The organism is Staphylococcus sp. FSL W8-1207, from assembly GCF_038003745.1.
Taxonomy (GTDB): Bacteria; Bacillota; Bacilli; order Staphylococcales; family Staphylococcaceae; genus Staphylococcus; species Staphylococcus equorum.
The window spans coordinates 115,343-173,013 of record NZ_JBBOPU010000003.1 but is presented as its reverse complement, the minus strand read 5'-3'; the positions used below and the strand labels follow the sequence as shown (position 1 = coordinate 173,013).

General features: G+C 33.3%; 52 protein-coding genes and 1 riboswitch (2 of these 53 running past the window's edge). Of the genes, 33 read left to right on the top strand and 19 right to left on the bottom strand.

Annotated elements, in window-relative coordinates; genetic code table 11:
* The 4 genes from NSR03_RS12670 to NSR03_RS12655 form a co-directional block, all read left to right on the top strand.
* Positions 1–1,108 carry the 3' portion of a xylulokinase gene (locus NSR03_RS12670; protein ID WP_081333682.1) on the top strand. Its footprint begins 491 nt before the window's first position, so 1,108 of the gene's 1,599 nt are visible here — the last part of the coding sequence; the start codon falls outside the window, past its left edge; the stop codon is at positions 1,106–1,108.
* A 1-nt stretch (position 1,109) separates the two neighbouring features.
* Complete coding sequence (locus NSR03_RS12665) at positions 1,110–1,805, top strand: L-ribulose-5-phosphate 4-epimerase (protein ID WP_069821124.1); 696 nt, start codon at positions 1,110–1,112, stop codon at positions 1,803–1,805.
* 12 nt (positions 1,806–1,817) lie between these two features.
* Positions 1,818–3,239 (top strand): L-arabinose isomerase, encoded by a 1,422-nt coding sequence (araA, locus tag NSR03_RS12660; RefSeq protein ID WP_069802581.1) that lies wholly within the window; start codon positions 1,818–1,820, stop codon positions 3,237–3,239.
* A gap of 72 nt (positions 3,240–3,311) precedes the next feature.
* Positions 3,312–4,721 (top strand): sugar porter family MFS transporter, encoded by a 1,410-nt coding sequence (locus NSR03_RS12655; RefSeq protein ID WP_002506431.1) that lies wholly within the window; start codon positions 3,312–3,314, stop codon positions 4,719–4,721.
* 151 nt (positions 4,722–4,872) lie between these two features.
* On the opposite strand, the gene NSR03_RS12650 is transcribed toward NSR03_RS12655, so the two are convergent.
* The 4 genes from NSR03_RS12650 to cstR form a co-directional block, all read right to left on the bottom strand.
* A complete protein-coding gene (locus NSR03_RS12650; RefSeq protein ID WP_002506432.1) occupies positions 4,873–5,004 on the bottom strand; it encodes a beta-class phenol-soluble modulin in 132 nt (43 codons plus the stop codon).
* Positions 5,005–5,324: 320 nt separating this feature from the next.
* Positions 5,325–5,933 carry a methyltransferase domain-containing protein gene (locus NSR03_RS12645; protein WP_002506433.1) on the bottom strand — a complete coding sequence of 203 codons (609 nt, stop codon included), beginning with the start codon at positions 5,931–5,933 and terminating at the stop codon, positions 5,325–5,327.
* Positions 5,934–5,957: 24 nt separating this feature from the next.
* Positions 5,958–6,713 (bottom strand): sulfite exporter TauE/SafE family protein, encoded by a 756-nt coding sequence (locus tag NSR03_RS12640; RefSeq protein WP_002506434.1) that lies wholly within the window; start codon positions 6,711–6,713, stop codon positions 5,958–5,960.
* Positions 6,713–6,973, bottom strand: coding sequence for a persulfide-sensing transcriptional repressor CstR (cstR, locus tag NSR03_RS12635; RefSeq protein WP_002506435.1), 261 nt, complete (start codon positions 6,971–6,973; stop codon positions 6,713–6,715). Before cstR ends, NSR03_RS12640 begins: the two co-directional genes overlap by 1 nt.
* Positions 6,974–7,111: 138 nt before the next feature.
* On the opposite strand from cstR, the gene NSR03_RS12630 reads away from it, so the two are divergent.
* The 4 genes from NSR03_RS12630 (at position 7,112) to NSR03_RS12615 (ending at position 11,548) form a co-directional block, all read left to right on the top strand.
* Complete coding sequence (locus NSR03_RS12630; RefSeq protein WP_002511664.1) at positions 7,112–8,182, top strand: DsrE/DsrF/DrsH-like family protein; 1,071 nt, start codon at positions 7,112–7,114, stop codon at positions 8,180–8,182.
* A gap of 33 nt (positions 8,183–8,215) precedes the next feature.
* The gene (gene cstB / locus NSR03_RS12625; RefSeq protein ID WP_069802577.1) at positions 8,216–9,556 is read left to right on the top strand and encodes a persulfide dioxygenase-sulfurtransferase CstB; all 1,341 of its coding nucleotides are present in this window, start codon (positions 8,216–8,218) and stop codon (positions 9,554–9,556) included.
* 172 nt (positions 9,557–9,728) lie between these two features.
* On the top strand, positions 9,729–10,454 hold the full coding sequence (locus tag NSR03_RS12620) for an ABC transporter ATP-binding protein (protein WP_069821123.1): 726 nt from the start codon (positions 9,729–9,731) through the stop codon (positions 10,452–10,454).
* A complete protein-coding gene (locus NSR03_RS12615) occupies positions 10,454–11,548 on the top strand; it encodes an ABC transporter permease (RefSeq protein WP_340719239.1) in 1,095 nt (364 codons plus the stop codon). The genes NSR03_RS12620 and NSR03_RS12615 overlap by 1 nt, the downstream gene beginning before the upstream one ends.
* A 184-nt stretch (positions 11,549–11,732) precedes the next feature.
* On the opposite strand, the gene xylE is transcribed toward NSR03_RS12615, so the two are convergent.
* The 4 genes from xylE to NSR03_RS12595 all read right to left on the bottom strand — a co-directional run bounded on the left by xylE (position 11,733) and on the right by NSR03_RS12595 (position 17,300).
* Positions 11,733–13,181 carry a D-xylose transporter XylE gene (gene xylE / locus NSR03_RS12610; protein ID WP_069802576.1) on the bottom strand — a complete coding sequence of 483 codons (1,449 nt, stop codon included), beginning with the start codon at positions 13,179–13,181 and terminating at the stop codon, positions 11,733–11,735.
* Between the two features lie 20 nt (positions 13,182–13,201).
* Positions 13,202–14,692 (bottom strand): xylulokinase, encoded by a 1,491-nt coding sequence (gene xylB / locus NSR03_RS12605; protein WP_069821121.1) that lies wholly within the window; start codon positions 14,690–14,692, stop codon positions 13,202–13,204.
* Positions 14,693–14,697: 5 nt separating this feature from the next.
* The gene (xylA, locus tag NSR03_RS12600; RefSeq protein WP_069802572.1) at positions 14,698–16,020 is read right to left on the bottom strand and encodes a xylose isomerase; all 1,323 of its coding nucleotides are present in this window, start codon (positions 16,018–16,020) and stop codon (positions 14,698–14,700) included.
* A gap of 143 nt (positions 16,021–16,163) precedes the next feature.
* Positions 16,164–17,300 carry an ROK family transcriptional regulator gene (locus NSR03_RS12595; RefSeq protein WP_069802570.1) on the bottom strand — a complete coding sequence of 379 codons (1,137 nt, stop codon included), beginning with the start codon at positions 17,298–17,300 and terminating at the stop codon, positions 16,164–16,166.
* A 728-nt stretch (positions 17,301–18,028) separates the two neighbouring features.
* On the opposite strand from NSR03_RS12595, the gene NSR03_RS12590 reads away from it, so the two are divergent.
* The 13 genes from NSR03_RS12590 (at position 18,029) to NSR03_RS12530 (ending at position 31,655) form a co-directional block, all read left to right on the top strand.
* Complete coding sequence (locus NSR03_RS12590; protein WP_069821120.1) at positions 18,029–19,462, top strand: YhgE/Pip family protein; 1,434 nt, start codon at positions 18,029–18,031, stop codon at positions 19,460–19,462.
* Positions 19,463–19,489: 27 nt separating this feature from the next.
* Positions 19,490–19,951 carry a MarR family winged helix-turn-helix transcriptional regulator gene (locus tag NSR03_RS12585; RefSeq protein WP_069821119.1) on the top strand — a complete coding sequence of 154 codons (462 nt, stop codon included), beginning with the start codon at positions 19,490–19,492 and terminating at the stop codon, positions 19,949–19,951.
* 155 nt (positions 19,952–20,106) lie between these two features.
* On the top strand, positions 20,107–20,661 hold the full coding sequence (locus NSR03_RS12580) for a DUF4064 domain-containing protein (RefSeq protein WP_069818377.1): 555 nt from the start codon (positions 20,107–20,109) through the stop codon (positions 20,659–20,661).
* A 739-nt stretch (positions 20,662–21,400) separates the two neighbouring features.
* Positions 21,401–22,324, top strand: coding sequence for an AEC family transporter (locus NSR03_RS12575; protein ID WP_002506448.1), 924 nt, complete (start codon positions 21,401–21,403; stop codon positions 22,322–22,324).
* Positions 22,325–22,491: 167 nt separating this feature from the next.
* Positions 22,492–23,988, top strand: a complete 1,497-nt coding sequence (xylB, locus tag NSR03_RS12570; protein ID WP_069821118.1) for a xylulokinase — start codon at positions 22,492–22,494, stop codon at positions 23,986–23,988.
* A 162-nt stretch (positions 23,989–24,150) separates the two neighbouring features.
* Positions 24,151–24,259, top strand: a riboswitch (TPP riboswitch).
* Positions 24,260–24,328: 69 nt separating this feature from the next.
* The gene (locus NSR03_RS12565; protein ID WP_069821173.1) at positions 24,329–24,913 is read left to right on the top strand and encodes a thiamine phosphate synthase; all 585 of its coding nucleotides are present in this window, start codon (positions 24,329–24,331) and stop codon (positions 24,911–24,913) included.
* The gene (locus NSR03_RS12560) at positions 24,906–26,030 is read left to right on the top strand and encodes an NAD(P)/FAD-dependent oxidoreductase (RefSeq protein WP_021338919.1); all 1,125 of its coding nucleotides are present in this window, start codon (positions 24,906–24,908) and stop codon (positions 26,028–26,030) included. The genes NSR03_RS12565 and NSR03_RS12560 overlap by 8 nt, the downstream gene beginning before the upstream one ends.
* Entirely contained in the window at positions 26,008–26,208 is a 201-nt protein-coding gene (gene thiS, locus NSR03_RS12555; RefSeq protein WP_021338918.1) for a sulfur carrier protein ThiS, read from the top strand. The genes NSR03_RS12560 and thiS overlap by 23 nt, the downstream gene beginning before the upstream one ends.
* Position 26,209: 1 nt before the next feature.
* Complete coding sequence (locus NSR03_RS12550) at positions 26,210–26,977, top strand: thiazole synthase (RefSeq protein ID WP_069821117.1); 768 nt, start codon at positions 26,210–26,212, stop codon at positions 26,975–26,977.
* Entirely contained in the window at positions 26,974–27,975 is a 1,002-nt protein-coding gene (locus NSR03_RS12545) for a ThiF family adenylyltransferase (RefSeq protein WP_021338916.1), read from the top strand. Before NSR03_RS12550 ends, NSR03_RS12545 begins: the two co-directional genes overlap by 4 nt.
* 138 nt (positions 27,976–28,113) lie before the next feature.
* Complete coding sequence (nrdD, locus tag NSR03_RS12540) at positions 28,114–29,982, top strand: anaerobic ribonucleoside-triphosphate reductase (RefSeq protein WP_256092635.1); 1,869 nt, start codon at positions 28,114–28,116, stop codon at positions 29,980–29,982.
* Positions 29,979–30,515, top strand: a complete 537-nt coding sequence (gene nrdG, locus NSR03_RS12535) for an anaerobic ribonucleoside-triphosphate reductase activating protein (protein ID WP_021338914.1) — start codon at positions 29,979–29,981, stop codon at positions 30,513–30,515. The genes nrdD and nrdG overlap by 4 nt, the downstream gene beginning before the upstream one ends.
* A gap of 156 nt (positions 30,516–30,671) precedes the next feature.
* On the top strand, positions 30,672–31,655 hold the full coding sequence (locus NSR03_RS12530; RefSeq protein WP_021338913.1) for a choloylglycine hydrolase family protein: 984 nt from the start codon (positions 30,672–30,674) through the stop codon (positions 31,653–31,655).
* Positions 31,656–31,793: 138 nt separating this feature from the next.
* Here NSR03_RS12530 and NSR03_RS12525 read toward each other — a convergent pair whose 3' ends face one another.
* From NSR03_RS12525 to NSR03_RS12510, 4 genes are all read right to left on the bottom strand, one after another.
* Positions 31,794–32,360 carry an NADPH-dependent FMN reductase gene (locus NSR03_RS12525; RefSeq protein ID WP_021338912.1) on the bottom strand — a complete coding sequence of 189 codons (567 nt, stop codon included), beginning with the start codon at positions 32,358–32,360 and terminating at the stop codon, positions 31,794–31,796.
* 10 nt (positions 32,361–32,370) lie between these two features.
* Positions 32,371–33,432 (bottom strand): LLM class flavin-dependent oxidoreductase, encoded by a 1,062-nt coding sequence (locus tag NSR03_RS12520; RefSeq protein WP_021338911.1) that lies wholly within the window; start codon positions 33,430–33,432, stop codon positions 32,371–32,373.
* 13 nt (positions 33,433–33,445) lie between these two features.
* On the bottom strand, positions 33,446–34,372 hold the full coding sequence (locus NSR03_RS12515; RefSeq protein WP_021338910.1) for a VOC family protein: 927 nt from the start codon (positions 34,370–34,372) through the stop codon (positions 33,446–33,448).
* Between the two features lie 250 nt (positions 34,373–34,622).
* On the bottom strand, positions 34,623–35,249 hold the full coding sequence (locus tag NSR03_RS12510; protein WP_236593589.1) for a GntR family transcriptional regulator: 627 nt from the start codon (positions 35,247–35,249) through the stop codon (positions 34,623–34,625).
* A gap of 106 nt (positions 35,250–35,355) precedes the next feature.
* Between NSR03_RS12510 and NSR03_RS12505 the strand changes: the two genes are divergently transcribed.
* From NSR03_RS12505 to NSR03_RS12495, 3 genes are read left to right on the top strand one after another with little or no spacing between them, the layout of a single operon-like run.
* Positions 35,356–36,231, top strand: coding sequence for an NAD(P)-binding domain-containing protein (locus tag NSR03_RS12505; protein WP_021338908.1), 876 nt, complete (start codon positions 35,356–35,358; stop codon positions 36,229–36,231).
* Between the two features lie 13 nt (positions 36,232–36,244).
* Positions 36,245–37,627, top strand: a complete 1,383-nt coding sequence (locus tag NSR03_RS12500) for a four-carbon acid sugar kinase family protein (protein WP_021338907.1) — start codon at positions 36,245–36,247, stop codon at positions 37,625–37,627.
* Positions 37,628–37,643: 16 nt separating this feature from the next.
* On the top strand, positions 37,644–39,005 hold the full coding sequence (locus NSR03_RS12495) for a gluconate:H+ symporter (protein ID WP_031265934.1): 1,362 nt from the start codon (positions 37,644–37,646) through the stop codon (positions 39,003–39,005).
* A gap of 74 nt (positions 39,006–39,079) precedes the next feature.
* On the opposite strand, the gene NSR03_RS12490 is transcribed toward NSR03_RS12495, so the two are convergent.
* The 4 genes from NSR03_RS12490 to NSR03_RS12475 all read right to left on the bottom strand — a co-directional run bounded on the left by NSR03_RS12490 (position 39,080) and on the right by NSR03_RS12475 (position 42,103).
* Positions 39,080–39,757 (bottom strand): ABC transporter ATP-binding protein, encoded by a 678-nt coding sequence (locus tag NSR03_RS12490; RefSeq protein WP_002506461.1) that lies wholly within the window; start codon positions 39,755–39,757, stop codon positions 39,080–39,082.
* Between the two features lie 17 nt (positions 39,758–39,774).
* The gene (locus NSR03_RS12485) at positions 39,775–40,824 is read right to left on the bottom strand and encodes an ABC transporter permease (protein WP_021338905.1); all 1,050 of its coding nucleotides are present in this window, start codon (positions 40,822–40,824) and stop codon (positions 39,775–39,777) included.
* Positions 40,825–41,040: 216 nt separating this feature from the next.
* Positions 41,041–41,469, bottom strand: coding sequence for a pyridoxamine 5'-phosphate oxidase family protein (locus NSR03_RS12480; RefSeq protein ID WP_021338904.1), 429 nt, complete (start codon positions 41,467–41,469; stop codon positions 41,041–41,043).
* A 91-nt stretch (positions 41,470–41,560) separates the two neighbouring features.
* Complete coding sequence (locus NSR03_RS12475) at positions 41,561–42,103, bottom strand: LysE family transporter (protein WP_285336383.1); 543 nt, start codon at positions 42,101–42,103, stop codon at positions 41,561–41,563.
* A gap of 162 nt (positions 42,104–42,265) precedes the next feature.
* On the opposite strand from NSR03_RS12475, the gene NSR03_RS12470 reads away from it, so the two are divergent.
* A complete protein-coding gene (locus NSR03_RS12470; protein ID WP_021338902.1) occupies positions 42,266–42,814 on the top strand; it encodes a helix-turn-helix domain-containing protein in 549 nt (182 codons plus the stop codon).
* 78 nt (positions 42,815–42,892) lie between these two features.
* Here NSR03_RS12470 and NSR03_RS12465 read toward each other — a convergent pair whose 3' ends face one another.
* The 3 genes from NSR03_RS12465 to NSR03_RS12455 form a co-directional block, all read right to left on the bottom strand.
* A complete protein-coding gene (locus tag NSR03_RS12465) occupies positions 42,893–44,461 on the bottom strand; it encodes an alanine/glycine:cation symporter family protein (RefSeq protein ID WP_069821114.1) in 1,569 nt (522 codons plus the stop codon).
* 230 nt (positions 44,462–44,691) lie between these two features.
* A complete protein-coding gene (locus NSR03_RS12460; protein WP_046465781.1) occupies positions 44,692–45,114 on the bottom strand; it encodes a DUF2871 domain-containing protein in 423 nt (140 codons plus the stop codon).
* A gap of 178 nt (positions 45,115–45,292) precedes the next feature.
* A complete protein-coding gene (locus NSR03_RS12455) occupies positions 45,293–46,150 on the bottom strand; it encodes an oxidoreductase (RefSeq protein WP_069821113.1) in 858 nt (285 codons plus the stop codon).
* Between the two features lie 81 nt (positions 46,151–46,231).
* Between NSR03_RS12455 and panB the strand changes: the two genes are divergently transcribed.
* From panB to NSR03_RS12415, 8 genes are all read left to right on the top strand, one after another.
* Complete coding sequence (gene panB / locus NSR03_RS12450) at positions 46,232–47,044, top strand: 3-methyl-2-oxobutanoate hydroxymethyltransferase (protein ID WP_069821112.1); 813 nt, start codon at positions 46,232–46,234, stop codon at positions 47,042–47,044.
* Complete coding sequence (gene panC / locus NSR03_RS12445) at positions 47,041–47,889, top strand: pantoate--beta-alanine ligase (RefSeq protein ID WP_002511648.1); 849 nt, start codon at positions 47,041–47,043, stop codon at positions 47,887–47,889. The genes panB and panC overlap by 4 nt, the downstream gene beginning before the upstream one ends.
* A gap of 243 nt (positions 47,890–48,132) precedes the next feature.
* Entirely contained in the window at positions 48,133–49,638 is a 1,506-nt protein-coding gene (gene mqo, locus NSR03_RS12440; protein ID WP_303660281.1) for a malate dehydrogenase (quinone), read from the top strand.
* 384 nt (positions 49,639–50,022) lie between these two features.
* Complete coding sequence (locus tag NSR03_RS12435) at positions 50,023–50,412, top strand: YSIRK-type signal peptide-containing protein (protein ID WP_141714498.1); 390 nt, start codon at positions 50,023–50,025, stop codon at positions 50,410–50,412.
* Positions 50,413–50,661: 249 nt separating this feature from the next.
* Positions 50,662–54,486, top strand: coding sequence for an Ig-like domain-containing protein (locus NSR03_RS12430; protein ID WP_340719238.1), 3,825 nt, complete (start codon positions 50,662–50,664; stop codon positions 54,484–54,486).
* A 133-nt stretch (positions 54,487–54,619) separates the two neighbouring features.
* Positions 54,620–56,140, top strand: a complete 1,521-nt coding sequence (gene exaC, locus NSR03_RS12425) for an acetaldehyde dehydrogenase ExaC (RefSeq protein WP_056936011.1) — start codon at positions 54,620–54,622, stop codon at positions 56,138–56,140.
* Positions 56,141–56,352: 212 nt separating this feature from the next.
* On the top strand, positions 56,353–56,733 hold the full coding sequence (locus NSR03_RS12420; RefSeq protein WP_069821110.1) for a YSIRK-type signal peptide-containing protein: 381 nt from the start codon (positions 56,353–56,355) through the stop codon (positions 56,731–56,733).
* A gap of 143 nt (positions 56,734–56,876) precedes the next feature.
* A protein-coding gene (locus NSR03_RS12415) for a carboxypeptidase regulatory-like domain-containing protein (protein WP_069821109.1) crosses the window boundary here: on the top strand, positions 56,877–57,671 show its 5' portion. Its footprint extends 1,296 nt past the window's final position; only the first 795 of its 2,091 coding nucleotides appear in the window; the start codon lies at positions 56,877–56,879; its stop codon lies beyond the right edge, outside the window.

Here is a 57,671-nt window from a genome sequence, read left to right as displayed (position 1 = left end):
ATACGTACATTGGTACTTAACTGGTGAAAAAGTTGTCGGTATTGGCGAGGCTTCAGGCATGTTCCCTATAGATGTTAACAAAAAAGCTTATAGATCAGATTTATTAAATACAGCTAATGACTTATTTAAAGGAAAAGGATTTGAAAAGTCAGTATCAGCTATATTACCTGAAATTAAATTGGCAGGTGAAAGTGGCGGTCGTCTTACAAGTGAAGGTGCAACATTATTAGATCCTTCAGGTAATCTCGAAGCTGGTAGCGTTATGTGTCCGCCAGAAGGCGATGCTGGTACTGGTATGGTAGCAACGAACACAGTAGCGCAGAATACAGGTAATATATCAGCCGGTACTAGTGCATTTGCAATGGTTGTATTATCTGATGCATTAAAAGGCATGTACCCAGAAATTGATGTAGTAACAACGCCCGATGGTAGTGAAGTAGCAATGATTCACACCAATAACTGTACTTCTGATATTAATGATTGGATGAACATATTTGGCGAAGTATTAAGCGTCATGGGTGTTGATTTTTCATCGGATAAGTTGTACGGACAGATATTCGAGCGTTCATTGGAAAGTGATGACAACATTGGTGGCTTACTTTCATACAACTATGTTTCAGGAGAAAACATCACAGACGTAGAGACAGGTTATCCATTATTTGTACGTGAACCAAACTATAATTTCAATTTAGCTAATTTTATGAAAATGCATTTATATAGTGCATTCAGTACTTTGAAAATTGGAATGGATTTATTGAAAAATAATGAATCGATTAACATAGATAAATTGATAGCACATGGCGGTATTTTTAAAACCAAAGGTGTCGCACAGCAAGTATTATCATCAGCACTTGAAAATAAGATTACCGTAATGGATACGGCAAGTGAAGGTGGCGCATGGGGTGTCAGTGTTTTAGCTTACTATACCGCACAAGAATCTCAACAATCTTTAGCTACATTTTTAAATGAAGTTGTATTTTTAAACACGGAAGAAGTAACTACGGAACCAGTAGAACAAGAAGTGATTAACTTTAATAACTATGTAGAAAAAGTTAAAAAAGGTTTACCTATAGAACAATCGATAGCTAAATATTTAGGAGGCAAATAACATGTTAGAAACGTTAAAAGCTGAAGTTTTTAAAGCAAATTTAGAATTGCCAAACCGAGGATTGATTAAATACACATGGGGTAATGTGAGTGCCTTTGATGCAGAATCGCAATTATTTGTTATCAAGCCGAGTGGCGTAGATTACGATGTCATGAAACCAGAAGATATGGTGGTTTGTAATTTAGATTGTGAAGTGGTTGAAGGAGATTTAAAACCTTCTTCAGATATGCCAACGCATGCTGTCCTTTATAAAGAATTTGGTGATATTGGCAGTGTCGTACATACGCATTCACCATGGGCAACAACGTGGGCGCAATCAGGATTGAACGTGCCAGCTATGGGAACAACACATGCAGATACATTCTACGGCGAAATTCCGTGTGCTAGATTTTTAACGACTGAAGAAATCAATAAAGATTATGAGTATGAAACAGGCAATGTCATTGTTGAAATATTTAAAGAAAAAGGTATCAACCCACATGAAGTACCTGCAGTATTATTGCATGGTCACGCACCATTTATTTGGGGAGATAATTGTGAAAAAGCTGTGATGAACGCAGTAGTGTTAGAAGAAGTATGTAAGATGAATATCTTCACAAGACAATTAAATCCATTCGCAGAAACATTACCTAAAGCAGTACTTGATAAACACTTTGAAAGAAAACACGGCGCAAATGCCTATTACGGACAAAACTAAGGAGGAAACAAAATGACTACAACAAAAAAATTCTGGTTTGTGATTGGATCACAAGAACTCTATGGTGATGATGCACTCGCACAAGTTAAACAAAATGCACAAAATATTACGGACGAATTAAACGCGCAAGCACAATTACCGTTTGAAATAGAATTACAAACGAAATTAGCAATTTCTACAGATGTTATTACAGATATTATGAAAGAAGCGAATTATCGTGATGATATTTTAGGTGTGATTACATGGATGCATACATTTTCACCAGCGAAAATGTGGATTAGAGGTACTAAATTATTACAAAAACCATTATTACATTTAGCAACTCAATACAACAATGATATTTCATGGGAAAACATTGATATGGATTATATGAATTTACATCAATCAGCACATGGAGATAGAGAATACGGTTATATTAACCGCCGTCTTAATAAGAAAAATGAAATTATTTTTGGACATTGGAAAGATGAAAATGTACAAAAGCAATTAAGAGAATGGATGGTTGTAGCCAATGCTTATAATGAAAGCTTCAACTTAAAAGTTGCAAGATTTGGTGACAACATGCGTAATGTAGCTGTTACTGAAGGGGATAAAATCGAAGCACAAATCCAATACGGTTGGACTGTAGATTATTTTGGTATAGGTGATTTAGTAGAATATGTGAATCAAGTAACAGATTCAGAAGTAGATCAATTATTTAAATCATATGAAGATTTATATGACTTTGAATACAGAGAGTACAGTAAAGACGCATTTAATGCTTCTGTTAAAGAACAAATAAAATATGAAATTGCGATTAAACGCTTTTTAGATGAGGGTGGATATACTGCTTTCACTTCTAACTTTGAAGATTTACATGGCATGAAACAATTACCAGGTTTAGCAGTACAAAGACTTAACGAACAAGGTTACGGATTTGCAGGTGAAGGTGATTGGAAGACTGCTGCTTTAGACCGCTTACTTAAAATTGCTGCAGAAAATGAAGCAACAGGGTTCATGGAAGATTATACGTACGACTTAAGAAGTCACCAATCACATATACTAGGCGCACATATGTTGGAAGTTGATCCAACATTAGCAGACACGAAACCTAAAATCGTTGTAAATCCTCTAGGTATAGGTGGTAAAGAAGATCCAGCAAGATTAGTATTCGATGGAAAAGCTGGCGACGGCGTAGTGGTCACAATGATGGATCTTGGCACACACTTCAAGTTTATTGTGAATGAAATTACTGCTAAACAATTAGATGAACCTGCACCTAACTTACCAGTAGCTAGAGTGTTATGGGATGTTAAACCATCATTAGAACAAGGCGTGAAACGTTGGATTGAAGAAGGCGGTGGTCATCACACAGTACTGTCACTTAAATTGAATACATCGCAAATAGAAATATTATTAAACATGTTTGATTCAGAATATACATTAATAAATTAAATTACAGTAGATTTGTCGTTAATCAAATAACGTAATGTAAGGCATATTTTGTTTTAAAAAAGGGTGAATGGGATGAAAATAAACAGTAAAGTTTCGAATCGCTTTATCTATTTTTTCGGTGCTTTTGGTGGGATACTTTTTGGTTATGACATAGGTGTTATGACCGGAGCGTTACCATTTTTAAGAGAAGACTGGAATATTAATAGTGGATTTATAATTGGGTTAATTACTTCGTCAGTAATGCTAGGCGCAATATTTGGTGGTATTTTAGCAGGTAAATTATCTGATACGCTTGGTAGAAGGAAAATGATTTTAATTTCTGCAATCATTTTCGTAATTGGTTCTGTTTTGTCAGGCATCGCACCACATGATGGTAGTTATTTCTTAATTATATCAAGGGTAATTCTTGGATTAGCAGTTGGTGCTGCATCAGCATTAGTACCAGCTTACATGTCAGAAATGGCTCCAGCCAAGTACCGTGGTCAATTGTCTGGTATGAATCAAACAATGATTGTATCTGGGATGTTGTTATCATACATCGTAGACTATTTCTTAAGAGGTTTGCCAGTTGAAATGGGTTGGAGATTAATGTTAGGTGCAGCAGCAGTTCCAGCAGTCATTTTATTCTGGGGCGTATTAAAATTACCAGAGTCTCCAAGATTTTTAATTAAAAATAATAAATTTAAAGAAGCTAAAATAGTCTTAAGCAACCTTAGAAATAACCAAAACGTAGATAAAGAATTTGAAGAAATAAACAAGACTATTCAAATAGAAAGTAAGAATAAAGTAAACCAATCATTAGCAACATTATTTAGTGGCAAATATAAATATTTAGTTATCGCTGGATTGGGTGTAGCTGCATTCCAACAATTCCAAGGGGCAAATGCAATATTCTACTATATTCCATTAATTGTTGAACAAGCTACAGGTAACTCAGCAAGTACAGCTTTAATGTGGCCAATTATTCAAGGTGTGATTTTAGTATTAGGATCATTACTCTTCATTTGGATAGCGGATAAATTTAACAGAAGAACATTACTTATGTTAGGTGGTACTGTGATGGGATTATCATTCATATTACCAGCAGTCATTAATTTGATATTACCAAATGCGAATCCAATACTCATTGTTATATTTTTAAGTATTTATGTAGCGTTCTATTCATTTACATGGGCGCCGCTAACATGGGTTATAGTTGGAGAAATATTCCCATTAGCAATTAGAGGATTTGCTTCAGGTGCAGCATCTTCATTAAATTGGATTGGTTCTTTCTTAGTTGGATTACTATTCCCAATTATGACAGTGTATTTCCCACAACAAATCGTATTTGCGATATTCGGCATCATTTGTATACTCGGCGTACTGTTTGTGAAAAAATTCGTTCCAGAATCTAGAGGACGTACACTAGAAGAAATCGAAGCAATCGGTGCTTCACATGCCTCAAACAATGAAAAAGCACAAGCACAAACTGAAAAAGTATAATTAAGATATTACTTTGAGACTGGGACATATATTTATGTCCTAGTCTTTTTTATTTTCAAAAACTACAAATGTTTAGAAGTTAAATTTAAGACCCTCTCTAAAAATATCACACGTGATTTTAGAGAAGGTCCTTTTTGTGAGGAAAATGACTTTATTTTAAGAAACCTAAAACAAAGTCTACACCGCTAGCTAATGCACTCGCAATGCTTGTACCCATAGTTACCCAATCATGAGCGATACCTGCTTGGATGGCATTATTTAGTGCTTCTATGATTGCTGACATATAAAACACCCCTTTCCAAGTATTTAAAATTAAAACAAAGTTTTAATTTATCAACTACAATATAAAATATTTCCCTGTCAATTTGCTTGAAAATGCCTAACTAGCGGATTTTTATGCCTAAGTGTAATATTACTTATTTAATTGGAATTGTAAGAATTGAGGATTTCCTTTGGTTTTTATAAATTTTTATTGAATAGCATTTTAAATAGACAAGGAATATAGAGGGGGATTTAAGTGATTTAAACTCTTCTATATAATTCAGATCCTGCTGTTAACTGTATAGAAGGGTTATTAATAGAATATGCTGATTTAATAATGAATTATAATTTTTCAATATGACCTTGGATTACAGAAGCCAAACCTGTGTGTTTTGTCCCTTCGTAGCGGTATGTTTCGCGTTTTTCTAGCATATGAATTTTAATAGTGTGTTGAGCTAAGTAATGCTTAATTTCGTCTATTTCATAAAGCATTGTCTTATCTTTAGGACCACCTGTACGATATTCTAGTTGCTCTATTGAGTAAAATTCAAAATAACTGTGACCGTTTTTGGCTAATGATTGAATAAGATTATTAAACATAGCTTGTTTGCCCTCGGTAGGGACATGACCAAAAATATTAATACTATAATCAAATGTTGATTGAGTTGTTAGGTCAGGTTGTGTGATGTCACCATAATTTGCTTTTATACCAACACCGGTCTTTTGTGCTAGTTTATATTGTTTATCGATACCTATTTTAGACATATCATATGTTGTGACATCGTAACCAAGTTGTGCAAGGTAGATTGCGTTTCGGCCTTCACCTTCTGCGAATAATACTATATTTTCATTGTTTGTAGTGTTAGTTTGAAAAATGTTTTTCACAAATTCGTTTGCTTCCTCACCATAGATATAGTTGTCTGAGTCGAATTTTTCATCCCAATGATTCATTATAAAGCCTCCTTTTAAATTAAGTTAGATTATCAGTTGCATAATTGCGATAATAATTAAAATACTCACAATCCATTTTTGTACAGAGCTTGGCACTTTATTGCCTACTTTTAAACCTAATGGCGCAAAAAGAATGCTCCCAATAATTAAAAATAGTGCATCTGCCATAGGTATATAACCTTGCATAAACTTTATAATGAAAGCTCCTATTGAAGACATAAAAGCAATGACAATACTGTTAGCGACAACAGTATTCATTGGTAATTTAAATACTACTAGTAATATAGGAATAATAATAAAGGCACCACCTGCACCGACTATACCTGAAATAATACCGATTATAACTCCAATACTTATGAGTAAAGGACCGTTAAATTGAGAAGTTTGTGAAGAAGACTTCACTTTAATAAACATCAGTATTAGCGCTAGTACAGCGATTATAATATATATAACGTTTATAAATGCAGCATTAAATAAATTTGCTAGGAGCGCACCAAAAACACTTCCTACAATCATGCCCCCACCCATATAAATTACAAGTTGTGGAGAAAATTCAGGTTTTTTCCTGGCTTTTATTGAACCACTCAATGTACTAAAGAAAACCTGACTTGAAGTAAGGCCTGAGGCGATATATGCACTATATGTAGGAGCGCCAAACAATGGTGGTAATAATAGGATAGCTGGATAAATAATAATTGCGCCTCCTATACCTACTAATCCAGAGATAAATCCTCCAAATATCCCAATAAGCAACATAATAGTCATTGTGAGAATATCCATTATTTACTTTTCACTAATAATTCAATGGCTTCGTTAATTAATTCTTGCGAATCTTCATTATTTTCATCTGCTTCTCTTACACACTCAATTAAATTTTCACTAATAATGACACCCATTAATCGTTGGATAGAACTTTTAGATGCACTAAGTTGAGTAATGACATCTTTACAATGCTTTTCGTCTTCCATCATTTTAATGACGCCATTTAACTGACCTTGAACTCGTTTTATACGGTTAACCATTTTTTTATCGTAATCCATAATTTCCCCTCCATATTAAAAACTAATTACCTACATACTAAGTGAATAAATTAAAAGTGTCAAATAGGGTAGGGGGTATTTGAAAATGATGTATACAGACCTTATGATACCCCTATAGGTATTTATAGGAGGATGAATATGAAACAATATAACCAAAAACATATAAATGATTTAAGTGAAACAGAATTAGCAAGATTAGCTTCTGAGGGTCAGCTGATTGACGTTAGAACAGAAGGAGAATATGAATTAGGACATATCAACGGTTCCATACTACATCCCGTAGATAACATTGAAACATTTAATTATGATAAAAATAAAACTTACTATATACACTGTAAAAGTGGAAATCGCAGTGCTAAAGTGAGCGAATACTTATCTGAGCAAAACTATGATGTAGTAAATTTAGAAGGTGGTTATCAAGCTTATGCACAGAACAATGTGAGTGAAGGTGAAGCAGCAGTAGAAAGTACAGAGGTAGATATTAAGTCAGACCGTAAACAATTTAATTACAGTAATCTTCAATGCCCAGGGCCTATAGTTAATATCAGTAAAGAAGTGAAAAATATTCAAGAAGGTGACCAAATGGAGGTTACTGTTACAGATCCAGGTTTCTCTAGTGATATTAAAAGTTGGGTGAAACAAACAGGTCATACCTTGGTTAATTTAAATGAAGATGGGCGTGAGATTAAAGCTACTATCCAAAAAGAGCAAACCAAAGATATGGAAGTTAACCATACAGATAAAGGCACTACAATTGTATTGTTTAGTGGCGAGTTAGATAAAGCAGTGGCAGCAATGATTATCGCAAATGGTGCTAAAGCTGCCGGCAGAGATGTTACTATCTTCTTTACTTTCTGGGGGCTTAACGCCTTGAAAAAGGAAAAAAATTCAAAAGTGCGTAAGCAAGGTATTGCGAAAATGTTTGATTTGATGTTGCCGAAGTCCCCTTTAAAAATGCCGCTTTCTAAAATGAACATGTTTGGATTGGGTAATGTGATGATGCGTTATGTAATGAAAAAGAAAAATGTTGATTCGTTACCATCGCTCATCAACCAAGCGATAGATCAAGAGATCAAACTGATTGCATGTACGATGAGCATGGATGTTATGGGCATTAAAAAAGAAGAGTTGAGAGATGAAGTTTCCTATGGCGGTGTAGGTACGTATATCGGCGACACTGAAAACGCGAGTCATAATTTATTTATTTAGTAGGAGTGTAACGGTTAAAAAGGAGGATGTATTATGTATTTCAAGCAATTTTATAATGAGCAATTATCGCAAGCTTCTTATCTAGTAGGATGTCAACGTACAGGTGAAGCAATAGTGATAGATCCGATACGCGATTTAGCAGAATATATAGAAGTAGCAGATAGTGAAGGGTTTACGATTACACATGCCGCAGAAACACATATACACGCTGACTTTGCTTCAGGTATTCGTGATGTCGCAGAGCGTTTAAACGCAGCAATTTATGTATCTGGAGAAGGTGATGATCAATTAAGTTATCAAAATATGCCAGACCAAACACATTACGTTAAACACCAAAATCAAATTAAAGTAGGTCACATTAAATTAGAAGTGTTACACACGCCAGGACATACCCCAGAGAGTATTAGTTTTTTATTAACTGACGAAGGTGGCGGTAGCCAAGTACCTATGGGGCTATTTAGTGGTGACTTTATATTTGTTGGTGATATCGGCAGACCTGACTTATTAGAAAAAGCAGTTCAAATGGAAGGTTCTACTGAAGTTAGTGCGGAGCAAATGTATCATTCTATTGAAACTGTGAAAGAGTTATCTGACTCTATTCAAATATGGCCGGGACATGGGGCAGGCAGTCCTTGTGGTAAGTCACTAGGTGCGGTGCCAATGTCTACCTTAGGTTATGAAAAAATGAACAATTGGGCGTTTAATGAAACGAATAAAGTAACATTCATTGAGACATTGACGTCAAATCAACCCGCGCCGCCACATCACTTTGCGCAAATGAAAAAAATTAATCAGTTTGGGATGAACTTATATCATTCGTATAACGTTTATCCTAGTTTAAATAAAGATAATTTAGCATTTGATTTACGTACTAAAGAAGCTTTTCATGGTGGACATACTAAAGGTACAATCAATATCCCTTATAATAAGAACTTTATTAACCAAATCGGGTGGTATTTAAATTATAATCAACCCATTGATTTAATAGGTGACAAAGAAATTTTAGAAGAAGCGGTACACACACTACAATTAATAGGATTCGATTATGTTAGCGGATACCGTTTGCCACAGAGTTTAACGATGACATCATCTATTCATAGCAGTGATATAACTGGCAAAGAACAACACATATTAGATGTGCGTACTGAAGAAGAATGGCAGAATGGACATCTATCACAAGCGATTCATATTCCACATGGCAAATTGATGATTGAAGATATACCATTTAATAAAGAAGATAAAATATATGTTCACTGTCAATCAGGGGTAAGAAGTTCTATAGCAGTAGGGATATTAGAAGATAAAGGTTTTAATCATATTGTTAATGTAAGAGAAGGCTATCAAGCTTTTAGTGAATCAGTGAAATCAAAGTAGTAATATTGTATGTTTAGTTAAAAAAATTAGCAAAAGTGTATTTAAAATTTAACTGTGCCGCACACCCATATTATGGAAGTACGGCACAGTTTTTTAAGTGCTAAATTGATTTTACAAATGAGAGGTATATACTCGTTTTATAAACAATAATTTACATGGGAGAGGGAACTCTATGGCTGACCTTGTAGCAAAGTTAACAAACGCAATAAAATATTATGATCAAAAGAAAGTCTTAGATGGTATTAATATAGAATTAACTGAGGGAGAAATATTAGGATTGATTGGTCCTAGTGGTTCAGGTAAAACTACGACAATAAAATGTTTAATGGGTATGGAAAGTTTAGATGAAGGACAGGCTCAAATATTCAATAAACAAATACCTAATCGTAAAGTATTGAATGAAATAGGCTATATGGGCCAAAGTGACGCTTTGTATGAATCATTAACAGCAAGAGAAAATTTAGTGTTTTTTGGGAACTTGATGGGGTTAAAAGGTAAGAAATTAGAAGAAGCAATTGCTGGAAATACAAAAATAGTAAATTTAGAACATGAATTAGGAAAGGTAGTTTCTCATTTTTCAGGTGGTATGAAACGTAGACTTTCTTTGGCTATAACACTGTTAGCTAACCCCAGCCTTATTATTTTAGATGAGCCTACGGTTGGGATTGATCCTAAACTTAGAAAAGATGTTTGGAAGCAATTGAATGGATTAGCAAATAAGGGGAAATCGGTGATTGTTACAACCCATGTTATGGGGGAAGCGGAACGTCGTGATTATATAGGCTTAATTGTTGAAGGAAAATTATTTACGATTGGAACACCTCAAGAATTAAAAGATAAATTCGAAGCTGATTCTATAGAAGAAGTGTTTATAAAAGCAGAAGCGGAGGTGCAATAATGAGATTTAAGGCGATTTTTATCAGAGTTATTAAAGAATTATTACGAGATAAAAGAACGTTAGCTTTAATGTTATTTGCACCTATTTTGGTTTTAACATTGATGTATTTTATATTTGATACTAATAATGAAACAAATATAAAAATGGGGGTGAATGCCTCAGTATCAGATGAAATTGTGAACGCTTTGCCTTCAGATAAAGTAGATATTGAAAAATATGATGCGCCTAGCTCAATTAAAGATACAATTGTGGATTCAGATTTGGATGCATATATAGAACAAAAAGGATCTAACCTAGAAGTTACTTATAAAAATGAAGATCCAAGTCTTACAGGGTCAACGAAACAATTGTTAGCAAGTGCAATCCAAAAAAATAAGATGCAAGATATGACTAACATTGTTGAAAAGATACCGGACAACATGAAACAAGACAATGGACAACAGGCAGAGGCATTGAGCATAGATAGTCATTATCTTTATGGTGATGCTGACAGCACATTTTTTGATAAAATATTTCCAATTCTCATAGGTTTCTTTGTCTTTTTCTTTGTATTCTTAGTTTCTGGTATAGTACTTTTAAGAGAACGTACGAGAGGGACTTTAGAACGTGTACTTGCAACATCTGTTAAAAGAAGTGAAATTGTCTTTGGTTATTTAGCAGGTTATGGTTTGTTTGCGATATTACAAACATTAATTATTGTATTTTATTCGATATATTTACTGAAAGTTGAAGTTGTAGGAAGTATCTGGTGGGTATTATTAATTAATATACTTATTGCATTAGCTGCTTTAGCTATTGGTTTGTTTGTTTCAACTTTTGCAAATTCAGAATTTCAAATGGTTCAATTTATACCGTTAGTTGTTATACCTCAAGTCTTTTTCTCTGGACTTATCCCCTTAGATAGCATTGCCAATTGGGTCAGTGCTATTGGCTATGTATTTCCGTTAAGATATGCCGGTGATACGCTGACCAATGTAATGATTAAGGGACAGGGATTTGAATTTATTTGGTTCGATATTGTTATACTGTTGCTATTCATTTTGATATTTACAATACTAAATATCATTGGTCTTAAACGTTACAGAAAAGTATAAAGAATAAATTTGAAATTTTATATACATTAAAATATAAATCTAAAACACTTTCGCGTAAATTCAATAAATATGAATCTAGCGAAAGTGTTTTTATTAATTTCTATAATTTAGTCTGTTTCGTAAAAATATATAATTGTTTTTAAGTTTAACGATAGTGGAAATATCTATACATTAACTTCGAATTTTACTGTGCTGAGTTATTACTTTGAACTTCTTCCACATTATTAGAAACTTGTTTATCTTTGTCTTTAATCCAAACTTTTTCTAATTCTTCTAGTGTTTTACCTTTTGTTTCTGGAATGAATTTCCATACGAACAAGCCAGATAAAATACTCATCAGTGCGTAAAATCCATAAGTCATTGTACCGCTAATATCCATCATAGATGGGTAAGTAGAAGTGATTGTAAAGTTTGCTAACCATTGTACTGCGACAGCTATAGCCATCGCGCCACTTCTAATTCTGTTAGGGAATATTTCTGATAATAACACCCAGATAATTGGTCCCCAACTCATCATAAATGATGCAGTATATATAACTAAGAATATTAATGTTGTAATGCCAAACGCACCATTAGCAGCGAGTGTACTCATTCCGATCATTCCAATTGCCATACCAGTAGAACCGATAATTAATAAAGGCTTACGACCAAATTTATCGACGTATAATATAGCGATAACGGTGAATATTACGTTTACTAATCCCATCACAACAGTTTGTATCATTGAGGTATTCTCACCTGCACCTAAATTTTCAAAAATACGAGGTGCATAATACAATGCCACGTTGATACCGATGAATTGTTGGAAAATAGATAATAAAATACCGATAATAATCACAGTTTTACCAAAACTAAATAATGGTGCTTTTACATCTGTTAGTTTATTTTTAGTTGATAAGATATCGTTTAAAACGTTCTGTGCATGATTTTTAGAAGAGTATATTCTATTTAATACTGTAAGTGCTTCAGTGTTTCTATTATTTAAAGATAAATACCTTGGTGTTTCAGGTACTAAAAATAATAAAAAGAAAAATGCAATTGCTGGTATTGCTTCAGTCATAAACATATAACGCCATCCGATTAGTTCAATCCAGCTTTGAGATTGACCGAAAGTGATACCATAGTTTACAAAATAAACGACTAACATACCAAATATAATAGCGAATTGGTTCCATGAAACAAGTTTCCCTCTTATAGAAGAAGGTGCAATTTCACTAATATACATTGGAGATATTGCAGAGGCTAATCCTACGCCGATTCCGCCGATGACACGATATAGATTAAATGTTATCAGTAAAGCAAGACTGGATTCACTTGGTTCAAAAAATAAAAACTCCGGATAGCCTGATAAAAGCGCAGAAACTATAAATAAAATAGCTGCTATTTGTAATGATTTTTTACGACCGAGACGACTTGAGAAACTTGAAGATAACAAGCCGCCAATAATACAGCCGATTAAGGCACTAGAAACTGTAATGCCATGGATAAAGCTACCGTAATCTTTAGTTAAATATTTCTGGAGAGATTGTTCAGCACCAGAAATAACTGCAGTGTCATAGCCGAATAACAACCCACCAAGCGTTGCGATTAAAGCTATTTTAAAGATAAACTTCTTATTATTATAAGTTGACATATATCCATCCCCTTGATAAATCACTTAAATTTACTTAGTTTTTGAGTTACTGGTTGTGTAGCGTCATAGATTGTTTTATAAATATCAAATAAGTTGTGGTATGATTTACTATTTTCTTCAATAGGAGATACTTTTTGATTATATGTAATCCATGATTGACTCATTTCATTGAAAGTATCAAACCACGCTTCACCCATGGCAGCTAGCATCGCTGCCCCATAAGCTGGACCCTGTTCTTCAGTTCTTGTGGTAATCGCTGCATCGAAGACATCTGCTTGTATTTGGAGCCATTCTTGATTTTTTGCGCCGCCCCCGATAGAAACAATTTCCTTAATGTTAATACCGTTGTTTTTCATAATTTGAATGCTTTCATTTATAGAATATGTGATACCTTCAATAACAGAACGTTTCATATCGAGTTGTGTGGTATTCGCATCCAAACCGATAAAGCTGCCTCTAACTGCCGCGTCATTATGTGGTGTACGTTCACCCAGTAAATAAGGTGTGTACATTAATCCATTCGATCCAACATCAGAATCAGAAATCGTTTTTAAAAATGCAGCAAAATCTGCATCAGGGTTTAGTAGTTGTTTTAACCATTCCAGACTATAACCAGCGGATAAAGTAACTCCCATAATGTATTTTTGATCAGGCACACAGTGATTAAAGTAATGAACATTGCCATCATTTTCATAGTCAGTATTATTTTCAATAGAGAGTGCTACGCCAGAAGTACCAATACTTACCAATTGCTTTTGTTCATCTGTGATACCAGAGCCTAAAGCGCCACATGCGTTATCAGCGCCCCCTTGATAGACATTGATATCCCAATCGATGTTTAAAGCTTTTTTCACGTTGTCAGTTAATTGACCACTTTTTTCATGAGAAGCAATGATATCTGGACAAATAGATGTGTCAATATCTAAACTATTTAGTAGTTCAGTAGACCAATTTTCTTCTTTCACGCTAAACATAATTGTACCTGCCGCGTCTGAAGGTTCTGTAAAAATGTTGCCAGTTAATTTATAAACAATGTAATCCTTTGGCAACATGAATTTATGAATTTTGTTGTAATTATCAATTTCATTATTTTTAAGCCACATTAGTTTAGGTAATGTAAATCCTTCTAACACAGTGTTTTGTGTGAATTTCAGTAGTGCGTCGAGACCTAATTTATTTTTGATTTCATCAACTTCATTAGATGTGCGTGTATCATTCCATAAAATAGCAGGTCTAATGACTGCACCTGCTTGATCAATAACCACTAGGCCGTGCATTTGACCTGAAAAACTAATGCCAGTAATTTCTTTTTGTGCATATTTGTTTAATAAATGTTTTAAACTTTCAATTGTTGCGTCATACCAGATATCTGGATTCATTTCACTGTATCCAGATTTAGGATGCAGCGTATGATAAGAGACGCTGTATGAATCTACAACGTCTCCATTTTTATTAACAACAATAGACTTTAAGGAACTTGTACCAATATCTATACCGATTACATAAGTCATTTTTATCAGTCTCCATTATTAATGTTTAAAATATATTGATTCATTTGAGCTTTAATTACTTCTAAACGATCAGAAGTATTATCAATCTCATTGATGTTGAAAGCATATTCCTCTAATTCTTTAAATGAAGTATTACCTTCAACTATTTTTTTACCAATACCTTCAGCAAAAGATTTATATTTTTCATCTACAATATTTTCAAAGAAATTATCTTCAATCATTTTATGAGCTACTTTTAATCCAAGTGCAAATGTATCCATACCAGCGATATGCGTTAAAATTAAATCTTCTTGTTTGAATGAAGTTCTTCTTGGCTTAGCATCGAAGTTCAAACCACCTGGATTTAATCCACCATTTTTTAAGATTTCGTACATTGCTAATGTTGTATCGTAGACGTCAGTAGGGAATTCGTCTGTGTCCCAACCTAATAGTGGGTGACCTTGGTTTGCATCTACTGAACCTAATAAATCATTATCACGTGCATATCTTAATTCATGTTGGAAAGTGTGACCAGCTAATGTTGCATGGTTTGCTTCAATATTGAATTTGAATGTTTTATCTAAGTCATATTTTTGTAAGAAAGCATGTGAAGTCGCAACATCAGTATCATATTGGTGTGTTGTAGGTTCTTTTGGTTTAGGTTCAATTAAGAATTGTCCTGTATAACCAATTTCTTCTGCATAGCTTTTAGCCAATTTTAAGAAATTAGCTAAGTTGTCTAACTCTAATTTCATGTCTGTGTTTAGTAAACTTTCATAACCTTCACGTCCGCCCCAGAAAACAAAGTTTTCAGCGCCTAATTTTTTAGCGATTTCTAATGATTTCTTAACTTTTGCAGCGGCATATGCGAAAACTTCAGCGTTAGAAGAAGTTGCTGCACCATGTACAAAACGTTCGTGTGTAAAGTTGTTTGTCGTATTCCAAAGTAATTTTTTACCAGTTTGCTCCATTTTTTCTTTAATAAGGTCTACAATGATATCTAAATTTTCATTAGATTCTTTTAATGTTGCACCTTCTGGAGCGATATCTATATCGTGGAAACAGAAATAATCAATACGTGTTTTTTCCATAAATTCGAAAATTGCATCAACTCTTGCTTTAGCTTTGTCCATGTCACTTAAGTTATCCCAATCACGTTCAGCTGTACCAACACCGAATGGGTCAGATAAGTCAGCTGTAAATGTATGCCAATAAGCCACACCAAATCTTAGGTGTTCTGCCATTGTTTTGTCGCCTACTTTTTCTTCGGGATTATAATATTTAAAACTAAAAACATTATTTGATTTAGGTCCTTCGTAATTTACTTTATCAATATTGAAATATGTCATGATAATCCTCCTATAACTAGTTGGTTAGTTTTTTAAACAAACTAACTTTAGAGATAATATAGCACGGAAAATTATTTTTGTAAACGCTTTCTAAAATAATTCAAAAATAACCCTTCTACAAAAATGTAAAAGGGTGTGCTTGTTTAGTTAGATTTTAATTGAATATCATCAATGTTTAATAATTTCTGCATAATTGCGATTGAGCCACCTAATAAGGTTGCGTGTTTCACATTCGTAGTAAGATTGAGTTGTACGGAATGAGTCGAATATTGATGTAGCTGTGTTTTAATCGAATCTAAAATAACAGGTAATTCATTGATTAATGTGCAGTTAACATAAATCATATCCGGATTAAATTGCGTATTTAAATTGTGAACTAATACTGCAATTTTAGTTGTAAAATATTCAATTTCTTGAATAACAATATCATTATGTTGATGATAAAGTTCGATAAGTTCTGCAAGTGATATATTTCGTTCAAATTTATTACTAATACTTTGAATTAATGCTTCTTGAGAGCAAATATTTTCAATTGTATTGTATGTTTCACCATTTTGAAGAACGAGCGTTTTACCGATTTCGCCAGCTTCACCATTAGAGCCACGATATAATTTTTTATCAATGATTAAACCTGCACCAATGCCTTTGTGAATACTTAGAGCAATTAAATTTCTCATTTCTGAATTACTATGGATGCTTCTTTCATAAATTGCAGATAAGTTTGCTTCGTTTTCAATAATTACTGGAACTTGAGTCAGTGATCTTAACTCATCTGTAATGGAAATGCCTTCACTTTCATGGAAGGGAAGGTGAATAATAGTTTGATTGTGATTTACAATACCGTGAATTGAGACAGACATGCCCAACAAGCCATAGGAAGTATCATAGCTTTCAGAAGTAGGGATATTTGTTTTTAATATAGCCAAGATGCTACTCACTTTTTTGTCAGGTAAGTTATATGATTCATGTTTTAACACGGTACCATCAAAATAATTGTACATTAATTCTACAGAGCTATATGTTAAATCCATAGAAATATAATAGCCATAATGTTTGTTGATTTTTAGGAGGATTGGTTTGCGTCCTCCGCTTTTCGTACTATTACCTTCGCCCACTTCAATGACTAAGGATTTCTTTTTCAAAGCATTTAATATATTAGAAATAGTGGCTTTATTGATTTCTAAATTCTTAGATATTTGAGTGCGTGAAATATTATGATTATTGAAGATTTGTTTTAATACACGTCTTTCATTCATACTGATTTTTAAATTATTTTCCATTTTTTAATTACCTCTTATAAGTTTAAACAGGGTTTAAATGCGATTTTTGTCTAATATTACAACAGTGTAACACATTGCACCAAAGTTATAGATTATCGATAAAGTTATGTTAGCAAGTAATATTAGTGATACAAGTCTTATATTATATATTATAGTAGACAGATTAAAAAAATGGTAATTATGAAGATAAAACATAAAAATAATCTAAACATTTTTATGTTTAGATTATTTTAGAGTGTCGACAAAACCTCCGACTTTGTTGGCAATTGTTATATGCAAGATTTCCGCTGGCATATCCTGTAGTACCCATCTAGCACTTTATTAACTAGTTATGAGACGGCCCAAATCATTGCCATTCTTAAAAACATATTATAATCAATTATCCATTTTTTGAATTTATATAGAAGAAAAAGCAAACGAAAATAAATATATAACTGAATCAATGAAAAAATTCCTTCAATATATACTTCTACTAAACTAATCTAAGTTAGCATAAAGAGATTTTTAGATTTCACTAATATTTTATGATTGACAAGTTATTTTCAAGAGCGTATTATATAAAAATGTACATGGGGTGTACTGTATAAATAAAAACACTCCACATATTTAAAAAATAGATAAATTTAAGGATTAATACTCTCCATAACGCAATGTTTATAGCGTTTGGGATTATTTTCAAACTAATAGTACATGAGGTGTACAATTTTAAAAAGAAAGGTAGATAGTAAATGTTTAATGAATTTAAATTTATATTCAGAAATAAAATGTTGATCGTATCTCTTATAGCCATAGCGCTTATCCCTCTAATTTATGTGGCACTATTTGTAGGCTCAATTTGGGACCCATATGATAAGACAGATCAATTGGAAATATCTATTGTAAATCAAGACGAATCAGCCAAATTAAATGGTGAAAAAATAACAATTGGCGATGATTTAGTAGATGAATTAAAAGATAATGAGGATTTTAAATTCCAAGCAGTTTCCGAGAAAAAAGCTGCACATGAATTGGAAAAAGGTAATAGTGTGGGAACAATTATTGTACCTAAAGACGCATCTAAAAATGCAACGACATTACTAGATGAAAATCCTAAAAAAATTAATTTAGAAATGCAAGTTAATCCGGGATCAAGTTACACGGGTAGTCAAACTGCTCAGAAAGCAATTGATACAGTAACAGACACAATTAAAGATGATATTCGTGAAAATTACTTAACTGAAATATTTGCGAGTACGAAAAAATCACAAGATGGTTATCAAGATACATCTGACGCACTAGGCGAAATGTCTAATGCAGAGTCACAATTAATTGATGGTAATCAGCAAGTCAGTGATGGCTTGCAACAATTAGTCCCAGCGGTAGGACAACCTGCACAGCAATTATTATCAGGTAATGACCAAGTTACTGATGGTTTAAATCAATTACAGGAAAATAATGATCAATTAAAAGCTAAGTTAGATGAAGCAATCACGAGTCAGCAAGATGTTTCACTTGAAGATGACAATGAAAAAGCATTAAATAATGTAACGAAAATAAATGAAAATAATCCTACTGAGGCTGACAATTATGGCGAAACAATTGTACCTTATATGGCGAGTGTAAGTTTATTTGTTGGAGCAGTGTCATTTAGTGCGATTTATCCATTGAGAAAAACATTAAACAAAGGCGTTTCCTCAACTAAACAAGCGCTTGGTAAGCTATTACTTTATCTTCTGCAAGGTGGTTTATCAGCATTGTTTATGAGTAGCTGGGTTATATTTGCATTCAATATGTCGATTGACAACGTAGGCCAGTTCCTATTAGTGAGCTTCTTATGGGCTATTGCTGCAATAACGATTACGTCATTCTTAGCATTATTCTTGGATAGAATTGGATTATTCTTATCCATGTTATTACTCATATTACAATTGAGTTCAAGTGAAGGCATGTTCCCAATTGAACTTTCAGCCAGCTTCTTTAGATGGATTCATCCATTTTCTCCAATGTCCTATGCAATTCAAGGATATAGAGAAGCAATCTTTACCAATGCTGGACACTTTAACTTTAGTTTCATTGTAATACTATTAAGTGCTATTATTATTGGAATGATATTATTACAATTCTTAGTGCTATTATGGTTTAACAAGAGAGAAAAAGTTCCATTTTCAGTGGAATTTAAGTAAAGCTAAAGCAATGTAGGGGTGAAAAGTATGGAAAATGAAAACATCAATCAAACGATAGAAGAAGCCATTACCAAATTTCAGTTTGTTATGTTGCATTTAAATAAAGAAATTGTAGAAATGATAAAGGAAACAGGTTTAGGTAATTTTTTATCAGGAGAACAAATTGAAGCAATGAGAATAATACAAACTGAAGGTAAAGTGACGATTAATGAACTTGCAATGTTGCAAAATATATTTAAAACGGCAGCTTCTAAACGTATCGTTAAATTAGAAGAAATGGGCTACGTTGAAAGAGCCTATACAGATAATAAACGTATTAAATTAGTTAAACTCAGTACAGAAGGGGAGACTTTTTTAAAAAAAGCAAATTCAGTTATGATTGAAGCTGTTAAAGAACGTATAGGTGACAAATTTACAACAGATGAAGTACATGAGTTTGTAGACCAATTGTCGCGTCTTAATGACGCATTTAAAGCACATAAAAACTGACAAAAAGACTCGCATACAATGCGAGCCTTTTTTGTTATTATATTATTTATTATTTTAAACATATTTTGTTTATAATGAATAGACTTAAATATTAACAATTAGTATAATTAGCATTGTAATTGAAGCGAATAAATAGAAATAGGAGGCGCACGATTATGATAAAAAGAACAACTGAACGCGTACTCACATGGATAGGTATTGCATTGCAATTAATTGGTGTAGTTCTTATCGCAGTTTTCATACCAATGATAGGTAACAATGAGGTGAAAGAAACAGTCATTCAACAAATGATGGCAGATGATCCAAGCTTCTCATATGAAGATGGTACAAATATCTTCGGTATGTTGAGTAGTTTATTAACAGCAGGCTTGGTTTTATCTATAGTAATTTTGATCATTGCAATCATTGGAGCTATTTTAATAAATAAAAAAGCTAAAGCAGCCGGAATCTTACTTATTCTAGTAGGTGTCATTTCATTCTTAGGAAACTGGATAAATGCGATATTATGGATTGTTGCAGGTGTTATGTTATTAGTGAGAAAACCAAAACAACCGATTCATGGTGAAGGTGAAATGTATAATGACAATAAACAAGACGCAGTGAATGAGTCATATGAAAGATCTAATTCTAATCAAGATCAAGATTTAAAAGACTTTGATGATTTAGATGGAAAAACGAAACAAGATCATAATGATCCATATAAATACTAATTAAACTCGATAATTAAATGGATCAAAAACAAACTAGGTTTCCAGATGATTGGAAATCTAGTTTTTCAAATTATAAATAAAATAGACATATTATAGTCATATTCACATTCATAAAACCGTAAAAAATATGTTATATTTTAATAAAGAGCTATTCAATTAAATTAATTGTTATCAGGCTATTTTCTGATATTAAAATGGGGTGAAAAATATGATGATGGTAATTGGAATGCTATTACCTATTTTGGTAGTTGGATTTATAGTGATGTCAGTGTTAGAAGAGAAAAAAAGAAACCGCAAGAAATAAAAAATTAAGTATTTGAAAGGAACACTAAACTTAGAATACTTAATTACAAAATAGAGCTAATTTCCGCATGAAATTGGCATTTTACCCAAAGGTTAGCCTTACCTCTTAGTGAAGGAAGACTAGCAGAAGTCTAATTCTCGACTCAGTATGTGGAATTCATAGTGGTTTGGATATATATTTTTTCAGACGACCAAATTAAAAAGAGTCTAGATTTCAGAATCTTAAAAATGAAATTCCATACATAAAATATTTATAAAACAACGGATTGTTTCACGTTAAACAATCCGTTTTTTATTTCATATGTAAATATAAAGATGAAAAATATTTTATTAGTCAGACAAACAGTAAATTAATTAATATTCTGCTATCATAAACTATAATAATTAATTTATATAAGTCTAATTCATATATGATTTTGAACAAAGGGGGAATATAATGAGTGAGATGTTGTATATTTTACAAACTGTACTTTTACCTATTTTTATCATGATTTTTTTAGGGTTTATTTTACAAAAGAAATTCACATTAGATTTAAAGACGCTAGCTAAATTAAATATATATGTATTTGTACCAGGGTTTATATTTGTGAAGTTTTATAAAACAGATTTCGCTATAAAGCTTTTATTTTACATAGTCATTTTCTTTATTTTGTATATGGTCGTCCTATATATAATTGGTAAGCTGTTGTCTACTATTCGTAAAACAGATAAAGGGGAAGCAACAACGTTGACGAATAGCATTCTGTTTTTCAATTCAGGCAACTATGGCGTTCCAGTTAATGATTTAGTGTTTAAAGGCGATCCATTAGCTATGTCTGTGCAAGTTATTGTATTGTCATTACAAAATATATTCACTTTTTCATACGGAATTTTTGCGATTCAGTCGTTGCAAATAGGGAAATTACAGGCGCTACTTGGATATTTTAAAATGCCAGTTTTATACGCTTTGGTGTTAGCTATTATTTTAAATTATAATAATGTGCCAATACCAGAATTTATTTGGACGCCAGCAAATTACGTGGCGGATGCAATGATTGCTGTTGCATTATTATTGCTAGGGGCTCAAATTGCGAATATTAAATTCAGCTTTAAATGGTCAATTTCTTATATTTATATATTTGTGAGACTAGTTATTGGTCCACTTATTGCTTTAGTGATTATTAAATTACTTGGTTTAGAAGGCGTGATTGCACAAACGTTATTTATCGCTTCTGCTATGCCAACATCGGTAAATAGTTCAGTTATTGCGCAAGAATATGATAACCACCCAGAACTTGCTGCGCAATTGGTCTTCTTATCAACACTACTAAGTGCAGTAACAGTAGTCATCGTCATCTATTTTTCTAGAATTCTATTTTAAATATCTAGACAACCTAGTGGAGCGGGAATATGAAATCATAATTTGATTTTATATTCCCGCTCTCTTTTTTAGAATTTTGATTTATTTATCGGACGTGTTATAAATAGGTCGTATATCACATATTACGAAATAAAAATTTAAAATCTATTTATAAAGGACCGATTAAATTGACTGATGCAGTGTTAGGTATTGATATTGGAACAAGCTCTGTTAAAGTAATAGCAGTAAATAGACATGGTAAAGTTTTACAGAGTGCAAGCGAATCTCTAGACATCATACAGCCACAAAATGGGTTTAATGAACAACATCCAGAAGCGTGGTTTAAAGCAACTAAACGATGTATTAAGCGATTAATGGTGACAGATGAAGTTAAGCATATGCATATTAGCGGACTATCACTTTCAGGACAAATGCATAGTTTAGTAATATTGGACGATAATGGCGAACCACTACGAAATGCAATTCTTTGGAACGATACAAGGACTACACCTCAATGTGAAGTTATTAGAGAAAAACTAGGTGATTATGTGTTAGATAATCCTGTATTAGAAGGTTTTACCCTTACGAAATTATTATGGATAAAGGAAAATGAACCTGAACATTGGCGCAATACGAAAGTGTTTTTATTACCTAAGGATTATGTTCGATTCAAATTAACTGGCAAGTTAAATATGGAATATTCAGATGCCTCAAGTACATTATTATTTGATCATAAGTGCAAAGCTTGGGATGAAAATATTGGTGAACAATTTGATATTCATAATATTTACCCTAAACTTGTAGCTTCACATAAATTAGTTGGTTATATGGACGAGAAGATAGCAACAGAACTCGGACTAAATGGGCAAGTGGCTGTTATTGCAGGTGGTGGTGATAATGCATGTGGAGCGCTTGGTGCGGGAATGATTAAAACCAATGAAACACTTTGTAGTATTGGCACTTCAGGCGTGGTCTTATCATGTGAAAGTGAAAAACATACGGAGTATCGCCGGAATATGCATTATTTTAATCATGCTTTAGAAGATATGGCTTATGTTATGGGCGTGACACTTGCTGCTGGTGACAGTTTGCAGTGGCTACGCCGAAATATATTAGGACATTTAAGCTATGATGAAATCATTACCATGGCGAGTCAATCACAGGTTGGCAGTAATGGATTATTATTCACACCATATCTATCGGGAGAACGCACGCCACATGGGGATTCCAACATCAGAGGGAGCTTTATAGGTTTAAGTGGCTTACATAGTAGTGGTGACATGGCACGGGCAGTTATTGAAGGTATAACCTTTTCTTTATTCGAGTCGATAAAATATTTACGCGATTGTGGTAAAGATATTCAACATATCGTGTCTATCGGTGGCGGTGCAAAAAGCGACTTTTGGTTGCAATTACAAGCCGATATATTTAATGCTGAAATTAGTAAATTGAAGTATGAAGAAGGGCCTTGTATGGGTGCGGCAATCTTGGCTGTATGTGGTCTAGGATGGTATGAAAGTATCGAAGCGACTACAAAGCAATTTATACGTTATGAAAAATCTTTTAAACCAGATAGTGAGAAACACGAACAATATATGCAATATTTTGCTTTATATAAAAGTGTATATCGACAAACTCAAAGTCTTACAGCTAGTTTACTAGAAATATCTAAAAGTAAAAAATAGTTACTAGTTGAATTATTTAAAAATAAGTAATAGTATCTACTTTAACACTTAAAAACAACTTAAATTATAATACCACTTGAAATAATCAATGGAATAGGTTAAGTTGTATGTAATAATTCTTCAACACATATTTAATAATTATTATAAAAATTAAATAGCTTAAATAACCACTGGAAGTGCCTTGCATAAGGCTGAGACCGAAGTAGTAACTTGGGAATTCCTTGAACCTGATCCAGTTTGTACTGGCGTAGGAAAGTGGCGTTATAAACATGCGAATTCGTTAATCCAACGTCATTTTTCTTACCAGAAAAATGACGTTTTTTTATTTGGGGTGAAAACATTGTTTATAGCAATTACACAGTATAAGTATTTAAATGCAGTAGAAATTAAGCAGTATATCAAAATAGAGCAGTTTATAGACTATTTAATTATCAGAACACCAATGGAGACGGCTGAATTGATTGATTGGGTTCATTTGCTTAATCAATCCGGCTTTCCTAAAAGTAAAATAATTATTCATGACAATTTAACTGTATTAACACGATGCAAGTTACGTGCGATTCATTTTAAAGAAAAAGATGAGCGCATAGCGGACTTTAAATATAATCATCCAGACATCCAAGTTAGTATGTCTACACACGACACAAAACATATAGCACAAGCAGAAGCATTACAGTTAGCATTTGTCTTATATGGACATATTTTTAAAACCAATTCCAAACCGAATCAACATTCAAGGACAGAAAATGAAATAAATAAAGCGTTAAAATTCAATATCCCAATTATCGCTTTAGGCGGTATCAATACACAAACTTTAAAAGAGCTACCTAATGGATTCAAAGGCATTGCAGGGATTTCCATTTTTGCGCAACAAAACGTAAATGAAATCAAACAGCTGAAGGAGGCTTGGCAGACGTATGTATGATGTCATAATCATTGGCTCTGGTGTAATGGGCATGTCAATCGCGAGAGAATTAAGTAAATCAGATATCAAAATTGCTGTGATAGATCGTGATATACCAGGGAAACATGCTTCATTTAAAGCTGGAGGCATGCTTGGTGCTCAAAATGAATTTACTGAAGACAGTGATTTGTTTCATATAGCACGAGAGTCTCAAGTTATGTTCGAGCCACTGAGGGATAGTTTGCTAGATGAAGTAGGCTTAGATATTGAATATCTGGATAGTGGTTTAATTAAACTCGCAAGCAGTATTGATGATAATGCAAGTGTTGAAAAGCAATACAAATTTCTGCAGCAATACAACCGAGATGTGGAATTATTGCCTGCAAAGTCACTGAAAGAAAGAACGAATGGCAACGTAATATCAGACAATTTATCCGCGATGTATATACCGAATGATAATCAAATCAATGCCAATAAATACACGAAAGCGTTATTAAAATCATTAGAACAACGGGGCATTCACCGTATTTACAACACAGAAGTTAGTGACATAACACCATTAAATCCAGGATATCGTGTGGTAACGGATACAGATGTGTTAACTGCGGAAAAGGTAGTGGTCGCTGGAGGAGCTTGGAGTGGAAAATTATTGAGCCACCACATGCCAAACAGTAGTGTTACAGGAGTTAAGGGTGAAGTGTTACTTGTAGAGCATCCAAATCTGTCTTTAGAAACAACGCTATTTACTACAAATGGTTGTTACGTTGTTCCAAAAATGAAAAATCGTTATTTAATTGGAGCCACAAGTTATTTTGATGATTATTCAGTAGGTGTTTCTCAATTAGGGAAAAAATGGTTGTTACAACAGGCTACGATGCATATTCCTAACTTAAGAGATGGTAAATTAATCAATCAATGGTCAGGCATTAGACCTTATACCTCAGGTGAAAAACCCATTATGGATGAAGTAGCTAAACATTTATTTATCATTTCAGGACATTATCGCAATGGCATTTTACTATCACCTTACGTTGGAAAATGGATGGGCGATTGGATTCAGTATGATCGTAAGCCGGAACAATTTGCAGATTTTATAATTGAAAGGGGTAAGACCAATGAAGTGCATTATAAACGGTGACAACTTTACTTTTGATAGGGCATTAAGTATTCAGGAAGTGATTCAAGAACTAGATTTGGATGAAACGCGTATGATTGTGGAACATAATGAACAATTAATTCAGAGAGAACAATTTTCAAAGCATAAGGTTACGGATGACGATCGTTTGGAATTATTAGAATTTGTAGGAGGCGGATAACATGTTCAAGATAGGCGAATTTAAGTTAAATTCAAGATTATTATTAGGAACAGGGAAATTTGATAGTGAAGCGATACAAACTGAAGCAATCGAGGCGTCAGGGACAGAGGTTTTGACCTTTGCAGTACGTCGAATGAATTTATATGATAAAAAGTTACCCAATCCATTAGCGAAAGTAGACTTATCTAAATTCATTACTTTTCCTAATACTGCCGGGGCCAAATCAGCAGAAGAAGCAGTCCGCATAGCTGAAATCGCAAATCATGCAGGTGTCTGTGACATGATAAAAGTAGAAGTTATAGGAGACGATGAAACGTTATTACCCGACCCGTTAGAAACGTATAAAGCTTGTGAAATCTTGTTAGATAAAGGTTATACAGTTTGTCCTTATATTTCTAATGATGTGGTATTAGCAAAACGATTAGAAGATTTAGGTGTGCATGCAATTATGCCACTCGCATCACCGATAGGCACGGGAAGAGGTATTAATAATCCTTTGAATTTACGTTATATAATCGAAAAAGTAAATGTTCCTGTCATAGTTGATGCGGGTATTGGTTCTCCTAAAGATGCCTGTCATGCAATGGAACTCGGAGCAGATGGTATCCTACTTAATACGGCAATATCTAGCGCACAAAATCCAGTGAAAATGGTGGAAGCGATGAAATTAGGTATTCATGCAGGTAGGTTGAGTTATGAAGCGGGAAGAATACCAGTGAAATACACAGCACAAGCTTCAAGCCCTACTGAAGGTATAGGGTTCCTATGACACAACGCTATGATCGTCAAATGCGTTATGAACCATTTGGTAAATATGGACAAGCGCAATTGCAACAGACACATGTCATGATTATGGGCGCAGGTGCGCTTGGAAGCCAATGTGCAGAGTTGTTAACTCGAATGGGTGTTGGTCAGCTCACTATTATCGATATGGATATTGTAGAAGAATCCAATTTACACAGACAGGCTACTTATGTTGAAGCAGATGCCACGCAAATGCTGCCTAAAGTAGAAGCGTTAAAAGTACATCTTGGACAAATTAATAGTGAAGTTCAAGTACAGGCGTTATATCAAGAGATTACAAATACAAATATAGAAGCATTACTCTGTCAACATCAACCTGATATCGTACTGGATGGAATGGATCATTTTGCGATTAGGTATTTGATTAATGAAGTTTGTCATAAATTAGGTGTGCCATGGATTTATGGAGCAGCTGTAGGCAGTAAGGGTACAGTATATGCCATTGATTATCATGGGCCATGCTTAAAATGTATGCTTGGTACAACACCATCTACAGGGGAAAGTTGCGCAATAAATGGTGTACTTCCTCCAGTGATTCATCAAGTGGCAAGCATGGAAGTATCAGAGTTATTAAGGTGGCTGTCTGGAAAAGGTTTTTCTAGAAAGTTAACAACGATGGACTGCTATACGATGCAGTATAAAACACTTAATATAGATACATTAAAAAACAATAACTGCCCTATCTGTAACGAAGGAAATTATGAATATCTCAACATGGCTCAACAAAATTCTATTGAAAAACAGTGCGGTAATGTATTTCTATTGAGATTTACTCCTCAAATATTTAAATATACAGATTTACTACCAGTGAAAGTCATGAAAAGTAATTATTTCGCTAAAATGATATCTTATCGAGATTATGAAATAACGCTATTTAAAGACGGCAGAATGAACGTGTATGGTATTGAAAATGAAGACCAAGCTGTAGCATTATATGAAGAATTTCTAAAATGCTTAAAGTGATAAATGAGTTAATACATTTATTGCAAAAACAAACTAAAGTTCATGAAATGTTTAAAAATATATGACAAATTCGTTAACGTAGATGTTCATATTTGAATCACTATATATAGTGTTATAAATTAAAATAAAACACAATATATAGTAAAGAGGGATAATGTGAATAAACTTGAAACGAATTTAAAAAATCTTATTACTAAAGATCCTACAGTAGTTAATGAAAATGCCAATAAAGATAGTTCTACGTTTTCAACAATGAGAGATTTAACGGCGGGAGTAGTTTCTAAATCATATGCATTGGACTATTTACTGCCAAAGCATGTGGCTGAAGCGCATAAACAGGGAGATATTCATTTTCATGATTTAGATTATCATCCTTTTCAACCATTAACGAATTGTTGCTTAATCGATGCTGAAATTATGCTAGAAGACGGTTTTCAAATAGGTAACGCAACAGTGACTTCACCGAAATCGATTCAAACAGCATCTGCGCAGTTAGTACAGATTATTGCGAATGTATCGAGTAGTCAGTATGGCGGTTGCACAATTGATAGAGTCGATGAATTGTTAAGTAAGTACGCTCTATTTAATGAGCAAAAACACCGCAAAGTTGCAGAAAAATTTGTGAATGCAGCGGATATTGATACATTTGTGGATAATCAAGTGACACAAGATATAGGCGATGCTATTGAGAGTTTAGAGTATGAAATTAATACTTTATATACATCTAATGGACAGACGCCATTTGTAACACTGGGATTTGGACTCGGTATAGATAAATATAGCCGTAAAATTCAGCAAGCAATTTTTCACACGCGTATTAAAGGATTAGGTAAAGACCGCATTACCGCAATTTTTCCTAAATTAGTATTTTCCATCAAAAAGGGTGTGAATTTCAGTGAATCAGATCCCAATTATGATATTAAACAACTTGCGCTAGAATGTTCTACAAAGCGTATGTACCCAGATATTTTAAATTATGATAAAACTGTGGAATTGCTAGGCGATTTCAAAGCACCGATGGGATGTCGTTCATTTTTACCTGCATGGAAAAATGAAGCAGGTGAATATGAAAATAATGGTAGATGTAATCTTGGGGTAGTGACACTCAATGTACCACGCATTGCATTAGAATCTGATGGAGATATAGAACTATTTTGGAAATTATTCCATGAACGCATGAATATCATGCATGATGCGTTAGTGTATCGTTTAGAGCGAATAGCAGAAGCAACACCTGATAATGCTCCTATTTTATATAAAAATGGCGCATTTAAACATCGTTTAACAGACAATGATAGTGTGATGGACCTATTTAAAGGTAAACGTGCAACATTGTCTATGGGGTATATCGGTTTATATGAAGCGGCTACAGTATTCTTTGGTCCGAATTGGGAAAGTAAGTCCAAAGGCAAAGCATTTACGTTAGCTATTTTAAAAGCCATGAAAGTTTATCAACTACGTTGGACTGAAAAATACGATGTGTGGTTCAGCATATATAGTACACCAAGTGAATCTTTAACAGATAGATTTTGCAGATTAGATCGAGAAAAATTTGGTGACGTTGCTGACATTACAGATAAAGGCTACTACCAAAATTCATTCCATTATGATGTACGTAAAGACATTACACCATTTAAGAAAATAGATTTTGAAAAAGATTATCCTGTATATGCGAGCGGTGGGTATATTCACTATTGCGAGTATCCAAAGCTCAATCATAATTTGAAAGCTTTGGAAGCGGTTTGGGATTATTCCTATGACAAGGTGAGCTATCTAGGGACGAATATCCCTATCGATCATTGTCGTAAATGTGATTTTAAAGGAGATTTCAAAACAACAGCTAAAGGTTATCGATGTCCTGAATGTGGTAATGATGACCCAACAACCGTAGATGTCGTTAAACGAACTTGCGGTTATTTAGGCAATCCTGTACAACGGCCGACAATTGAAGGTCGTCATAAAGAAATGTGTGCACGTGTTAAACACTTGAAAGATACAACATTATGAAGATCTTAGAAATCACAAAGGGACAAGGTTATATTGCCAAAATAGAAGCGCAGAGCTTTGTTGATGGCGAAGGGGTTAGATGCAGTATGTACGTTTCTGGTTGTCCTTTTGCTTGTAAAAATTGTTATAACAAAGCTGCTCAAAATTTTAGATACGGAGAACGTTTTAACGAAACTATTTTAGAAGAAATTATGGATTATTGTGAACCTGATTATATTTCAGGTTTAAGCATTTTAGGTGGCGAACCTTTTTGCAATTTAGATATTACTTTAAAATGTGCCCAAGTATTGAGGCAACGTTTTGGTAATTCCAAATCGTTATGGGTATGGACAGGATTTTTATATGAATATTTAGTTCAAGATACTGCTGAGAGAAGGGCATTACTTGAGCTCATCGATGTATTAGTAGATGGGCCTTTTATCAATCATTTGTTTCAACCTAACTTACCTTATAAAGGTTCATTAAATCAACGCATTATTGATGTACCAATTTCATTGAGCACAGGTAAACGATGTGAATATATTACGACTTAAAAAGAACTTAATTTTTTATATTCTAACTCGGTTACGCAAGCGAATTAGTATTAATATAGTAAGAAGTTTCCTAATATAGAGGGGAACAAGGAACAAGAAACTGAATTTAATCATTATAGATAGAGATTAAGCATAGCGTAAAGGAGTAGATTATGAATGTGTACAGGATTTTCATTCTTATCAAAGAGTAACCAGGCGATCTTAGGACGTACGATGGATTTTGTCTATCATTTGGACGGACAACCCGCAGTACAGCCGCGTCATTTTTATTGGGAATCACGTGTTGGATATAAAGGTGAGACGCTGTATGGTTTTATCGGAGCAGGCAGCGATATGGCAGGCTTTGTATTTGGAGACGGCGTGAATGAACACGGCGTGGGTGCTTCCGTACAATACTTTAGAGGTTATGCATCGTATGCTTCTGAAGTACGAGAAGGCTTTATAAATATTAGCCAAAACGAAATTATTACATGGATACTTGGCTATAATAAAAATATTGACGATTTAATCGAAAATGCTAAATCAGTTAATGTGGTAGCACATGTAGTAAACGAAATTGCAGAAGTACCGCCATTGCATTATCACGTTTCTGATGATACAGGTAGATCTGTCGAACTTACATTCCAAGGTGGCCGTATCGTCATAAATGAAAATCCAATCGGCGTATTAACGAATAACCCAGATTTAAACTGGCATTACGAAAACCTAAGAAATTATACAAATATTACACCACAGAAACCAAAGGAAAGTACATTTATGGGGCAACCACTAAAATCCTTAGGAAATGAAGGTGGCACTTATGGTTTACCGGGTGGCTATACAGCACCAGAGCGATTTGTGCGCACCGCATTTTTGAAAAATCATCTTATAAATAGTGACAAACCTGAGTATGATGTGTTGGATGCATTCAAATTATTAGATGGCATTAGTATTCCTAAAGGCGCTGTACTTGATGAAAATGGAGAATTGCATTATACCCTTTACCAAACAGTGTTCAATTTAACAACACGCACAATGTATGTTAAATGGTACGATACAAACCAAATGACTGAATTGCAATTAACTGAAGACCTCATCACAAAAAAAGATATTACTGTTTTTGAAACAGCTAAAGGTTTAGCTACCAATAAATTGAATTAATAACATATTGATTATAATGATGAAAGATTAAAAAAGCGGAGAGACGATGATATTTATCGTTTCTCCGTATTTGTATTAAATCAACTATTTTATAATTAATGATTAATGTACTTAAGTTTAATTTGTGAAATTTATATACTAAAAGTCATATTGATCATTTTCTTCTTCTATTATTTGTGAATACACTTTGGAGACGCGTAATGTTGAAGTAGCTAATTCCTCTATTCTGAATAAGATATCATCATTTACAATCGTACCTTGTGAGAAATCACGTTCTTCGATAAATACATAAGTTTGAATAATGTGTGCCTTCATATAACCTAATATTGGTTTTAATTGTGTTTCAGGAATTAAATAATGCTTAGGCGAACCGGCCGTGGCTATGATTCCGATAACTTTATCTCTAAAAGCGTTAACAGGAAGTAAATCAAATACGTTTTTTAAAGTGCCAGGAATTGAAGCTTGGAATATAGGGAAACCAATAAAAATAATATCAGCTTGCATTAAGGCAGTAGTGAATTCTAAAGTATCCCCTGAATAATCTAAATAATTGCGACCATCACTAAATGACAAATTTAAATTTTTTAAATCAAAAAATTGAATTTCATGTTCTTCATGTTGATGAGAAATTGCTTCGTTTAAATATGTCATGGCTGTACTTGTCTTAGAACCGACAGTTGAGCCGGATAGAATTACGATTTTCATGTTAAGTCACCTACTTTTTCAAATGTTTTTTGACTCCAGGTATAATTTCATTACCGATAAGTTCGATATTTTTCATGATTTTATCGAAAGGTACACCACCAAAATCAATTTGCGCCATAAATCTTTGGTGATTATATAACTCATGTTGGTAAAGTATTTTTTCAATAATTTGCTGTGGACTTCCTACCATTAGGGCATCTCTATAATCAGGTGTATTTGCAAATTGTTGTTTTGGATAACCAGTTCCTCTTATAAATGACATGCCTACATTAATATGAGGATAAAATTCACGTAAAGCAGCTTGTGTTGTATCAGCAGTATAGAATAAACTTGCTGTAGAAACAGGTAATGCTTCAGCGGAATTGTCAAAGCCATATTCTTTGGCAGTTAAACGGTATTCGTCTATAGAATTTTTAAATGTCATTGCTGGACCACCTAAAGTTGTAATCATCATCGGAATACCTTGACGACCAGCCTTGATTGCACTAGCAGCAGGACCACCAACTGCTCTCCAAATTGGTAACACATTATCTATAGGCCTTGGAAAAATTTCCATGTTATTTAAGTCAGGTCTGAACTTACCAGACCAAGTAATTTTATTTGCTTTATTAAGTTCTAACAGTAAATTTAATTTCTCTTCATAAAGTTCGTCGTAGTTATTTAAATCTAAACCAAATAAATCGAATATACCAGTGCGTGATGCTCTTCCCGCTACAATTTCTGTGCGACCCTGAGAAATAAGGTCTAGTGTTGCAAAGTCTTCAAAGACTCTAACTGGATCAGCTGCACTAATAATAGAGGATGAACTAGATATTTTAATCGTATTTGTTGCTTGTGCGATTGCACCTAAAATAACAGTGTGCGCCTGTGTAGTAAAATGTTCTTGATGGCTTTCACCAACGCCGAAAACGTTGATACCTGCTTGTTCGGCTAATTGACTCGCTTCAATTAATTCTTGTATACGTTTTTCAGAACTTACTTTTTCACCTTTATGAGGATTAAGTAAATGGTCTCCAAGTGAATAAAGACCAAATTCTAATGGGGTATTTTCATTCATTTTTAATTTAGCCATAGCGTATCATCCTTTATAAATCATGTAGTTTAGACTCTATTTCTGTTCTTTGATTTTCCATAAAATCTGGCAAATTGAGTTCTTTACCTAGGTTTTCAATCTCTGTATCAACCGTAAATCCAGGTGAATCAGTTGCAAATTCATACATAATACTATTATGTCGATAATAAAGAGATTTGAAAAAGTAGCGATCTATAATGCCACTATTATTTCCTGGGTTATGATCAATTGTGTTTAATACGGACTCTAAATTTGAATCTTTTGGCGTGTTCACGGCGATATGATGTACATATCCTTGACCAGGACGCGCACGCTCTCCTTGTTGTTCAATAACTACGAAATCAGTATACAAACCTTCTTGATCTAATGTCATAACAGTTTCGTCAGTGTCTTGACGAGGTGCATAATTTAGTTCGTTTTTTAAAAAATCGATTGTTGGTTGAGCTTCACGTACTCTAAGCTCAACAGGTCCCATACCTAATATTTGATGTTGTACAGGAACATCCGCATAAGGATTCTTTCTCCACGTTGTGGGGATTTTATAATCATCGTTAACGAGCAATACGATTTCTAGATTATCGACATCTTTAAATAATAGTGCTGGCTGATTTAGATATGTTATATCAGTTGTCGTAATATTAGCTTCTGTGAGACGCGACTTGAAATAAGATAGTGCAGCTTCATTTGGGACGAGTAATGATAAACGATGGATAGAATTTGTACCAGGACGGTTCTTACCTACATGTGGAATTTCAAAAAAACTTAGTAATGTACCGACAGAGCCAATTTCATCACCGAAAAACAAGTGATACATAGTTGGATTATCTTGGTTCACGGATTTTTCTACCAAGCGTAATCCTAATAGTTGAGTGTAGAAGTCTTTGTTTATTTGAGCATCTTTTGTATACATTGAAATGTGATGATGACCGACAATGTTCATATGTGTACCCCCGTATTATGATAATTTCTAGTTTTAATACTCATTACCTATTTAAAAGAAAATAAACCGATGTAGTATAAAAAGTATACTAGTTATCTATAATATATGTCGAAAATGGAAAAAAAGCAATAACTGTGAACTAATATAATTTATACATAGTTTTCATTTAAATTATATTAGTTCTATAATTAGTCGAAATAAAAATAGGCATAGATACATTGAATTACTATGTATCTATGCCTATTTGATGTTATTCAGTTTTTTTAAAATCTAAATAATAGAGACTGAATTCTAAATCATTTTTTAGGTGTGTTTCTAATAATTCAACAGCTAAATCTATGTCTCTCTTAAAAAGTGCCGCAACAATTTCCTTGTGTTCTTCGATTAATCCAGGGCGACGTTGATTAATGACAGTTTGACTAAATAAATAGATAAAACTTTTGTATTTTTGATACGTATCGAGTATAAATTGATTATTTGTAGCTGCAATAATCTTTTGATGGAACTTGTCATTCGTTTCAATAATTTGATCTTCAGATTCTTTATCGATATTTATTTCGGCATACTTATTTAATTCTTCTAAATCTTCTTTTGTGTATACTACCGCTGCTTTTCTTAATGCATAGGTTTCTAATAAAATACGCATTTCAAAAATTTGTCTATATTCTTCACTTGTTGGCATGAAAATATAAGAGTTTTTAATAAAATATTCTAATTCTAGTTGTTTCAAAGCCTCGCGTATAGGTGTTCTGCTTACATCATACTTCTTAGCAAGTTTAGCTTCTGTAATCTTTTCATCTTTTTTCAATTCACCAGAAATAATATCATTTCTAATCTTTTGATAAACAGTTAATTCATTAGTGTTCAATTTCTTCACCTCATTATCATAAGTGTACTATAAATAATTCTTTGTATAAATGTATACATTTTAACTGTTTTAGTATACAATAATGTTTGTAAACGTTTTCAGGAGGGTGTAATTTATGAAAATAGGATTTATTGGTCTCGGTATAATGGGAAAACCAATGGTTAAGAATTACTTGAAAGAGAATGTGACGGTTCTCGTTAATGATTTGAATAAAGAAGCAGAAGCAGAAGCTATTAATGAGGGGGCACAAGCAGTATCTGTAAAACAAATGGCTCAAGAAGTAGATCACATTATTACTTCATTACCTAATGGTGAAATTGTAAAAGCAGTTTTATACAGCGGAAAAGATGCAATTTTAAATCAGTCAGATATTAGTGTTCAGACAGTCGTTGATACAAGTTCGTTAACGCCAAATGAGTCGTTAGAGATAAGTAAAGTTTTGAAAGAAAAGCAAATTAAATATATAGATGCACCTGTAAGTGGCGGTGAGCCATTAGCAATTACTGGTGAACTCTCAGTCATGATTGGTTGTGATGAATCAGATTTAGAAATCGTTCAGAGCGTTCTAAAACCTATTGCAAAATCTGTGATAAGAGTCGGTGATGTCGGTGCAGGAAGTGTTGTTAAACTGGCTAATCAGATTATAGTAAATACAAATATTGCAGCACTTTCTGAAGCAGTTGTACTTGCGAAAAAATTTGATATTGACTTAGAAAGCATGCATGAAGCAATTAAAGATGGCCTTGCAGGTTCAAATGTTATGGAAGCAAAATTTCCTAAGATGATTGAAGAAGATTATCAACCTGGTGGCACACTTAATATAAACCTGAAAGATATGAAGAATGTAAGTTCGACAGCAGATACAGTTGGACTAACACTACCTTTAGCAAATCAAGTCAAAGAAATATATAAATCAGAAGTAGCCCAAGGGAATGGTACAAATGATCATTCTGGTATTATAAAATATTTTGAAAAAATTAATAATATATAGATGAGGTGAGAAAGTGCTAACTGAAGATTTAATTAATCAAACAAACAATGACGAGATTCATAAGCAATTGGATGACTTTAAATATAAAATCATAGTTTTGGATGATGATCCAACTGGTACACAAACAGTTAAAGACTTACCTGTGTATACAGATTGGTCGGAAGATTTAATTGAAGATGGATTTAACCAAGAGAATCATATGTTTTATATATTAACTAATTCTAGAGCATTGAATGAACAAGAAACGACAAAATTGCATCAGGAAATTAGTCGAAATATAGAATTGGTTTCTCGACGTTTAGACTACCCTTTTATTGTAATTAGTAGGGGCGATTCCACTCTAAGAGGTCACTTTTATTTAGAACCTAAGGTCTTAAGTGATGCCTCAGAAAAAGCATTTGATGCGGTGTTTTATTTACCTGAATTTTTTGAAGGTGAGAGGTATACATATAACGGCGTCCATTATCTTAAAGAAGATGGGAAATACACTCCTGTTTCTGAAAGTGAATTTGCAAATGATACTACATTTGGTTTTGAATCCCAAACGATGGCAGATTTTATAGAAGAGAAGAGTTTTGGTGACGTTAAAGCTGAAAATGTATACCATATTACGTTATCTCAAATAAGAGAAAGAAATAAAGAAAGTATATTACAAACATTTCACGCAGTATCAAACTTTGATGCAGTCGTGGTAGATGCATTAAATGATGAAGATATGGATTATTTTGTATCTTGTTTAACAGCATTTTTAGCGAATGATGATAAGAAATTTATGTTTAGAACAGCTGCATCGTTTGTGAAATCGATGTGTCAGACTCCAGGTGAAATCATTAATCTAAATCAGTTTAGTAATAATAACCATGGCGGTTTGATTATCGTTGGATCACATGTGAAAAAAACATCATCACAATTACACCATTTACTAAACAACACTCATATCACACCAATTGAATTTGATGTTAAATCAGTTACTAAAGCAGATTTAAACGTATATATAGACGAAAGAATTCAAGAAGTAGAAGCATTAATTAAAAATAGTAAAGATGTGGTTGTTTATACTTCTAGAGATGTTATTAAGACTGAAGATTTAACAAATAATTTAGGGATTTCTACAAATATTTCAAATGCTTTGGTAGAAATTGTAAGGGGCTTAAGCATAAAACCAAAGTTTATTATTGCCAAAGGCGGAATCACTTCTAGTGATGTTGCCACTAAAGGATTGGAAATTAAAAAAGCACAAGTAATTGGGCAAATAACGCAAGGCGTACCTGTGTGGCTGACTGGTGAAGAAGCAAAGTATTCTAATATGCCTTATGTTATTTTCCCGGGAAATATTGGTAGTACTAATACGTTAACAAATGTATACAAAATGAACAGTAGTATAAAAGAGAATTAGAAGGTAGGGAGATAAAATGATGGGAGAAATGTGGCCATTAATTGCTGTAGTAATAGGGGTACTTATATTATTAATGTTAATTATTTGGCTTAAATTAAATACATTTATTGCATTAATCATTACTTCAATGGTAACAGGTATCTTGCTAGGTATGCCTTTAGACACGATTGTCACTACTATTGAAAAAGGGATGGGCGATACTTTAGGACATATTGCAATTATCTTTGGTCTCGGGTCCATTTTAGGAAAACTGTTATCTGACGGTGGTGGAGCAACACGTATTGCAGACACACTTATAAACGTTTTTGGCGAAAAATATGTGACCTGGGCTATGATTATTGCTTCATTTATTATTGGTATTTCGTTATTTTTAGAGGTAGCGTTTGTATTATTAATTCCATTAGTATTTACATTAGCAAAAAGAATGGAAATATCGAATTTAAAAGTCGGCTTACCAATGGCAACATCAATTGCTATAACACATGGATTTTTACCACCTCATCCAGGTCCTGTAGCGATTTCCGAAGCTGTTAATGCAAATATTGGTTATGTGCTAATGTATGGAATCATTATTGGAATTCCGTTAGCGATTATTGTTGGCGGAACATTTCCTTTAATTGCACATAAACTGACACCAGAAGCTTTTAAAAGAGAAGGTAATCAAGCAGCAGTTGGAGAAATGAAGGAATACGATCAAGATCAATTACCTAGTTTTGGTATTAGTCTACTAACAGCACTTGCTCCAGTTATATTGATGTTATTGGCGACAGTGGTACAACTCATTACGGGTAATGATGATGGTAACGCCAAAGGATTTGAAGGTTTTATTTACTTTATTGGTACTTCTGTAACTGCAATGCTTATCGCTGTGTTGTTTGCGATATATACAATGGGAATTAGACGTAAACAAACAATGAAGGAAATTATGGACACTGTTGCTAACGCAATTACACCAATTGCTATGTTAATACTTATCATTGGTGGTGGAGGAACATTCAAGCAAATATTGATCGATGGCGGTGTTGGTGACACTATATCAGAAATATTTAAAGGCACAGAAATGTCACCGATTATTCTTGCGTGGTTGGCCGCTGCTTTATTACGTACAGCATTAGGCTCTACAACAGTAGCAGCGATTTCTTCAGTAGGAATTGTATTACCATTATTGCAAACAGCAGATGTGAATATTTCCTTAGTAGTATTAGCAATTGGGGCAGGAAGTATTTTCTGTTCTCATGTTAATGACGCAGGTTTCTGGATGTTCAAAGAATACTTTGGTTTAACTATGAAAGAAACATTTTTAACATGGACGCTATTAGAGTCTATCTTATCTGTGGTAGGTCTTATCTTAATATTAATCACAAATTTAATTATATGATATTAATTGTTAACCAAAATAAAAAATCCCTTCATAAACAATCACTTGAATGTGATTGCTATGAAGGGATTTTATTATGATTTGTTGTCCTGAGTCAGCGTAAGCATACCATCTTCCATGTGATATACGCTATCACAATACTCTGTTAGTCGCTCATCATGCGTAACGACGATACAAGTTTTGTTTTGTTCCATCGTTTGTTCTTTCAAAATTTTCATTACTTCCATTGCATTATTCGTGTCTAATGAAGCGGTTGGTTCATCAGCTAGAATAATTGATGGTTTTGTATAAAGTGCTTTAGCAATCGCAACGCGTTGCTTTTGTCCACCAGATATTTCACTTGGAAGTTTATTCTCAAGCACCGCAATATCTAGTTGCTTAACAAGTTGATTATAACTTGCTTCATCTAGCACATCTTTTTTCTGTTTTTGTAGTAACTTAAATTGCTGTTTTACATTTAGAAATGGTACAAGATTCGTAGCTTGAAGAATAAAACCAATTTCTTGCATCCTCGTTTTTGCTAATTCTTTTAACGACAGTTGAGAAACGTGTTTATCATTGATGATAATTTCACCAGATGTAGGTGTTTGTAATGCGCCGGCCATTGTTAGAAACGTACTTTTTCCAGAACCAGAGGGTCCGATAATGGCAATTAGTTCATTTTTATTAAATTTTAAAGATGTAGGTTTTACAGCTTCAATTGTTTGATTCCCGTCTTTAAAGCTTTTAGTGACGTTTTTAAATTCTAGCATTTATTATACACTCCTATTTATCCTATTGCCTTGAGTGGATCTACTTTTCTAATCGTCAATATCGAGAAGAGGCTACCTAATAGAGAAACTATGATAAGGACGACGCCGTATACTAATAATGTAGTAACATCAAATTTAACCGGGACTACACTTGGTAAAAAGGCGCCGGTCAGTAAAGTTAGCGCCAGTCCAATTAATGTACCAATCATTGCAATGATGAATGTTTGTGATAATACAACTTTTGCTAAATATCCATTTGTGAAACCTTGTGCCTTTAATACACCGAATAAATTTGTTTTTTGTAACGTAATGACATATAAAAAAATGCCAATCACTGTTGCAGAAATAATAAATAAGAACGTGATCATAAAGTTTAAAGTTAAGTTTTGAGCTTGATAACCTGGTAAATTTTCAACGAAACTTTCAATTTCTATAGCTTCTAAATCACTATTTAAATCTTGCTTATTCCAATTTTTATCTTTGACCACGACCGCATTGGTTGTATCTTTATCCAATGAAGGGTTAATTTTTTGTATTGTACTATTATTAGAAAATAGGACTGGCGAGGCATTGTATTTAGCACTTTCACTAAAGCCTACAATTTCCAATTTTTCATCTGATTGTGATAACGATAATTTATCTCCTATTTTAAACCCTTTATCTTTTAAAGTTTCATCCGCCACTACTTCATTGTCAGATTTTACTTTTTTGCCTTCTATCATATCAGGTACTAGGAAAGAATCAGAAGTGACACCAAATAGTAAGGCATTTTCTTCTGCATTACCATTAGAAGCGATAACACCAGTCTGTTTTAAAGTCGTTTGTTTATCATATGTATTTCTGACATCATCTTTATTGAACGAAGACTGTTCTACAGTTTCATTTGCATCTTTATTTAATACAATAGCATCGGCTTGCCATTTATCGATGCCTTCTCTATTCATATTCATCAGACCGCTTGCTAAGCCGGATAAAAGGAAAAGTAGGTAACTGATCATAATTAAGACACCGATAATCAAGCTGAATTTCAACTTGTTACGCTTAATTTCATTCCATGCTAAAAACATAAATTACCTCCTATGTGTTAATTGCGATTATATTTATATAAATTAAAAAATTCATTTTCAACTTACTTGTTTTATAAAGCTTACTTCTATCATAACCTATTAAAAATAAGATGTATTCATTTTCTATGTAAAAAAGACAGTGTATCTTGAATCGTAGATTATTTAATGAAAGACAAAACACTTGTATAAGCATTGCTTATACAAGTGCTTTGAAAATTAATCTTCAAAATTAATAGTTTGTGGTTCATCTAATGTTTTATCATTCATTATCTTAATAGATTGTGGCTGAGCTTTAACTACGCATAATTCTGGGTCAGTTTTGTTATCGAAAAACGATTTGTCTTGATTTTGCCATAACCAATCAATTGTTTCTTGGTCTTGAGCAATTGATAATGTGGCATCAATTTCTAGAAAACTACGATTATTTGTGTCATCGTAACCAATTAAAATATGTGCACGTGGATTTGACTCAATTTCGTCAATTTTTATTGAGTTAACATTTGTTTTTGTATAAAGCGTGTTACCGTCATTATAAAAAATCATATATCTACTGTTAGGCACATTATTATATGCGGTAGATAGCACTCCGACACGTGATGTATTAAGTATTTCATTAATCTTGTTAGTTAAATTAGTATTATCCATATATAAATCACCTCTGTTTGCTTTATTCCCTAATAATGATATTTAAAAACTAAATTCCGAAAAAAACTAATGAAGTTCAATTAGATAATAATTATTCTAAAATCATCATAAATGCTAAAACTACAAGACATGCAGACATACTAACTTTATAGATAAATTCATATTTTAATAGAAGTTTTTTAAAGCAAAGTCCCATAACTGCCCAGGCAACTGCACCTGAAACACCAATAAGTGCAATGATAATTGTATAACTGAGTGTAGCAAGAAAACTTATATTTTGAGTAGTTACATAGGTCACGATTGCAGTAAGTACATAAACGATTGTTTTAGGATTCATATATTGAAGAAGCAAACCATCTCTCATACGATACGTATTGCTTTGTTGAGCGTCTTTAGCATTGTGTTTAAATACAGAATAAGCAAGATACAATAAGTAAATAAATCCCACTATTTTAATTACAAATATAAAACTCGAAAAGTAAGCAGCCATATACTCACTAAATAATAAGCAAATCATGGAAAGTGTTAAAAAACCTAATCCAATACCAATTAAGAATTTCGCAGTGCCTTTAAGATCTAATTTTAAAGCGCCATCTAATGCTAATAAGTTATTTGGTCCAGGTGTATAACTCATAAAAAAAGTATAAAAAACAAATGATATAAACAAATTGCATTCTCCCTTCATTATCCTGTATTATGGAAATATAAATATAAAACTTCCGCTCAATAGGATATTTCCTTTTAAAAGGATTTTATATCCATTAAACAGGAAAGTCAATGTAAAAGGGGCATAATAATGGAATTTCATAAAATAGTAGCTAAGAATATTTACTTATATAGAAAGAAAAATAAGATTAGCTTGGACAAATTATCAAAGCTCACAGGGGTGAGCACATCTTCATTGAATGAAATTGAAAAAGGTAATACGATTCCTTCAATAAATACCGTTTGGAAAATTAGTAATGGTTTAAAATTATCGTTTAGTAGTTTAATGAATGAGGCAGAGTCAGATTATACACAGTTAAAAAAAGAAGATGTTGTACCTGTTACTGAAGATGAGGGGAAATATCGTGTTTATCCATATTTTCCATTTGAAAAGAGTAAGTCCTTTGAATTCTTTTACGTTGAGCTTGATCCAGGAGCAACATTAGATGCCGAACCCCATTTATCCGGTTCAGAGGAATCAATTATTGTAATTGATGGACAATTAGAAATGCATTTAGAACATGAAACGCTTCATTTAGGCGAAGGCGATGCTTTGAGGTTCAGATCAGACATCTCTCATAGTTATGTTAATAATGGAGAAAATATGACCCTAATATCTATGGTTATTGACTATCAATAAATTAAAACCCATGTTTCTCTACATAGTAGAGGGCATGGGTTTTGTTATAAAATAATATAACTGTGTGTAAAAGATTTATTATTCTTTTTTATGAAAATTGTCTTTATTTTTTTCTCTGTTAAACCAAAAATATGCATTAGGAGCATCTTGTTGCGTGGGTTTATAAACAGCTAAGCTGCCAGAGCCTTTCGATTTTTTCTGATTTTCAAAATCTTTTAAAGCACGAAAGGCGGGCTTACATAAAATCCATATAGCTATAATATTTAGCCATGCCATCATACCAACACCTACATCGCCCATTGCCCACGCAGCATCAGCGGTCTTGATTGTGCCATATGCAGTGGCAAAAATAAGTAGGAAACGGGTCAATGTAATATAAAAATTTGATTTTTTAGCACTCAAATTTCTAGTAAGATACGCAATATTTGTTTCGGTAATATACGAATAAGCTAATATGGTAGTAAATGCAAAGAAAAATAATGCAACTGCTATAAAATAAGAGCCGAATCCAGCGAAATTTGGGTCAAATTGGTAGCTATCGCCTTGAAATGCTTTATCGATACCAGATTGTACATACATGGCAGTCCCAGAGAAATCTTTAGAGCCATCTGCATTTAATACATAAACACCATTATCTTCAATTAAATTAGGCTGTCCTTGTGCATTCTCTGTGCCATCTGTTGTATTATAAGTTCCTGAAATTAAAATAATTAGTTCGGTAGCTGTACAGACGAAAATAGTATCTATATAAGCTGAGAAAGCTTGTACAAGCCCTTGTTTTGCTGGGTGAGATACTTCTGCCGCTGAAGCTGCATGGGGTCCTGTCCCTTGACCTGCTTCATTTGAATATAATCCTCGTTTTACACCAATTTCAATCATTGCCCCAATAATTCCACCGAAAGTAGATTGTAACCCTAGTGCAGATTTAAAAATAAGTGCGAATAATGCAGGAACTTCCTCAATATTTAAAAAAATTACAATAACAGCTAATAAAATGTAAGCTATAGCCATAAAAGGGACAATTGCTGTTGCCATACTGGCAATGCGTTTAATTCCACCAAAAATGATAAGCGATAGTAATATTACTAGAAAAATTGTGACTGCCCATTTTGGAATGCTAAAAGCACTATGTAATGAAGTTGCAATTGCATTGGACTGTACGCCTGGCATTAAAAGTCCGATTGAAATAATAGTCACTATAGCAAATATTAACGCAAATATTTTTCCGAACTTTCCTCCAATACCATTTTCAATGTAATAAGCAGGGCCGCCTCTGTATTCCCCATTTTCCTTTTGTTTATATATTTGACCCAATGTAGACTCTACAAATGCAGTGCTTGCACCTAGTAAAGCTGTCACCCACATCCAGAAGACTGCACCGGGGCCGCCAATAAATATGGCAGCTGACACACCAACGATATTCCCAGTGCCAACTCTGCCAGCTAGTGATAATGAAATAGCTTGAAAACTAGAAATACCTTGTGGAGATTTTTCACCTTTGAATAATAAACGTAACATTTCTTTAAATTGTCTCACTTGTGCGAAGCGAGTAATAAGTGAAAATATCAATCCTGTTATTAATAAACCAAAAACTAACGGAGGACTCCATATAATTTTATCTAAGAAATCAATGAATTCTGTAATCAAATTAATTCTCCTAACATAAAATGAATTTTTATACTGATTTATGTAAGCGCTCGCTCGTAATTGTACACGTCTGAAATCTGTGAGCAAGAGTGTCAATTAATTCATTAACATTTTAATGAATTAAAATATAGAATTAATTTTTAATAATTTTATATATGGAGTAAAATAAAAACACACAAAAAATCTGTTCAAGTTTCTATTATTGAGACTTGAACAGATTTTTGGTTATGCTATTTTCTTTTTTCTGCAGTGGCGTTAATTCTTTTATTTAATAACACAAAGAATAAGATGAATGCGATAGAAATAAAGATGTGACCTAAACCAGCAATGCCCGCGATTGCAGGACTTACACTGAATCCTTTGATAGTAGCAATACCGTTCACAAATTGCATCGCTACAGTTACTAATACGCCTAAGTGGAAAATATAAAAGAAACTATTAAATAATTTACTATTACGAGTCAATTTAAGTTGATGTTCGATAACCATGAAAATCAAGAACATAATTGTACCTAAAACTAATAAATGTGTGTGCGTTACATTTAATTGCGAATAACCGCTAAAATTTTCTCCTTTTGACATTTCTCTATAGAACAAACCACTAAGTAATCCTAATAAAGTATAAAAGGCAGAGCTGAACATTAATTTTTTCATTTTTTCTTCCTCCAAATTGTTAATAACTGCAATATAAAGTAATTTTATGAACTATTTATGAACAGCATAAAAATAAATTACCGTTTATAACAATATGAAAGAAACGCACGATAACGAATGAAATATAAATTTTAATATTAGCATATCAAGTAGAGCGTATTTAAAAAATAGCACCTTATTATTTTTGTTGTGCCAATAACAGCGAATAAATAGTATCCAGTACTGGCGTATCCACTTGATGTAATTTTGCTTTTCTAAATAAAAAGCCTTGGATTCCTTCTATTTCTAATGGGTTATCTGAGATGATATCGTAATACATACTTGTGCCCATTTGATTGGGATAACCTTCGTAAATCGTCATAATACCATCGATAATGTCATCACCAAAATAGATATTTTCAGCTTGTGCAATGGCTACACCTTCAACTAATAATTGCTTACAAAGGTGTTTCATTCCTGGGACTTGAAGTACTTCGGCAGTGCGACGACTTAATGCTGTGACACTATTAATAGCTAAATTAACAAGTAGTTTATACCAAATGGCATAATCAATATCGTTTGTGAGTTCAATTTCTAAAGAAGAGCCAGCTACAATATCTTGGAATGCACGCGTTTCTGGAGAATCTTCTAAAATGATTTTGTGATCACGATAATGCGTTACTGTAGAACCAGATTTTCGTCCGCTAATATAAACAACACCTTGAAATACGTGAGGGTGTTCAAAGCGTGACAACTGACCGTGACCATTTTGAGCAAGTATAATAGTTGTTTGCTCATGGATTAAATGTTTTATTTCTCTTAATACAGCATCAAGTTGAGGTATTTTAACCGCAATAATTAAAACATCAACGTGGCTTTGATCAGTTGTTAATGGCGTTACCTGTAAAGTATGTGCATGTCCAGTATTATTATTGGCAAAGTAGGTGAGTGTTTGATGGTGTCGACCGAGTAAGCGTAAATCAGGATGTATGGTTAAAAGGTCAATTGCAATCGTGCTACCTACTGCGCCAGGTCCAATTATTGCAATTTTGTTCATGTTTTTAATTTCCTTTTCTAAGTAGATTGGTTAGTATATGGATAACAATACAAATATAACAAACTGCGGAGATGATTTTAATTGAAAACATTAAATCAGTTATTAGATATGAAACAGAGTAACGATAAAATATCAATGGTGACAGCTTATGATTATCCTAGTGCGAAGCAAGCTGAATCAGCACAAATAGATACAATATTAGTTGGTGATTCATTAGGGATGACCGTCTTAGGTTATGATAGTACAGTACAAGTGACGGTAGACGATATGATTCACCATGCAAAAGCAGTACGACGAGGTGCGCCAGGCACGTTTATAATTGTAGATATACCTTTTGGCGCGGTGGGTATAAACGAGCAGTCGGATTTAGAAACAGCTGTAAAATTATATCAGCAGACTCAAGCGAATGCGATTAAAGCTGAAGGTGCACATTTAACTCAATATATTGAAAGTTGTAGCAATGTGGGTATTCCAGTTGTTTCACATCTTGGGTTAACACCCCAAAGTGTTGGTATAACTGGGTACAAAATGCAGGCAAATACTAAAGAAGCAGCACAACAACTTATAGATGATGCATATAATGTACAACAAGCAGGTGCTGTTATGTTAGTGCTAGAAGCAATTCCAAGCGATTTAGCTGCTAAAATCACTAAAAATTTAGATATACCAGTTATTGGAATTGGAGCTGGTAAAAGCACAGATGGTCAAGTATTGGTGTATCATGATTTACTAAATTATGAAGTCAACCATCAAGCAAAATTTGTGAAACAATATGGTGATTTTTCAAAAGGTGTTCAAGCGTTATCTCTATATAATACAGAAGTTAAGTCACAACAATTTCCAAGTGATGCGCACACTTACAAAAAGCAGGTCATGAACGAGGTGTCTGAATGACTGAGTTAATTACTACTATAGAAGAAATGACTGAAATGTCTAAGCAATGGATAAAATCAAATAAATCAGTGGGCTTTGTACCTACGATGGGCGCTTTACACGAGGGCCATTTGAAAATGATGTCACAATCTATTACTGAAAATGACGTGACAGTGATTAGTGTTTTTGTAAATCCACTGCAATTTGGACCTGATGAAGATTTAGATGCGTATCCTCGAGACATTGAAAGTGACACAACTAAAGCGTCATCAGTAGGCGTAGATTATATTTTTTATCCGAGTGAAAAAGAAATGTATCCGGAACAACCTACAATTGAAGTAAAGGCTGGACGTCTAGCATCAGTATTAGAAGGCGCACAACGTCCGGGGCATTTTGACGGCGTAGTGACAGTAGTAAATAAACTGTTCAATATTATACAACCAGAACGTGCTTATTTTGGAAAAAAGGATGCACAGCAATTAGCTATAGTGGAAAAAATGGTTGAAGACTTTAATCATGCAATTGATATTGTAGGCGTAGACATCGTTCGTGAAGCGGATGGTCTAGCTAAGAGTTCACGTAATATTTATTTAACGTCAGAAGAAAGAGCAGAAGCGCCTCACCTTTATAAAAGTTTGCAGTTAGCACAATCATTATATAATCAAGGTGAACGAAGCAGTTTGAAAATTATTGAAGCTACGCGTGATTATATACAACAACATACGAGTGGGGATATAGAAACAGTGGCAATTTATAGCTATCCTCAACTTGTCGAACAACATGAAATTACAGATAAAATTTTTATATCGCTAGCAGTCAAATTTAGTCAGGCACGTTTAATAGATAATATTATTATCGGTGATTAATTTGTCGTAATGTATTTACATGATTAGTGAACAATTCAGTTAGATACAACATTCTCTCAATATACAATTTACATTTTCTTAGTGTTGATTTATCATATGTAGAGAGAGATATTTATCGAGAAAACAATTATATGATAATTAAATAGTTTTAAGGGTATAAATACAGTAGTGAAAATAATGTATGCGGTATCTCAAGAACTAAACAACTTTGTTTTATCTTATATAATTAATTAAAAAGTGATTATGAGAGGTGGTAAAAAAATGAGTGAATCTAACTCAAAAGATGTCATTTTAATTGGTGCTGGTGTTTTAAGTACAACATTCGGTACGATGTTAAAAGATCTTGCACCAGAATGGAATATTAAACTTTTTGAAAGACTCGAAAAACCTGCAATTGAAAGTTCTAACGAACGCCACAATGCTGGTACTGGACATGCCGCATTATGTGAATTGAACTACACAGTTGAACAAAAAGATGGTTCAATCGATATAGAAAAAGCGAAAGAAATTAATGAACAATTTGAGATTTCAAAACAATTTTGGTCTCACTTAGTAAAAAGTAATCAAATTCAAGACCCACAAGAATTTATACGCCCATTACCGCATATTAGTTTTGTGCAAGGCGATAAAAATGTGAATTTCTTGAAGAGACGTTATGAAGCACTTGCGCCTTTATCAATGTTTAAAGGTATAGAATATACAGAAGATCATAAAAAACTACAAGAGTGGATGCCATTAATGATGGAAGGCCGCGACCCAGAAGAAGTAGTTGCAGCTAGTAAAATTGACGAAGGTACAGATGTTAACTTCGGTGAACTTACAAGAAAAATGGCTAAAAACTTAAACGAACATGAAAATGCAGAACTTTTCTACAAACATGAAGTTCAAGACTTCAGCCGTCGTAAAGATGGTAAATGGGAAGTTAAAATTAAAGACCTTAAGACTAATAAAGTAGAACATCACATCACTGATTATCTATTTATTGGTGCAGGTGGTGCTGCAATTCCAATGCTACAAAAAACTGGTATTCCAGAAAGTAAACATTTAGGTGGATTCCCAATTACAGGAGAATTCTTAGTATGTAATAATCCTGATGTTGTAGCTAAGCACGAAGTTAAAGCTTATGGTAAAGAACCTGAAGGTACACCGCCAATGACGGTACCTCACTTAGACAGACGTTATATTCAAGATGAAAACTCATTACTATTTGGACCATTCGCAGCGATTGGCCCTAAATTCTTGAAAAATGGTTCTAATTTAGATTTATTTAAATCAATCAATCCTAGCAATATAATCACTATGTTAGCTGCAGCGGCGAAAAACTTCCCGTTAATTAAATATTCTATTCAAGAAGTATTAGCTAAAAAAGAAGATCGAATGAAAGAATTACGTCGATTTGTTCCTGATGCTAAGGATGAAGATTGGGATATTATGCAAGCTGGTAAACGTGTTCAAGTTATCAAAGATACGAAAGAACACGGTAGAGGATTTATTCAATTCGGTACAGAAGTTGTAAATTCAAAAGACCATTCTGTAATTGCATTATTAGGTGAATCTCCAGGTGCTTCTACTTCGGTTTCAGTTGCATTAGAAGTAATCGAGAAAAACTTCCCAGATTATATGGCTGAATGGGAACCTAAGTTGAAAGAAATCATTCCATCTTATGGTAAATCATTAATTGAAGATTACGCATTATTAAAAGAAATACGACAAGCAAATAATGCTGAACTTGGTTTGAATAATTTATAATAAGTAACAAATTTACCCTTGGAGCAGTTTGGCTTCAAGGGTTTTTTATGTTTGATAATAATTTTGAAAACGAATTACAATCACTGACTATCTGTAAGTAAGACACTATCTACAAACCTTCAGCACAATCCTACTAGTGAAATTCCCTTGAATTTTAAAGTCGGAAAATAAAATTTTTCGCTTACATTTGTTTTGAAGAATACTCTCGTGTATTTTACATATAACTATATGAAACAACTAAAATTCACTATTAACTTATTTTTATTCATTGAAATATATCATTTTATATGTCCTGTACTATAATAACTTTAAAATAATTCTTGTGTTTTAAAATATGGTTGAGTAATATTGAGTTGTACAAATCTATTTTGAGGTGGAAATATTATGAAAAACAAACAAGGGTTTTTACCTAATAAAATGAACAAATATTCTATTAGGAAATTTACAGTTGGGACGGCGTCACTTTTAATTGGAGCTACATTAGTATTCGGCGTAGGAAGCGAAGCACAAGCAGCTGAATTAGATGAGATTAAGACTAATGATAGTGGAAGTAACAAAGGGGAAGCATTAGATATAAGTGAAATAAAAACTATTGAAACAGAAACGCAAGATGTTGAGAAAGAACCAATTTCTAATGCAAATGACGTTAAAGATACAGAGGGTAAAGAAGAAAATTCTGATATAGACACATCAAAAGTAGAAAGTGAAAATACAGAAAAGGTTCTTGAATCGCAAAATGTTGTAGAGACAACAAAAGAAAATACAAATATTTAACCTTCAACAGACAACAAAAATCAGGAAATTAATGAAAAAGCTACTTCAGAAAATAATGTAATTGAAGAAGAAACACCTACTAATGAAAAAGTAGAAAGTGAAAATACAGAAACTCCTAACATAAATGAAAATACGGATACATTAAAAATTGAAGAAAAAACAAATGATGAAATAAATACAAGCGAACCGAAAACAAATGATGAAATAAATACAAGCGAACCGAAAACAACTGATGAAAATAAGCATGAAATGACTGAACAGAAAACAAAAATTGAAGAGGATTCTCAGCAACCAACAGAGTCAATTAATGAAAAAGTGCAAACAGAACAAGAAATAACTTTAGATCAAACAGAAATGGAAAATGGCGACAATGTAAATGATGAAATTACACCTACTGATCAATCTACAGCCGACTCAGCATTGATACAACAATTATCAACTACTACGGATATAGAAGCAGAAGTTAAAACTTTCTTAAATAGTGAGTTGTCAGAAGAAGAAACAAAATCAATTATAGATCAAACAAATATTAACTTTGAAGAAGCGTCTAATGAGGAAATTAAGAATGAAATCTTAAAAGCATTAGCGATTCAATTAGCTAATGAGCAAGATGCGAATACAATTTTAGCTACACCTAAAAGAACAATGCTACGCACTATGGCAGCACCAACAGCAATAGCAACAGCTGATGCGACAAATGAGCAAGTGGATAAATCACTGGGTTACGTAGACAACTATACATTTGCGAGTTTAATATTTGATCCTAAAACATTATCTTCACAAGGTGCTTTAGACAGCAAGGAAATAGATTTTAATATTGATAGCTATATGTCAGGTTCAAACTCTGGTGATAGATATAAGATTGATTTGAAGTTAGATCCAATTATTGCTAAGCACGTTACTAAAATATCAGTAAATCCTGCCAACCGTAGTAATCCAGTAGAATTTGTACGTTTAACTGACGACCAAGGTAATTTAACCAATACGTGGGAAGTCAATTTTATCAGAGCTAATAATGGGCTATTTGGTGGTGCTGAAATATTAAGTCAATATTCAGCTGAAAACGGTAAGATTTATTTAGATGATACAGTTAGAAATATAATTAATGAGGCTGGAGATTTAAGTAACAATAAATTAAATTACCAAATGTTTGTGAGAGATTCTAGTGAAAATAAAATTGTACGTACTACCGAAAGTAGTGGATATTTCTTAACAAATGCTGACTCAGATTTAATACAGCTGCAAAATAAGATATCCACTGCAAATAGTAAATCATTTACATCAAGTAGTGGCTCTGCGGTGTTTAATTCAGATATCGGTAATAATGGTGGCATTATAATAGACCAACAAGTTATGAAAGATGGCATTTTTAGTTACAATACTGCTGGAAATAAACAATGGTCATACAATTATCAAATTGATAAGGACTTATTACCTTACATTGAGAGTGCAGAATTACACACGTATGATTACGCTGGTTTAGCTGGGTTTGATAAAACTTATTATGCTTCTAATAAAGTAGCAGATTTAACACTAGACACAATAGGTAATGGTAAAATCACAAGTGAAAATTTGAATGACCTTATATCATTCAATAATAGCTTGCCAGAAACTGTAGGTATGAGAATAGTTTTGAAATTAAACCAAAGCGTGAATAATATTTTAACTAAAGAAGCATTGTATGATTCTGCAGGTAACTTAATTAGTGAAACAACTAAGCAAAAAGAAGATTTCACATTTGCAGGATATTTAACTGATAACGGTGGAATGCTTATCAATAATACAATGGGCACTTCAACATTAGCATTACAAGATTATGATAAAGATGGTCTGTTAGATAGGTATGAGCGTCAAGTATCATTGAGTAATGCTGAAGTTTTAGATACTGATGCTGATGGGAAAAATGATGGTGATGAAGTAGTCAATTACAAAACATCTCCACTGGTAGGTTTACCAGTAGTTGCAGATATTAACATGGCAGATACTATAGTAAGTGGATCAGTCCCATTAAAAGAAGGAGCAGTTTCACAAACTGCAAAAGTGATTAATGCGGATAATCAGATCATTGGCAGTGCAACTGTAAACAGCGATGGATCATTTGCTATTGTTATACCTAGCTCGCCCGCAGGAGAATATACAATTGCGATTGATTCACCAAATTATGCTAATGATGAAGTAAGTAAATTTAATATTATAGATAATACTATAGTCCCCACACCAACGATTGATCCAGTAGATGATAATGATACAGTCATTGTTGTTCATGGTGCTACAGGGTCAACAGTAACTGTTACTGACAACCACAACAATGTAATAGGAACAGTGAAAATAGCAAATGACACTACTTCAGGTAGTATTACATTATCTAATCCACTAGAAGCAGGTACAGTGTTGACTTCAACTGCTAGTGAAAATGGTAAGATAAGTGATTCATCTAAAACAATAACGGTTACAGATGCAACCGCACCTGACGCTCCAATAATTAATACTGTTACGAGCGAGGATACACAGGTGAGTGGGACGGCAGAACCAGGAACTTCAGTTAGAATTAATTTTCCTGGTGGAGGATACACTGCGATAACTACAGATAGTAATGGTAATTATATTATTGATATACCAGATGGTGTAATACTTGAAGGTGGCGAATCAATCACAGCGACGTCTAAAGACGATGCAGGTAATATATCTGAAACAGCAACAACAATCGTTACTGATATCACTGCACCCGAGACACCAACGGTGGAAGAAGTAACGAGTGAAGATACACAAGTCAGTGGTACAGCAGAACCAAATTCAGAAGTAACCGTAACATTCCCAGATGGTACAACAGTAACAGGCACAACAGATGAAGAGGGTAACTATATAATAGATATTCCAGAAAATGTTGAGCTAGAAGGCGGAGAAGAAGTTACCGCGACTTCAAAAGATAATGCAGGTAACATATCTGAAGAGGCGACAACAACAGTAACTGATGTGACAGCACCAGAAGCACCAACGGTGGAAGAGTTAACAAGTGAAGATACACAAGTCAGTGGCACAGCTGAACCAAATTCAGAAGTAACTGTAACATTCCCAGATGGCACAACAGTAACAGGCACAACAGATGAAGAAGGTAACTATATAATAGATATTCCAGAAAATGTTGAGCTAGAAGGTGGAGAAGAAATTACTGCGACTTCAAAAGATAATGCAGGTAACATATCTGAAGAGGCGACAACAACAGTAACTGATGTGACAGCACCAGAAGCACCAACGGTGGAAGAAGTAATGAGTGAAGATACACAAGTTAGTGGCACAGCCGAACCAAATTCAGAAGTAACCGTAACATTCCCAGACGGCACAACAGTAACAGGCACAACAGATGAAGATGGTAACTATACAATAGATATTCCATCAAACATTGATTTAGTAGGCGGAGAAGAAATCACCGTTACTTCAACCGATAAAGATGGAAATATTTCTGAAAGTACTAAAGTTATAGTTATTAATAAAGAAGAAACGCCAAATACAGGTGAAACGCCAAATACAGGTGAAATGCCAAATACAGGTGAAATGCCAAATACAGGTGAAACGCCAAATACAGGTGAAACGCCAAATGCAGGTGAAACGCCAAATACAGGTGAAACGCCAAATACAGGTGAAACACCAAATACAGGTGAAACGCTAAATGCAGGTGAAACGCCAAATGCAGGTGAAACGCCAAATACAGGTAAAACACCAAAAACAGAACAAACAGCAAGTATAGGTGAAAAATCAAATACAAACGAAACATCAAGTAAAGAAGAAACTCAAAGCAAATCACTAGATATAATGTCACAAGAGAATTCAACAATAGAAAAAACTAACAGCAATTCTACTGTGAATAAAAACACCACTAATTCAAGCATTAACAAAGGTGAATCAAAACGTGCTCATAGCAACAAACTTAATTCAGAAAATGAATTGCCGGAAACAGGTCAAGATGAAACACGTAATAGCACTTTATTCGGCACATTAATTGCAGGTTTAGGCGGCTTACTATTGCTTGTGATGCGTCGTAGAAAAAAAGAAGAAGACGAAAACAAAATGTCATAATCAAAGTGATATTGTAAAGGCTCTTCATCCATTAAGGGTGGAGAGCCTTTTCTTATCAAAATTAAAACATTATATAGGAAAGCGCTTACTTTATTTTTTTGAGGGTATTAGACTCAATAAAGGAGGTTTTACAGTGATATATACAAATCCAAATCAAGAAGATGCAAAATACAAAGTAAAATCGAAATATGCTAATTTTATAGGTGGAAAATGGACTGAACCACAAGAAGGGAACTATTTTGATAATATTTCACCAGTTACAGGTGAAAGTTATGCCAAGATACCTAAGTCTACACAAAAAGATGTGGACTTAGCTGTTGAAGCTGCCCAGAAAGCGCAAGTAGAATGGGGTAAAAAATCATTATCTGAAAGATCACAGTTATTATTAGATATAGCTGATCGTATTGAAGAAAATTTAGAATATTTAGCAGTGATAGAAACGTTTGATAATGGAAAGCCAGTGAGAGAAACACTTACAGCAGATTTACCATTAGTAGTAGATCATTTTAGGTATTTTGCAGGTGTGATTCGTGCAGAAGAAGGCGGCATTTCACAAATAGATAATGATACAGTTGCATATCATTACAAAGAACCATTAGGCGTAATTGGACAAATTATTCCTTGGAATTTCCCTTTACTTATGGCAACTTGGAAAATTGCGCCAGCGATTGTAACAGGTAATACAGTAGTACTAAAGCCCGCAGAGCAAACGCCGGTATCGATTTTACATTTTATTGAAGTGATAGAAGATATTCTACCAGAAGGTGTGCTCAATATAGTAAATGGTTTCGGAAATGAGACTGGTGAGGCGTTAGCGACGCATAAAAACATAAATAAAGTTGCGTTTACAGGTGAAACAACAACTGGAAAAATTATTATGAAGAATGCTAGTGACAATGTTATACCAGTTACACTTGAACTGGGCGGTAAATCACCGAATGTATTCTTCAAAGATATTATGGATGAAGATGATGAATTTTTAGAAAAGGCTGTAGAAGGTTTAGTCATGTTTGCACTAAATCAAGGTGAAGTATGCACATGTCCTTCAAGAGCACTGATTCATGAAGATATCTATGAAAAATTCATAGCTTTATGTATAGAAAAAGTTAATAAAATAAAATTAGGAAATCCTTTAGATGAAACCACAATGGTTGGTGCACAAACTTCAAACGAACAACAAGAAAAAATCAAAAAATACTTAGATATTGGTAAAGAAGAAGGCGCTGAAATTCTTGTAGGTGGAAATGTTAGACAAGAAAACGAGAATTTAGAAAATGGATTTTATATTGAACCAACGATATTCAAAGGTGACCAAAGTATGCGTATTTTCCAAGAAGAAATATTTGGTCCGGTATTATCTGTTGCAACTTTTAAAACAAATGAAGAAGCTCTAGAAATGGCGAATGATACTATCTATGGTCTTGGAGCAGGTATTTGGACGAGAAACCAGAACACTGCGTATCGTATTGGTAGAGGAATTCAAGCAGGACGTGTGTGGGTTAATAATTATCATACTTACCCAGCGCATGCTGCTTTTGGCGGATACAAAATGAGCGGTATCGGACGAGAAAATCATTTAATGATGTTAGACCATTATCAACAAACTAAAAATCTACTTGTAAGTTATGATACAAAGCCAACAGGTCTATTTTAATGAAAAATAAATAAATATAATGAGACATTTCAAACTATTGCGCTAATGCGTGATAGTTTTTTGTTACTAAAAATATTTCTAATTGTATATTTTCATAAACCTAATAAATAATTTTCTAACTTAATTTTTATATTTAAATCCATATAAAACTCTGAAAAAAATAATACAATTGTGATATTATATCAAACGACTAAGATTAATGGAGGAAAGCAATGAAAAACAATCATGATTTAACACCCAATAGAATGAATAAATATGCTATTAGAAAACTTTCAGTTGGCACAGCGTCATTATTAGTGGGAAGCGTGTTAGTATTCGGAATCTCTAACGATGCTAATGCAGCAGAAAACGATCTTTCAAAAGACTCCAAAGCACTCAGTACTAATGTGAATGAAGAGGATAACCACTTAGTTGATACAGAAAAAGCAAATAGCAACGAACAAAATCCAGTCAATGATTTTTCAGAAAGCCATGATATTCATAACGATAATTTAAATACTAGTGATAGTGCTTCAGAGCAAAGTGTTGTTGAAAATAAACCAACAGTAAATAACACAGCTGAAATAGACACTAGCAATAAAGACGAGAAGTAGCTGTAAACACTACTAAAAATAAAGTCACTGACAATAAAGAGAATAATAACAACACGTCGAATGTAATTGAAAAAGAAATTGAAGAGTCAAAAGCTAATAAAACTAATGAAGAAAATAGTGAAATTGTAAAAACGGAAAATAAAATGAAAGCTGCTCATAATTTTGATAACTCATCTCAAAAATTCGAGAATAGAGAAACAGATGACATAGCAGAGAAAGCTACAATAAACCAAAGCGAAGCCCAAAACAGAGAAGATATTAGCCATGAAGAAAATAATACAAGTAATAAATTAGAAGCAAAAGATGAAGTGAATACTCAAAGCGAAAATATTAAGCCAGCGAGTGAACATAATGTCCCAGACAGAAATAACACTGAAAGCGTACTAAATACAAAAGAATCAAATAATGCGGTTGCTAAAGTGAGAAAGAGACGTTCAATTATAAATAGAAAAACATCAAGCAAAGCAATGACCGAAGATAGTGCTTTAGAAGCATTAGAGTATTCAGAAAATTACACATTTCAAACTTTAATTTTTGATCCTGAATCATTAGCAAAGAATAGTGTTTTAAATAGTAAAACGATTCCTTTTGAAATCCATAGTTATATGACAGGAGCAAATTCAGGGGATAGATATAAAATAAACTTACAACTTGATCCAATAATTGCTAACCATGTGACAAGAATTACTGTTAACCTAGCTGGTCGTACATCACCAGTACAATTTGTTAGATTATCTAATAAACAAGGTAGATTAACTAACATTTGGCAAGTTAATTTCATTAGAGCAAATAACGGTTTATTTGGCGGTGGTGAAATATTAAGTCAATATACAGCTTCTAATGGGGTCATATATCTTGATACTACAGTTAAAAATATCCTGAACAGTATGAACAATAAACATGATAAGTTAAATTATTTAATCTATGTTAAAGATAAT

What these genes read in the sequence shown, in the direction of transcription:
- NSR03_RS12665 (WP_069821124.1), top strand. Translation starts at nt 1,110, where the DNA reads ATGTTAGAAACGTTAAAAGCTGAAGTTTTTAAAGCAAATTTAGAATTG.
- araA (WP_069802581.1), top strand. Translation starts at nt 1,818, where the DNA reads ATGACTACAACAAAAAAATTCTGGTTTGTGATTGGATCACAAGAACTC.
- NSR03_RS12655 (WP_002506431.1), top strand. Translation starts at nt 3,312, where the DNA reads ATGAAAATAAACAGTAAAGTTTCGAATCGCTTTATCTATTTTTTCGGT.
- NSR03_RS12650 (WP_002506432.1), bottom strand. Translation starts at nt 5,004, where the DNA reads ATGTCAGCAATCATAGAAGCACTAAATAATGCCATCCAAGCAGGTATC.
- NSR03_RS12645 (WP_002506433.1), bottom strand. Translation starts at nt 5,933, where the DNA reads ATGAATCATTGGGATGAAAAATTCGACTCAGACAACTATATCTATGGT.
- NSR03_RS12640 (WP_002506434.1), bottom strand. Translation starts at nt 6,713, where the DNA reads ATGGATATTCTCACAATGACTATTATGTTGCTTATTGGGATATTTGGA.
- cstR (WP_002506435.1), bottom strand. Translation starts at nt 6,973, where the DNA reads ATGGATTACGATAAAAAAATGGTTAACCGTATAAAACGAGTTCAAGGT.
- NSR03_RS12630 (WP_002511664.1), top strand. Translation starts at nt 7,112, where the DNA reads ATGAAACAATATAACCAAAAACATATAAATGATTTAAGTGAAACAGAA.
- cstB (WP_069802577.1), top strand. Translation starts at nt 8,216, where the DNA reads ATGTATTTCAAGCAATTTTATAATGAGCAATTATCGCAAGCTTCTTAT.
- NSR03_RS12620 (WP_069821123.1), top strand. Translation starts at nt 9,729, where the DNA reads ATGGCTGACCTTGTAGCAAAGTTAACAAACGCAATAAAATATTATGAT.
- NSR03_RS12615 (WP_340719239.1), top strand. Translation starts at nt 10,454, where the DNA reads ATGAGATTTAAGGCGATTTTTATCAGAGTTATTAAAGAATTATTACGA.
- xylE (WP_069802576.1), bottom strand. Translation starts at nt 13,181, where the DNA reads ATGTCAACTTATAATAATAAGAAGTTTATCTTTAAAATAGCTTTAATC.
- xylB (WP_069821121.1), bottom strand. Translation starts at nt 14,692, where the DNA reads ATGACTTATGTAATCGGTATAGATATTGGTACAAGTTCCTTAAAGTCT.
- xylA (WP_069802572.1), bottom strand. Translation starts at nt 16,020, where the DNA reads ATGACATATTTCAATATTGATAAAGTAAATTACGAAGGACCTAAATCA.
- NSR03_RS12595 (WP_069802570.1), bottom strand. Translation starts at nt 17,300, where the DNA reads ATGGAAAATAATTTAAAAATCAGTATGAATGAAAGACGTGTATTAAAA.
- NSR03_RS12590 (WP_069821120.1), top strand. Translation starts at nt 18,029, where the DNA reads ATGTTTAATGAATTTAAATTTATATTCAGAAATAAAATGTTGATCGTA.
- NSR03_RS12585 (WP_069821119.1), top strand. Translation starts at nt 19,490, where the DNA reads ATGGAAAATGAAAACATCAATCAAACGATAGAAGAAGCCATTACCAAA.
- NSR03_RS12580 (WP_069818377.1), top strand. Translation starts at nt 20,107, where the DNA reads ATGATAAAAAGAACAACTGAACGCGTACTCACATGGATAGGTATTGCA.
- NSR03_RS12575 (WP_002506448.1), top strand. Translation starts at nt 21,401, where the DNA reads ATGAGTGAGATGTTGTATATTTTACAAACTGTACTTTTACCTATTTTT.
- NSR03_RS12560 (WP_021338919.1), top strand. Translation starts at nt 24,906, where the DNA reads ATGTATGATGTCATAATCATTGGCTCTGGTGTAATGGGCATGTCAATC.
- thiS (WP_021338918.1), top strand. Translation starts at nt 26,008, where the DNA reads ATGAAGTGCATTATAAACGGTGACAACTTTACTTTTGATAGGGCATTA.
- NSR03_RS12550 (WP_069821117.1), top strand. Translation starts at nt 26,210, where the DNA reads ATGTTCAAGATAGGCGAATTTAAGTTAAATTCAAGATTATTATTAGGA.
- NSR03_RS12545 (WP_021338916.1), top strand. Translation starts at nt 26,974, where the DNA reads ATGACACAACGCTATGATCGTCAAATGCGTTATGAACCATTTGGTAAA.
- nrdG (WP_021338914.1), top strand. Translation starts at nt 29,979, where the DNA reads ATGAAGATCTTAGAAATCACAAAGGGACAAGGTTATATTGCCAAAATA.
- NSR03_RS12530 (WP_021338913.1), top strand. Translation starts at nt 30,672, where the DNA reads ATGTGTACAGGATTTTCATTCTTATCAAAGAGTAACCAGGCGATCTTA.
- NSR03_RS12525 (WP_021338912.1), bottom strand. Translation starts at nt 32,360, where the DNA reads ATGAAAATCGTAATTCTATCCGGCTCAACTGTCGGTTCTAAGACAAGT.
- NSR03_RS12520 (WP_021338911.1), bottom strand. Translation starts at nt 33,432, where the DNA reads ATGGCTAAATTAAAAATGAATGAAAATACCCCATTAGAATTTGGTCTT.
- NSR03_RS12515 (WP_021338910.1), bottom strand. Translation starts at nt 34,372, where the DNA reads ATGAACATTGTCGGTCATCATCACATTTCAATGTATACAAAAGATGCT.
- NSR03_RS12505 (WP_021338908.1), top strand. Translation starts at nt 35,356, where the DNA reads ATGAAAATAGGATTTATTGGTCTCGGTATAATGGGAAAACCAATGGTT.
- NSR03_RS12495 (WP_031265934.1), top strand. Translation starts at nt 37,644, where the DNA reads ATGATGGGAGAAATGTGGCCATTAATTGCTGTAGTAATAGGGGTACTT.
- NSR03_RS12490 (WP_002506461.1), bottom strand. Translation starts at nt 39,757, where the DNA reads ATGCTAGAATTTAAAAACGTCACTAAAAGCTTTAAAGACGGGAATCAA.
- NSR03_RS12485 (WP_021338905.1), bottom strand. Translation starts at nt 40,824, where the DNA reads ATGTTTTTAGCATGGAATGAAATTAAGCGTAACAAGTTGAAATTCAGC.
- NSR03_RS12480 (WP_021338904.1), bottom strand. Translation starts at nt 41,469, where the DNA reads ATGGATAATACTAATTTAACTAACAAGATTAATGAAATACTTAATACA.
- NSR03_RS12475 (WP_285336383.1), bottom strand. Translation starts at nt 42,103, where the DNA reads ATGAGTTATACACCTGGACCAAATAACTTATTAGCATTAGATGGCGCT.
- NSR03_RS12470 (WP_021338902.1), top strand. Translation starts at nt 42,266, where the DNA reads ATGGAATTTCATAAAATAGTAGCTAAGAATATTTACTTATATAGAAAG.
- NSR03_RS12460 (WP_046465781.1), bottom strand. Translation starts at nt 45,114, where the DNA reads ATGAAAAAATTAATGTTCAGCTCTGCCTTTTATACTTTATTAGGATTA.
- NSR03_RS12455 (WP_069821113.1), bottom strand. Translation starts at nt 46,150, where the DNA reads ATGAACAAAATTGCAATAATTGGACCTGGCGCAGTAGGTAGCACGATT.
- panC (WP_002511648.1), top strand. Translation starts at nt 47,041, where the DNA reads ATGACTGAGTTAATTACTACTATAGAAGAAATGACTGAAATGTCTAAG.
- mqo (WP_303660281.1), top strand. Translation starts at nt 48,133, where the DNA reads ATGAGAGGTGGTAAAAAAATGAGTGAATCTAACTCAAAAGATGTCATT.
- NSR03_RS12435 (WP_141714498.1), top strand. Translation starts at nt 50,023, where the DNA reads ATGAAAAACAAACAAGGGTTTTTACCTAATAAAATGAACAAATATTCT.
- NSR03_RS12430 (WP_340719238.1), top strand. Translation starts at nt 50,662, where the DNA reads ATGACTGAACAGAAAACAAAAATTGAAGAGGATTCTCAGCAACCAACA.
- NSR03_RS12420 (WP_069821110.1), top strand. Translation starts at nt 56,353, where the DNA reads ATGAAAAACAATCATGATTTAACACCCAATAGAATGAATAAATATGCT.